Annotated in this window: 51 protein-coding genes (1 of these 51 running past the window's edge); 18 read left to right on the top strand and 33 right to left on the bottom strand. The window is 70.7% G+C overall.

The annotated features are described in order from the left end of the window. Positions 1–70: the 3' portion of an NAD(P)H-dependent flavin oxidoreductase gene (locus tag Aco03nite_RS24940; RefSeq protein WP_203798422.1), read on the top strand. The gene continues 917 nt to the left of window position 1, outside the view; the window shows 70 of its 987 coding nt (coding positions 918–987); the start codon falls outside the window, past its left edge; the stop codon is at positions 68–70. 10 nt (positions 71–80) lie between these two features. Here Aco03nite_RS24940 and Aco03nite_RS24935 read toward each other — a convergent pair whose 3' ends face one another. Next, positions 81–1,052, bottom strand: coding sequence for a pectinesterase family protein (locus Aco03nite_RS24935; protein WP_239145407.1), 972 nt, complete (start codon positions 1,050–1,052; stop codon positions 81–83). Positions 1,053–1,228: 176 nt separating this feature from the next. Here Aco03nite_RS24935 and Aco03nite_RS24930 point away from each other — a divergent pair, with 176 nt between their 5' ends. Continuing rightward, positions 1,229–1,678, top strand: coding sequence for a hypothetical protein (locus Aco03nite_RS24930; RefSeq protein WP_203798418.1), 450 nt, complete (start codon positions 1,229–1,231; stop codon positions 1,676–1,678). Here the strand turns inward: Aco03nite_RS24930 and Aco03nite_RS24925 are convergent. The 3 genes from Aco03nite_RS24925 to Aco03nite_RS24915 all read right to left on the bottom strand — a co-directional run bounded on the left by Aco03nite_RS24925 (position 1,675) and on the right by Aco03nite_RS24915 (position 4,833). Beyond that, positions 1,675–2,508: a hypothetical protein gene (locus Aco03nite_RS24925; protein ID WP_203798416.1), complete on the bottom strand. Its 834-nt coding sequence runs from the start codon at positions 2,506–2,508 to the stop codon at positions 1,675–1,677. The genes Aco03nite_RS24930 and Aco03nite_RS24925 overlap by 4 nt on opposite strands. A 32-nt stretch (positions 2,509–2,540) precedes the next feature. Next, a complete protein-coding gene (locus Aco03nite_RS24920) occupies positions 2,541–3,701 on the bottom strand; it encodes a hypothetical protein (protein ID WP_203798414.1) in 1,161 nt (386 codons plus the stop codon). Between the two features lie 64 nt (positions 3,702–3,765). Further along, positions 3,766–4,833, bottom strand: a complete 1,068-nt coding sequence (locus tag Aco03nite_RS24915; protein WP_203798412.1) for an ROK family transcriptional regulator — start codon at positions 4,831–4,833, stop codon at positions 3,766–3,768. A gap of 52 nt (positions 4,834–4,885) precedes the next feature. Between Aco03nite_RS24915 and Aco03nite_RS24910 the strand changes: the two genes are divergently transcribed. Further along, positions 4,886–6,094, top strand: coding sequence for an MFS transporter (locus tag Aco03nite_RS24910; RefSeq protein WP_203798410.1), 1,209 nt, complete (start codon positions 4,886–4,888; stop codon positions 6,092–6,094). Here the strand turns inward: Aco03nite_RS24910 and yiaA are convergent. Continuing rightward, the gene (gene yiaA, locus Aco03nite_RS24905) at positions 6,061–6,540 is read right to left on the bottom strand and encodes an inner membrane protein YiaA (protein WP_203798408.1); all 480 of its coding nucleotides are present in this window, start codon (positions 6,538–6,540) and stop codon (positions 6,061–6,063) included. The two genes, Aco03nite_RS24910 and yiaA, sit on opposite strands and share 34 nt — an antisense overlap. Before the next feature lie 85 nt (positions 6,541–6,625). Here yiaA and Aco03nite_RS24900 point away from each other — a divergent pair, with 85 nt between their 5' ends. Further along, entirely contained in the window at positions 6,626–7,234 is a 609-nt protein-coding gene (locus Aco03nite_RS24900; RefSeq protein ID WP_203798406.1) for an HIT family protein, read from the top strand. Positions 7,235–7,272: 38 nt separating this feature from the next. Here the strand turns inward: Aco03nite_RS24900 and Aco03nite_RS24895 are convergent, their stop codons facing one another. Continuing rightward, entirely contained in the window at positions 7,273–8,787 is a 1,515-nt protein-coding gene (locus Aco03nite_RS24895; protein WP_203798404.1) for an alpha/beta fold hydrolase, read from the bottom strand. A gap of 284 nt (positions 8,788–9,071) precedes the next feature. Between Aco03nite_RS24895 and Aco03nite_RS24890 the strand changes: the two genes are divergently transcribed. After that, positions 9,072–10,877, top strand: a complete 1,806-nt coding sequence (locus tag Aco03nite_RS24890) for a hypothetical protein (protein WP_203798402.1) — start codon at positions 9,072–9,074, stop codon at positions 10,875–10,877. 2 nt (positions 10,878–10,879) lie between these two features. Here Aco03nite_RS24890 and Aco03nite_RS53105 read toward each other — a convergent pair whose 3' ends face one another. From Aco03nite_RS53105 to Aco03nite_RS24870, 5 genes are all read right to left on the bottom strand, one after another. Continuing rightward, positions 10,880–11,149, bottom strand: a complete 270-nt coding sequence (locus Aco03nite_RS53105) for a YciI family protein (RefSeq protein ID WP_239145406.1) — start codon at positions 11,147–11,149, stop codon at positions 10,880–10,882. Positions 11,150–11,170: 21 nt separating this feature from the next. Further along, positions 11,171–11,425 carry a YciI family protein gene (locus tag Aco03nite_RS53100; RefSeq protein ID WP_239145405.1) on the bottom strand — a complete coding sequence of 85 codons (255 nt, stop codon included), beginning with the start codon at positions 11,423–11,425 and terminating at the stop codon, positions 11,171–11,173. A gap of 517 nt (positions 11,426–11,942) precedes the next feature. Next, positions 11,943–12,689 carry a thioesterase II family protein gene (locus Aco03nite_RS24880; RefSeq protein WP_239145404.1) on the bottom strand — a complete coding sequence of 249 codons (747 nt, stop codon included), beginning with the start codon at positions 12,687–12,689 and terminating at the stop codon, positions 11,943–11,945. Beyond that, on the bottom strand, positions 12,686–12,868 hold the full coding sequence (locus tag Aco03nite_RS24875; RefSeq protein WP_203798398.1) for a hypothetical protein: 183 nt from the start codon (positions 12,866–12,868) through the stop codon (positions 12,686–12,688). Before Aco03nite_RS24875 ends, Aco03nite_RS24880 begins: the two co-directional genes overlap by 4 nt. 363 nt (positions 12,869–13,231) lie before the next feature. After that, positions 13,232–14,701 (bottom strand): MFS transporter, encoded by a 1,470-nt coding sequence (locus Aco03nite_RS24870; protein ID WP_203798396.1) that lies wholly within the window; start codon positions 14,699–14,701, stop codon positions 13,232–13,234. Positions 14,702–14,778: 77 nt separating this feature from the next. Here Aco03nite_RS24870 and Aco03nite_RS24865 point away from each other — a divergent pair, with 77 nt between their 5' ends. After that, positions 14,779–15,453, top strand: a complete 675-nt coding sequence (locus tag Aco03nite_RS24865; RefSeq protein WP_203798394.1) for a TetR/AcrR family transcriptional regulator — start codon at positions 14,779–14,781, stop codon at positions 15,451–15,453. A gap of 455 nt (positions 15,454–15,908) precedes the next feature. Here the strand turns inward: Aco03nite_RS24865 and Aco03nite_RS24860 are convergent, their stop codons facing one another. Further along, positions 15,909–17,945, bottom strand: coding sequence for a bifunctional aldolase/short-chain dehydrogenase (locus Aco03nite_RS24860; RefSeq protein ID WP_203798392.1), 2,037 nt, complete (start codon positions 17,943–17,945; stop codon positions 15,909–15,911). 150 nt (positions 17,946–18,095) lie between these two features. Here Aco03nite_RS24860 and Aco03nite_RS24855 point away from each other — a divergent pair, with 150 nt between their 5' ends. The 4 genes from Aco03nite_RS24855 to Aco03nite_RS24840 all read left to right on the top strand — a co-directional run bounded on the left by Aco03nite_RS24855 (position 18,096) and on the right by Aco03nite_RS24840 (position 24,635). Beyond that, a complete protein-coding gene (locus Aco03nite_RS24855) occupies positions 18,096–18,866 on the top strand; it encodes a class II aldolase/adducin family protein (RefSeq protein ID WP_203798390.1) in 771 nt (256 codons plus the stop codon). Between the two features lie 9 nt (positions 18,867–18,875). Continuing rightward, positions 18,876–21,878, top strand: a complete 3,003-nt coding sequence (locus tag Aco03nite_RS24850) for an FAD-binding and (Fe-S)-binding domain-containing protein (protein ID WP_203798388.1) — start codon at positions 18,876–18,878, stop codon at positions 21,876–21,878. A 100-nt stretch (positions 21,879–21,978) separates the two neighbouring features. Continuing rightward, the gene (locus tag Aco03nite_RS24845) at positions 21,979–22,821 is read left to right on the top strand and encodes a DeoR/GlpR family DNA-binding transcription regulator (protein ID WP_203798385.1); all 843 of its coding nucleotides are present in this window, start codon (positions 21,979–21,981) and stop codon (positions 22,819–22,821) included. Next, positions 22,818–24,635 (top strand): rhamnulokinase, encoded by a 1,818-nt coding sequence (locus Aco03nite_RS24840; RefSeq protein WP_203798383.1) that lies wholly within the window; start codon positions 22,818–22,820, stop codon positions 24,633–24,635. The genes Aco03nite_RS24845 and Aco03nite_RS24840 overlap by 4 nt, the downstream gene beginning before the upstream one ends. 294 nt (positions 24,636–24,929) lie before the next feature. Here the strand turns inward: Aco03nite_RS24840 and Aco03nite_RS24835 are convergent, their stop codons facing one another. Further along, on the bottom strand, positions 24,930–25,856 hold the full coding sequence (locus Aco03nite_RS24835; protein WP_239145403.1) for a coiled-coil domain-containing protein: 927 nt from the start codon (positions 25,854–25,856) through the stop codon (positions 24,930–24,932). Positions 25,857–26,108: 252 nt separating this feature from the next. On the opposite strand from Aco03nite_RS24835, the gene Aco03nite_RS24830 reads away from it, so the two are divergent. Beyond that, positions 26,109–26,783, top strand: coding sequence for a response regulator (locus Aco03nite_RS24830; RefSeq protein ID WP_203798381.1), 675 nt, complete (start codon positions 26,109–26,111; stop codon positions 26,781–26,783). Next, a complete protein-coding gene (locus Aco03nite_RS24825) occupies positions 26,780–28,636 on the top strand; it encodes a HAMP domain-containing sensor histidine kinase (RefSeq protein WP_239145402.1) in 1,857 nt (618 codons plus the stop codon). Before Aco03nite_RS24830 ends, Aco03nite_RS24825 begins: the two co-directional genes overlap by 4 nt. Here the strand turns inward: Aco03nite_RS24825 and Aco03nite_RS24820 are convergent. Then, positions 28,562–28,954 carry a DUF4440 domain-containing protein gene (locus Aco03nite_RS24820; protein WP_203798377.1) on the bottom strand — a complete coding sequence of 131 codons (393 nt, stop codon included), beginning with the start codon at positions 28,952–28,954 and terminating at the stop codon, positions 28,562–28,564. The genes Aco03nite_RS24825 and Aco03nite_RS24820 overlap by 75 nt on opposite strands. A 29-nt stretch (positions 28,955–28,983) precedes the next feature. Here Aco03nite_RS24820 and Aco03nite_RS24815 point away from each other — a divergent pair, with 29 nt between their 5' ends. Further along, positions 28,984–29,583, top strand: a complete 600-nt coding sequence (locus tag Aco03nite_RS24815; protein ID WP_203798375.1) for a SatS C-terminal domain-containing protein — start codon at positions 28,984–28,986, stop codon at positions 29,581–29,583. On the opposite strand, the gene Aco03nite_RS24810 is transcribed toward Aco03nite_RS24815, so the two are convergent. Continuing rightward, the gene (locus Aco03nite_RS24810) at positions 29,580–31,310 is read right to left on the bottom strand and encodes an ABC transporter ATP-binding protein (RefSeq protein WP_203798373.1); all 1,731 of its coding nucleotides are present in this window, start codon (positions 31,308–31,310) and stop codon (positions 29,580–29,582) included. The two genes, Aco03nite_RS24815 and Aco03nite_RS24810, sit on opposite strands and share 4 nt — an antisense overlap. Then, complete coding sequence (locus tag Aco03nite_RS24805; protein ID WP_203798370.1) at positions 31,307–33,004, bottom strand: ABC transporter ATP-binding protein; 1,698 nt, start codon at positions 33,002–33,004, stop codon at positions 31,307–31,309. Before Aco03nite_RS24805 ends, Aco03nite_RS24810 begins: the two co-directional genes overlap by 4 nt. Before the next feature lie 124 nt (positions 33,005–33,128). Between Aco03nite_RS24805 and Aco03nite_RS24800 the strand changes: the two genes are divergently transcribed. Continuing rightward, positions 33,129–34,037, top strand: coding sequence for a hypothetical protein (locus Aco03nite_RS24800; RefSeq protein WP_203798368.1), 909 nt, complete (start codon positions 33,129–33,131; stop codon positions 34,035–34,037). A gap of 39 nt (positions 34,038–34,076) precedes the next feature. On the opposite strand, the gene Aco03nite_RS24795 is transcribed toward Aco03nite_RS24800, so the two are convergent. The 3 genes from Aco03nite_RS24795 to Aco03nite_RS24785 form a co-directional block, all read right to left on the bottom strand. After that, entirely contained in the window at positions 34,077–35,690 is a 1,614-nt protein-coding gene (locus Aco03nite_RS24795) for a lysyl oxidase family protein (RefSeq protein WP_203798366.1), read from the bottom strand. 116 nt (positions 35,691–35,806) lie between these two features. Beyond that, a complete protein-coding gene (locus tag Aco03nite_RS24790) occupies positions 35,807–37,054 on the bottom strand; it encodes a hypothetical protein (protein ID WP_203798363.1) in 1,248 nt (415 codons plus the stop codon). A 21-nt stretch (positions 37,055–37,075) separates the two neighbouring features. After that, complete coding sequence (locus Aco03nite_RS24785; RefSeq protein WP_203798361.1) at positions 37,076–37,621, bottom strand: hypothetical protein; 546 nt, start codon at positions 37,619–37,621, stop codon at positions 37,076–37,078. A 164-nt stretch (positions 37,622–37,785) separates the two neighbouring features. Here Aco03nite_RS24785 and Aco03nite_RS24780 point away from each other — a divergent pair, with 164 nt between their 5' ends. Beyond that, a complete protein-coding gene (locus Aco03nite_RS24780; RefSeq protein ID WP_203798359.1) occupies positions 37,786–38,760 on the top strand; it encodes a GNAT family N-acetyltransferase in 975 nt (324 codons plus the stop codon). Between the two features lie 10 nt (positions 38,761–38,770). Next, positions 38,771–39,643 carry a sugar nucleotide-binding protein gene (locus Aco03nite_RS24775; RefSeq protein WP_203798356.1) on the top strand — a complete coding sequence of 291 codons (873 nt, stop codon included), beginning with the start codon at positions 38,771–38,773 and terminating at the stop codon, positions 39,641–39,643. Here the strand turns inward: Aco03nite_RS24775 and Aco03nite_RS24770 are convergent. From Aco03nite_RS24770 to Aco03nite_RS24740, 7 genes are all read right to left on the bottom strand, one after another. Then, positions 39,613–40,518, bottom strand: a complete 906-nt coding sequence (locus Aco03nite_RS24770; protein WP_203798353.1) for a sugar phosphate isomerase/epimerase family protein — start codon at positions 40,516–40,518, stop codon at positions 39,613–39,615. The two genes, Aco03nite_RS24775 and Aco03nite_RS24770, sit on opposite strands and share 31 nt — an antisense overlap. Before the next feature lie 4 nt (positions 40,519–40,522). After that, positions 40,523–41,662, bottom strand: coding sequence for a Gfo/Idh/MocA family protein (locus tag Aco03nite_RS24765; RefSeq protein ID WP_203798351.1), 1,140 nt, complete (start codon positions 41,660–41,662; stop codon positions 40,523–40,525). Next, positions 41,662–42,708 (bottom strand): substrate-binding domain-containing protein, encoded by a 1,047-nt coding sequence (locus tag Aco03nite_RS24760; protein WP_203798349.1) that lies wholly within the window; start codon positions 42,706–42,708, stop codon positions 41,662–41,664. Before Aco03nite_RS24760 ends, Aco03nite_RS24765 begins: the two co-directional genes overlap by 1 nt. 82 nt (positions 42,709–42,790) lie before the next feature. Further along, on the bottom strand, positions 42,791–43,810 hold the full coding sequence (locus Aco03nite_RS24755; protein WP_203798346.1) for an ABC transporter permease: 1,020 nt from the start codon (positions 43,808–43,810) through the stop codon (positions 42,791–42,793). Then, on the bottom strand, positions 43,807–45,345 hold the full coding sequence (locus tag Aco03nite_RS24750) for a sugar ABC transporter ATP-binding protein (protein WP_203798344.1): 1,539 nt from the start codon (positions 45,343–45,345) through the stop codon (positions 43,807–43,809). Before Aco03nite_RS24750 ends, Aco03nite_RS24755 begins: the two co-directional genes overlap by 4 nt. Before the next feature lie 163 nt (positions 45,346–45,508). After that, positions 45,509–46,198, bottom strand: a complete 690-nt coding sequence (locus Aco03nite_RS24745; protein WP_203798343.1) for an ArsR/SmtB family transcription factor — start codon at positions 46,196–46,198, stop codon at positions 45,509–45,511. Between the two features lie 70 nt (positions 46,199–46,268). Further along, positions 46,269–47,174, bottom strand: a complete 906-nt coding sequence (locus Aco03nite_RS24740) for a hypothetical protein (RefSeq protein WP_203798342.1) — start codon at positions 47,172–47,174, stop codon at positions 46,269–46,271. A 76-nt stretch (positions 47,175–47,250) separates the two neighbouring features. Here Aco03nite_RS24740 and Aco03nite_RS24735 point away from each other — a divergent pair, with 76 nt between their 5' ends. After that, positions 47,251–48,525, top strand: coding sequence for an MFS transporter (locus tag Aco03nite_RS24735; RefSeq protein WP_203798341.1), 1,275 nt, complete (start codon positions 47,251–47,253; stop codon positions 48,523–48,525). On the opposite strand, the gene Aco03nite_RS24730 is transcribed toward Aco03nite_RS24735, so the two are convergent. Genes Aco03nite_RS24730 through Aco03nite_RS24700 form a run of 7 tightly spaced genes read right to left on the bottom strand, consistent with a single transcriptional unit; the run spans position 48,515 to position 55,956 of the window. Continuing rightward, positions 48,515–49,267, bottom strand: coding sequence for a GntR family transcriptional regulator (locus tag Aco03nite_RS24730; protein WP_203798340.1), 753 nt, complete (start codon positions 49,265–49,267; stop codon positions 48,515–48,517). The two genes, Aco03nite_RS24735 and Aco03nite_RS24730, sit on opposite strands and share 11 nt — an antisense overlap. Before the next feature lie 55 nt (positions 49,268–49,322). Then, entirely contained in the window at positions 49,323–50,768 is a 1,446-nt protein-coding gene (locus Aco03nite_RS24725; RefSeq protein ID WP_203798339.1) for an FGGY family carbohydrate kinase, read from the bottom strand. Next, positions 50,762–52,207 carry an FGGY-family carbohydrate kinase gene (locus Aco03nite_RS24720; protein WP_203798338.1) on the bottom strand — a complete coding sequence of 482 codons (1,446 nt, stop codon included), beginning with the start codon at positions 52,205–52,207 and terminating at the stop codon, positions 50,762–50,764. Before Aco03nite_RS24720 ends, Aco03nite_RS24725 begins: the two co-directional genes overlap by 7 nt. 45 nt (positions 52,208–52,252) lie before the next feature. Continuing rightward, on the bottom strand, positions 52,253–53,095 hold the full coding sequence (locus Aco03nite_RS24715; RefSeq protein ID WP_203798336.1) for a class II fructose-bisphosphate aldolase: 843 nt from the start codon (positions 53,093–53,095) through the stop codon (positions 52,253–52,255). 2 nt (positions 53,096–53,097) lie between these two features. Beyond that, entirely contained in the window at positions 53,098–53,883 is a 786-nt protein-coding gene (locus tag Aco03nite_RS24710) for an ATP-binding cassette domain-containing protein (RefSeq protein WP_203798334.1), read from the bottom strand. Then, positions 53,880–54,875: an ABC transporter permease gene (locus Aco03nite_RS24705; protein WP_203798332.1), complete on the bottom strand. Its 996-nt coding sequence runs from the start codon at positions 54,873–54,875 to the stop codon at positions 53,880–53,882. Before Aco03nite_RS24705 ends, Aco03nite_RS24710 begins: the two co-directional genes overlap by 4 nt. Before the next feature lies 1 nt (position 54,876). Further along, entirely contained in the window at positions 54,877–55,956 is a 1,080-nt protein-coding gene (locus tag Aco03nite_RS24700) for a substrate-binding domain-containing protein (RefSeq protein WP_203798330.1), read from the bottom strand. Positions 55,957–56,194: 238 nt separating this feature from the next. On the opposite strand from Aco03nite_RS24700, the gene Aco03nite_RS24695 reads away from it, so the two are divergent. Next, complete coding sequence (locus Aco03nite_RS24695; RefSeq protein WP_203798328.1) at positions 56,195–56,605, top strand: peptidoglycan-binding domain-containing protein; 411 nt, start codon at positions 56,195–56,197, stop codon at positions 56,603–56,605. The last annotated feature ends 151 nt before the right edge of the window (positions 56,606–56,756 follow it).

Here is a 56,756-nt window from a genome sequence, read left to right as displayed (position 1 = left end):
GGCCGGTTCGGTGATCGCCGACCTGACCGCCTCGGCGGTCACGATGCTGAACCGCTACGACCGCGGATGACCCGAACCGGTCAGCCGGCCGGGTTCCAGCCGTCGGTGCCGGCCAGGTACCTCTGCGGCGTGTAATCGGCCGCCTGCGCGTCCGTCAACTGTTTGCGGTTGCTGTTGACGGACGCGCCGGCGCCGGTGTTCTTGTACTCGTAGAAGCGGGCGTTCTGCCAGGCGTTCCCGGACATGTCGGTCCACGGCTGGGCGATCCGGATGGTCGCGCTCAGGTTCGACTCGCGGACGGTGACCTGCCCGGCGGCGCCCCACGGACGGCCGAGGTAGGTGACGTTGTTCGTCGCGCCGGTGATCGTGGACTTGTAGATCAGGAAGCCGTACGTCTGGCCGGCCGGCGTGTTGGCCGCGGTCAGATAACCGCCGGTGCTGCGCTTCTCGTAAATCTGGCAGGCGTAGAAGACCGCGCTGCCGTTGCCGTAGATGAAGTCCACGGTGCCCTCGATGTACGAGCTCCAGATGTACGCCCGGGCGCTGTTGTAGATCAGCAGGGTGTCCTGGTCGGCGATGACCCGCACGTTGCCCAGCCGGGCCCGGTCGCCGTAGAGCGCCAGCGCGAGAGCCTGCGACGACCCGTTGGCGGCCTCGTCGTAGTCGTTGCTGAACGTCAGGTTCTTGCCGTAGAACTCCTTGGCCTGCACGTAGACCGTGGCCGACCCGGTGGTGCCGGCGGTCGAGGCGGGTTTGTTGTTGACGATCACCGTGGCGGCGGCGCTCGATCCGAGGCCTTCCAGGGTGATCCACGGCTTGTTGGCGGGGATGACGACACTTTCGCGGTACGTGCCGGCCTTGATAGTGATGGTGACGCGGCTGGTGTTGTTGACCGGAACCGCGTTCACCGCGGCCTGCACGGTCCGGTAGGTGGCGGTTCCGTCGGCGGCGACGGTGAGCGTGGTCGCTGCCTGCGAGGCGCCCGGGGAGACGCCGATCAGAACGGCCGGCACCATGATCAGGGTGGCCAGCCCGGGGATGATTCTTCGCAAAGTCGACTCCTTGGCGAGGACGGGCATCCCAATTTAATCGTCATACTTCGATCGAATAGCCGTTTTCGCCCTGCGGCAATTTCCCGAAAAATCGGTAATGCAGCGGCGGTACGCGTATCGCACCGGAGTGTCCGGCCAGGGTGGACAGACCCTGCGGTATCGATGATCATGTGCCGATGACCGAGCGCCGGGAACCGTCAACCCTCGAGTCGGCCGGCGTGATGTTCGGCCTCGCCCTGGTCTCCGCCGGCCTGGTCGCTCTCTCGCTGTGGACCGCGAGCGGTGTCAAACAGATCGGCCCGACCTCGTTCGAGACGGAATTCGCGCAGCCGGGCTGGGGCTGCAGCGCGCTCCTGCTGGTCATCCCGATCTTCCTGGCCGCGTGGCGGCACACCCGGTTCATGGCCCTGATGGCGGCCGCCGCCCTGATCCCGCAGTTCATCGGGGCCGGGCTGGTGATCGACCGGACCGTGGCGGCCGGCTGGGGCGACGGCATGACCGGATTCGCCTGGATCCTGCCTCTCGGTTTCACGCCGTTCTTCTTCGGCGCCGCGTTGATCGGCGCCGAAGTCGGAAAGGCCTACCGCCGCCCGGCCGTCACCCGTTTCCCGCCACCTCCGGCCTAGCTCTTCGTCTCTATCTCGGCCCGCATGTCCGGGAAGTCGCCTTTGACGTCGACCGCGGTCTGGTAGAAGAACAGGAACATGCCGACGCTGCCCTCGTCGGCCCAGCCGCAGATCGCCACGTCCGATTCGCCGACCTTCGCGTTGCCGCACTGGGCGACACCGCCGAGCGAACCGACACTGGCCGAGGTGACACCGGTCAGCTGGTTGCTGCCGCTGAACGACTGGAACACCGTGTCCAGCATCCGCTGCGGGTCGTCGATGTCGACCTCGGCGGCGAGCGCGGCGATCATCTTCTTCTGGGCCAGGTTGCCGTAGACGGCGCCGAACGCGTTCGCCGCGCCCGGATACCCCTCCAGCTCCTTCTCCATGTCGGTGGTGAGCGAGTCCAGCTCGTCCGCCTCGATCTTGGCGTGGCCGTTCAGGGTGTCCGGCTCGCTGATGCTGATCTCGGCCGCCGGCACCGCGCTCGGGCCGGGGCTCGCGCTGGGGCTGGGACTCGGGCTCGGGCCGGGACTCGCCGTACCGCCGAACCTCGCCCCCGCCAGGTAGAACGCCGTCCCGCCGCCGACCAGCAGGGTCGCCGCGATCGCCGCCACGATCAGGGTGATCGCCACGGTCCGGGAGTCGGTGCGCGGCCGCGGCGGCGTGGGCGGCGGGTAGTGCTGCTGCGGGTAGACCTGATGCGGCACGGTCGGCTGCGCCAGCGTCGGCGCAGGCGGCGGGGGCGGCGGCGGGTAGGACGGCGCCGGCTGGCCGTAGTGCGGCTGCGCGTCCGGCGGCGTGTCGAAGGGGTCGACCGGCGGCGGGTAGGACGGTGGCGGGTAACTCATCGACGCTCCCATGATCGAGCTGTCGGTGAATCCTACCGGGGCCCGAAAGTGTTTCCCCTTGTCAGGTGCTCGACCCGGCGGCCGGTGGGGTTCTCCGGGTAGTAGACGGCGAAGACCTTGCCGAGCCAGCCGTCCTCGAGGATCTTCTCGATCGCCGGGATCCCGGCGCGGTCCGGGACCGTCGCCACCAACTCGGTGAACACCTCGCGGTAGACGAAGACCGCCCGCGCCCGCACCGGCCGGCCAGGGTAGACGACACCCGCGTTGGTGGTGAGGTCGGTCGCGGGCAGCTTCAGGGCGGTGAACGACGGGCAGGCCATCCCCTTGATCAGCGCGCCGGCCCGCTCCGCCGTCCCGGCCGCAACCCGGACGGTGACGTCGCCCTGCACGAAGGTCCGGTGCACGAAGGTCGCCGGGGTGCCGTGGTCGACCGGTTTCCCGGCGCAGTCGTCGGCGGTGAAGAACTCCCGGGTGTCGGCGGCGCTCGTCTGCCGGAAGCCGGCCGGCAGGTCCGCGGTGGTCAGCAGGGCCCGCTCCAGCTCGGCCGTGGTCGGCGCGGCGCTGATCCGGCGTGCCGCCGACGTCCCGGCCGTCACGATCGGAGCGAAACCGGCCTGCTCGCCGCCGGTCTGCAGGAAGCCCGCCCAGACCTGGCCGAGGGCGACCACGGCCGAGTAGACCCGCGGTTCGGACTGCTGCGCGGACACCGGCACCGAGATCACCCCGGCCGAGGCGTCACCGGTGGCGGGCAGCGGCAGGGCGGTGTTACGCCTGGTCAGGCCGTCGCCGTTGGTCGCGGTCGGGCAGGTCCGCGGCACCGCGGCGGTCTCCGTCACGGTGCGCCGGGCCGACTCCGCGCCCGATGCCACGATGTCGACGGTCAGACGAGCCCCACCCCGGTGGACGTACGTCCGGGTGACGATCGTGGTGTTGAACGGCGGTCCGCCCGCCATGAACGTGCACAGGTCCAGGGTGGACAGCCCCACACCCGGGCCGCTGGTGGCGACGGTCCAGCCGGCGGGCAGGTCGGCCACCCCCGGCAGCCCCCGCTCCATCTGCCGGCTGGTGTAGTAGTCGTCCCCGAGCGGCGGCGACGCGACCGGCGCCGGCACACCCGCGGCGCCGCCCCCACCGAGCACCACGGATCCCGCCAGGGCCACGGCCGCGCAGGTCAGCGCCAAGATTCGTCTCATCGCCCCAAGGTAGGCACCCGCACCGCGCCCCACCCGCCGATCTCCCGGAAAGACCCCCGTCGGATCAGGCGGTCAACCCGGGCACGCCGTAGCGGCCGTCCAGGATCTGCATGGCCGCGCCGGCGGCGATCGCGTCGTCGCCGAGGGCGGACAGGGAGACGTCCACGGTCAGCCAGTCGGCGCGGGGCACCTGGGTTCGCACCGCCCGGGTGACCGCGCCGGCGTACGTCGCGCCGTGGCGCAGCAGGTCGGTGCCGGCCAGGACCACGTGGCCCAGGTCCAGGGTCTGCAACAGGTTCACCACGCCGGCGCCGAGGATCCGGGCCGCCAGGTCCACGTCGCCCGCCCGGATCGCCTGGTCGTGCATGGCCTCCAGGCAGCCGTGCCGCCCGCACGCGCACGGCGGGCCGTCGAGCTGGATCACCGTGTGGCCGAACTCGCCGGCGTTGGTGTGCGCGCCCCGGTGGGCGGAACCGCCCAGCCACAGGCCGGCGCCGACGCCGGACTCGACCATGATCAGGGCGGCGTCGCGGAAGCCCGGGCCGCGCCGCCACGCCTCGGCGGTGACCCCGGCGGTGACGTCCTTGTCCAGGTGGACCGGCAGGTTGAGGGCCCGGTGCGCGAGGTCGGCGAGCGGCACGTCGTGCCAGTGCCGCAGCCCGTGCGCGTCGCGGACGGTGCCTGCTGCCTGGTCGAGCGGGCCGATCATGCCGATGCCGACACCGGTCAACCTGTCGTACCCGCCGCGCAGGAGTTTGACCTGCTCGGTCAGGGCGTCGATCAGCTGGCCGGGAGTGAAGTCGCCGGGCAGCGGGGTGACCGACGAGTCGAGCACCGTTCCGGCCAGGTCGGTCAGGGCCAGGCGCAGGCTGCGGCGGGAGACGTGCGCGCCGATCGCGTGCCGGCTGTCCGGGACCAGCTCGTAGACGGCGGCGGCACGGCCGGTGACCGGGCGGCGCTCACCGGCGGTGACGATCACGCCGTCGTCGAGGAGGCGGGCGAGGACCTTGGAGACGGCCTGCGGGGTGAGGCCGGTGGCCTTGGCGACATGGCCGCGTTCGAAGGTAGGGGCAGCTCGGGCCACGGCCAGGACCAGAGCTTCGTTGTATCCGCGGAGGAAGTTCTGGTGCACGCCGTCACTCTAGCTTCCGCGTTGCGCAACGGCGTTGCTAAAGTCCCGCGCCATGGAACACCTCACGCCCCGTCACCGCTGGACCGCTCTGATAGCCCTGGCTCTGGGTGGCGTCGCCATCGGTCTCACCGAGTTCGTCGCCATGGGACTGCTGCCCGACATCGCGCGGGACCTGCTCGGCGGCACCTCCCCGGACGAGGTCGCGGACGCGGGCTGGACCATCACCGCGTACGCGCTGGGTGTCGTCGCCGGTGCCCCGCTGATCGCCGCGCTGACCGCCCGCTGGCGCCGCAAGCGCCTGGTCCTGATCCTTCTCGTGCTGTTCGCGGCCGGGACCGTCGCCTCCGCCGTCGCCCCCACGTTCAGCCTGGTGCTCGTCGCGCGGTTCGTCGCCGCACTGCCGCACGGGGCCTACTTCGGCGCCGCCGGCCTGCTGGCCGCGTCATTGATGGGCAAGGGCAAGGAAGCGCGTGGGTACGCGGTGGTGCTCGGCGGTCTGACCCTGGCCAACCTGGTCGGGGTGCCGGCGATGACGAGTCTCGGACAGAACGCCGGCTGGCGGGTGTCGTACGCGGTGATCGCCGTGGTCTTCGTCCTGACCCTGATCGCCGTGGCGGCGGTCGTCCCGGAGGCGCCCGCCGTGGAATCCGGGTCGGCCCGCGCCGAGCTGCGGATCCTGGCCCGCCCGCAGGTGTGGCTGGTGGCGGCCACCGCGTCGATCGGGTTCGCCGGGTTCTTCGCGGTCAACAGCTACATCGCGCCGGTCACCACCGAGGTCGCCGGGTTCGCCGCGGGCACCGTGCCGTGGGTGCTCGTCGCTTTCGGTCTGGGCATGACCGTCGGCAACGCGCTCGGCGGCTGGTTCGCCGACCGGGACCTGCGGCGGGCACTGCTGCTCGGGTTCTCCTCGGTGATCGTGGCGATCCTGTTCTTCGCCCTGTTCGCGCACACCCCGGCCGGCCTGTTCGTGGGCGCGTTCCTGGTCGGCGGCACCAGCCTGTTCCTCGGCCCGGCGCTGCAGGCCCGGCTGATCACGGTGGCGCCCGGCGCACAGCTGATGGGCGCGGCGGTCAACCAGTCCGCGATGAACGTCGCCAACAGCATCGGCGCGGCCCTCGGCGGCCTGGTCATCGCCCGCGGGTTCGGTTACCTCTCCCCCGCCTGGGCCGGACTGGCCCTGAGCATCCTGGGCCTGGGCCTGGCAGCGACGAGTTTCGCCCTGGACCGTCAGGGCAGGTCGGTCATCCCGGCACGCCGGTAGGACTCCGGCGCGGCCTGCTGCTGCTGCCTGTCGTACTGCAGGTTGTCACGCACGTTCTTCTGCACGGCGACCGACGCGAACAGGGTCATCGCGAACGCCAGCCCGTAGAAGCCCTTCTCGCTCAGGGTCAGGCCGCTGTTCCACAGGCCCACCACCAGCATGATCACCGAGATGCCGACGACCGACCAGGACAGGCCGAGGTACAGCGCCGACACCGGCAGCCCCTCGGTCCGGTCCCGCACCGACTTCTGCAACGAGACCGCGGCGAACAGGCCGAGCACCAGGACCGCCCCGTAGAAGCCCTTCTCGGAGCGGTCCATGCCGGCGTTCCACAGCCCCACCACGAACGACAGGACTCCCAGACCCAGCGCCGCCCAGGAGGCGCCGACAAAGGCAACGGTCGGCTTCTGCACCACTAAGAACTCCCGGCGGTCGTACGACGGCAATCGACGCGAGCATCATCGGCTACCGACGAGCACTGTTTACCGTTCCTCGGCAGGGGTCGAATTCGTCTTGGTTATCCTTCCGGGCATGCCGTTGAGCCCCGAGCAGTTCCACGCCCACGCCGTCGCGGCGGCGGACACCGAAGGGCGGCTGCCGCTGTCCCGGATGACCGGGTGGGAGATCAGTCCGTTCGAACAGGACGGGCTCCGGGTCGCGCCGCTGCGGCCGCCGGTGCTGCCCGAACCCGACCGGCACGGCGAGGATCCGGCCGAGTGCGGTGGCTGCAAACGCCGCGACGAGGGCATCTGGCTCAACGAGCGGTGGCGGCTCACCCAGATCGACGGGGTCGGCGTGCCGCTGGCGCTGATGCTGCACCCGCGCGACCACCACGACCTGGCCGACCTGCCCGACGAGATGGCCGCCGAGTTGGGGCTGCTCACCACCCGGATCGTGCGGCACGTGCAGGCACTGCCGCACATCTCCCGGGCACACGTCTACCGTCTCGGCGACGGGGCGGCACACCTGCACGTCTGGTTCTTCGCCCGGCCGGAAGGGCAGTCGCAGCTGTACGGCTCGTGGCTGGTGGTCTGGGACGATCTGCTCCCGGAGTACCCGGCCCACATCGCCGCCGCCGACGCCATGACCGTCGCCGCCGCCCTCGCCGAGTCACACGGCGGCTGGCGGCCCGGCTTCTAGGGTTTTTTGTTCGGCCTCGGGCCGGATAACAGAACCCCCTAGCCGATCAGGGGCAGGGTGATCGCCAAGGGCCAGGTCAGGACGATCGAGCCGGTCAGGGCGGTCACCCAGGTCGCCGCGCCGTGGCGGTGCAGGATCGCGCTCCACACCGCCTGCCACAGGAACAGGCCGATCAGCGGGAACAGGGCCAGCACCACAAAACTGTGGGTCAGCCCGGCCACCGCGGCGGCGGCCAGCACGATCACGAAGACCGCGGAGATCGCCAGCAGGAGCACCGGGGAGCCGCCGGACACCAGCTCGGCCGCCCAGGCGAACAGGAAGAACGCGGCCCACATGATCAGAAGCAGCCACCAGCGGTCGCCGACGGGGATGGCATGGGTCAACCCCAGATGCACCGGTACGGCGATGGCGACGATCGCGTAGGGCACGGTCAGGAGCAGCCGGCCGGACTTCCCCGGTTTCTCCGGCTTCCCTGGCTGTCCCGGATTCCCCGGCTCTCCCGGCTGTCCCGGATTCCTCGGCTTTCCCGGAGGCGCGATGCGGTAGGCGTACCCCAGCAATAAGGCTCCGGTGACCGTCGCATATCCGGTGACGTAGCCGGCGATCGCGATGGGCATCTGGGTCGTCGGGAGGAACCGGGCGGCAACCGCGCCGACCGCCGCGGCCCCCGCGGTGACCAGCACCGTCAGGCCCAGACGAGGCAGGCCCGGCCACAGCTTCGGCTTCCCGGTGGTGCGCGGGCCACCGGCCAGCAGCGTCACCAGTGGATGGAGTCCGATCAGGAACGCCAGCACCAGCAGGCCCGCACCGAGCAGCCGCCGGGCCGGGAACGGGACGTCGGCGTAGGTCAGTGGCCCGCCGAACGTGGAGTCCAGCCAGGCCAGCATCGCGCGATGGGTCTCCGGCGCGTACAGGACGGTGATGTGCTCGACACCGGTGATCGTGCGGACCATACGGTCGGGACGCTGCGCCGCCACGGTCTCGGCGGAGTAGTGGAAACCGGGGAACTCCAGGCCGCCGACCAGGGTCAACAGGTTGGCCGGGCCCTGCGGGGAGGCCGCCTCCACGCCGGGCAGGGAGATCGCCACGGTCGCCGCGACGTCCGGGTGGGCGGCGGCGTACCGGGTCACCGCGCCCGCGCCCATCGAATGGCCGACCAGCGCGATCCGGGCCGGATCCACATCGGTCAGCGACCGCAGGTGGGCGACTGCCGCGTCCAGATTCGCCTGCAGGACCCGGGTGGACTTGTCGGTGCCGGCAGCCTGATCCGGCAGCCCGCCGGTGTTGGCGCCGTGCCCGGCGAAGTCGAGCAGCACCACCACGTACCCGCGGGCGGCGAGGGTGTCCCCGAACGGCTCCATCAGCCTCGCCGACCCGGAGAACCCGTGCGCGACCACCACACCGGGCCGTTTCCCGTCCCCGGCCGGATGCACCTCCTCCAACGGCACCCCGGCGGCCACCACGTGCTCCCGGCGCAGCCCGTCCCCGGCCCCGGCGATCAGCCAGCCGCCCCCGAGCAGGAGAACGAGCAGAAGCAGCAGCGTACGTTTCAAGAAGGGCCCCCGAGACACATCGACAGAGAGCCGGATCCTATCGGCGACGGTCGACGGTGGCCGGTTCCTTCACGGGGCCGTCACAGAATCTCCCGGAACCCACGGGCCGGCCTCCGCCACCACGCCGGTGTCCCGGACCGGGTCGGCGACCGCGCACGGGCCGGGACACACCGGACCTACGACACCGGGGCCACCGGTTCCTGACCGGGGCTAGGCTCGCCGGAGTCGATCAAGGGGGCGGCATGCGGTGTCTCGGGATTCTCAGCGCCGGTGAGACTGCCGTCGTGGACCGGATCCTCCGGGTGAACGGGACTCTGCAGCCGGTGCGGGAGTGTTCCGGGGAGCCCTTTCCGGGTGAGCCGGCCGACGAGGATCCGGGCATCACCCACTTCGGCGCGGCCGTCAGTTTCGAACATGCCGGGGAACGGATCGATCTTGTGCGCGTCGATGTCGATCTGCGGTCACCCGGGGGCACCGAACGCGCTCTGCGGGTCGTCGACGGGGCTGTTCTCGTGCTCGGGCGGGAGTCGGTGACGTGTCACGAGGAGTTGCTCTGGCGTACCGCGGCAATGCCTTGCCTGGTCTTCGTCGACGGGATCGGGCGGGGCGGGACGGACCTCGGCGCGGTCACCGACGGTATCCGGGAACGGCTCGGGGTGGCACCTCTCGTCGTGCAACGGCCGGTCCTGCGGGACGGGCATCTGGTGGGGCTCGTCGATCTGGTCACCATGCGGCGGCACAGCTGGGACGGCGGGGTGGTGCGGGACGACACCGCCGACGACCCCGAGTCGCTGGCCGCGCGACGGCTGCTGGAGGAGCAGGTCGCCGAGATCCACCTCGGGGCGCTGGAGGAGTTCGGCGACGTCACCGAGAAGACGCTACGGGCGGCGTTGCGCGAGGTCACGCTTACCTGCGCGGGAGTTGTGGTGCTCGGTGGCTCGACCTGGCCCGGACAGGGGGTCGGTGGCTCGCCCCGGCCCGGGCGGAGGGTCGGTGGCTCGCCCCGGCCCGGACAGGGGGTCGGTGGCTCGGCCTGGCCCGGACAGGGGGTCGGTGGCTCGACCTGGCCCGGACAGGGCGTCGGCGCGCTGCTGGACGCCGTGGTCGAGTTCCTGCCGCCGCCGGCCGGCGATCCGGAGGCGGCTCTCGCGACGACGGTTTTCAAGGTCAAGGACGATGTCACTTGGGTACGTGTGGAGCAGGGCACCCTGGCCGGGCCGGTCCTGCGGTTGGGGCCGCGCGGATACGCCGAGCTGAACCGGGCGGAGGCGGGTGACGTCGTCGGCCTGGCCGGGGTGCGGGAGACGCCTCGATCCGGACGGCCGGTGACTGTGCGTATCCCGTTCGAGGCCCGTGACGACGCCGACGAGGCTCGGCTCGCAGCGGCACTCGCCACGCTGCTGGCCGACGATCCGGACCTGACCGGCGGTGTCGACCCGGCAACCGGCTGGTCGGTACTGTCCGGAATCGATCCGTGGCAGGTCCGCGCAGCCGTCGGCGGACTGCGCGCGTGGACAGGCCGGCTCCGGGTGATACCCCCAGCTCCGTCAGCTCCCCCGACTCCCCCGAATCCGCCGGCTCCCCCAACTCCTTCCACTGCCTCGACCCCCTCGGCTCGCCTCGGTGAACAGGGCCGCGATCACCACCACCGGGGGGCTTCCACTGCCTCGACCGCTTTCACTGCCTCGACTGCCCTGGCTGCCTCGACTCCTTCGGCTCCCTCGACTGCGTCGACTGCCACAACTCCCTCGGCTGCTTCGGTTGCTTCAGCTGTCACGACTCCCTCGGCTGCTTCGGCTGCTTCGGCTGCTTCAGCTGTCACGACTCCCTCGGCTGCTTCGGCTGCTTCGGCTGCTTCGGCTGTCACGACCCCTTCGGCTGCTTCGGCTCTGGAGATCACCGTGATCGCGCCAGCCGAAGAAATCGGCGGGATCGTCGTCGACCTGGCCGAACGCGGCGGCGAGGTGACCGCCCTGTCCGAACGGCAGGTCACCGCAGTTGTCCCGATGGCCGCCCTGCTCGACTTCGACAACGTCCTGCGCAGCCGGACCAGCGGGCGGGCCGCCTTCACCAGCCACCCAGCGACCTGACCCTATCGACGGCCACCGAACCGCCATTCGTGCACCTCGATGTCGGCGTAACTATCCCGGGTCAACAGGTCGCGGGCGGCCTCCGATCCGGGAGCACGAACCAGCAGAGCCGTGCCCAGCCACTTCGTGCCGTCATCGGACAGCAGCGGACCGAAAGCGATCAGTTCGTCCCGGTTCTCGGGAGGAGTGAGGTCAGCCGAGGTGCCGGCAATCCCGAGACCCAGCACCAGATAGTGGCCGCCGTCAGCGCGCCCGCTAGGGAACTCCCACATGGTGCGGCCCAGCAGGTTGCGCTACCGCCGGATCAGCACGTCACGGTAGGCGCCGGCCTGATAACCAGGCTCGTCGAAGGCAAACGCGCGAGCCGCGGCCGAATCAGGCAGGTCCACGATGTGCAGGCTGCCGGTAAGCCGTTCACCATCAAAAGTAGGACCGCGGGCGATCATTTCAGCGGCAAACCGATCCATGTACGACCAGTGTTCCTCAAGCAGTTCGTGCCGCAGCCCCAGCGACCCGGGCCGGTCGCGGTGATAACACAAAAACTCCATGCCAACAGCTTGGCACCCCACGATCAACCCTCCGCCGTGGTACGTCCGAAGCAGCCACACGCCGCCCCACCACCCTGCACCGAGGCGTCGCACCTACCGCCCCCACCGTCCTGCACCAAGGCGTCGCACCTACCGCCCCACCGTCCCGCACCAAGGCGTCGCACCTACCGCCCCCACCGTCCCGCACCGAGGCGTCGCACCTACCGCCCCACCGTCCTGCACCAAGGCGTCGCACCTACCGCCCTCACCGTCCTGCACCAAGGCGGCCCCCAACCGCCACGAGGGCCGTCCTCCCGTCAGCCCGGCTCCACCCCCAACCAGGGCGCCGCCGCCCGCAGTGCTTAGGTGATCAGAAGGTCAGCGGCCGGATGAAGGCGCCACTCTCCTGAGCAAGCGGGGTCGTCGCTGACGGCCCGGCCACTGCCGGCGGCCCGGCCACTGGCAGCGGCCCGGCCACTGGCAGCGGCCCGGTCGCTGCCGGCGGCCCGGTCGCGTCACTCCCCCGGCAGCGGATCGTTCATCGTACGGCCGAAGTGAAGTGGGTTTTGATCACCTGGAGCACGGCCGGCGCCTGCTCGGCCAGGTAGAAGTGGCCGCCCGGGAAGATGCGGACGTCGAACGGCTCGCGGGAGTGGCGCTCCCAGTCGCGGGCCTCCTCAATGGTGGTGCGCGGGTCGCGGTCACCGGTGAGCACGGTGATCGGGCACGGCGGCGGCCCACCCGGCACCCAGCGATATGTCTCGATGGCTTGATAGTCACTGCGCAGCGCGGGCAGGATCATCGCAAGGACCTCGGGGTTGGACAGCAGGGCCGCGTCGGTGCCGCCGAGGGCCCGCATCTCGGCGATGATCCCGGCGTCGTCGCGGGTGTGCACGGTCTCCGAGCGCAGCCGGTGCGGGGCACGGCGGCCGGACGCGAAGACGTGCAACTGCTGGTCCGGGTGCTCGGCGCGGAGCCGGCGGGCCACCTCGTAGGCCAGAATGGCGCCCATACTGTGACCGAAAAGGGTCAGCGGCTGCGGGCCCCAGGCGGTCATCATGGCGTGTATCCGGTCGGCCAGCGTGCCGATGTCGTCGATGCACGGCTCACCCCAGCGGTCCTGGCGGCCCGGGTACTGTACGGCGAGCACGTCGATGTCCGGGACGAGCGCGCGGGCGACGGGAGCGAAGTAGGTGGCCGCCCCGCCGGCGTGCGGAAAGCACACGAGCCGGCGCCCGACGGGCCCCTCCAGCGAGAACCGGCGGAACCACAGTTTCTCAGTCACAGGCCTTCGGCCTCCTGTTGTGCAGGGACGACGATCGCGGTCAGCGGGTGGCTGCCGGTGGCAGTCCATCGACCGGTGAAGCCGATCAGCGGGCGGCCGCGCATGGCCAGGCTCCCCTCGAATTCCCGGGGGCAGCCGTCGCAGCCGCTCCAGATCACCATGCCCTCCTCTCGGTCCACAATGGCCAAGTATCCATCAGCGCCGAAGAATCCGACGTCCGCCTTCCGCCGCCCTGAAGGCTTGCACCGACACCGCGGGGCGGCTGTGAGATCACCCGCAGCCGCCTCGTTCCGGCCCGGCCGGGATACCTTCCGATCCGATGTCACCGACTCGATGTCACCTGCCTGTTGCCCATGAGCTGACGCCCCGGCCTGCTGCCACAGGTTTCAAGGCACTGAACCTGACGTCCCGGCTTTCTGCCACCGACCCCATGCCACTGGACCTCATGCCCTGGGCTGCTGCCGGCCCCATGCCACTGACCTGATGTCCCGGGCTGCTGCCACCGACCCCATTTCACTGGATCTGATGTCCCGGGCTGCTGGTCACTGGTCCGTTGTCACGGGGTCCGGCGTCTGGCCCAGGGATCCTCGGCGGGCGGCCCACACGATCAGCGCCGCGCAGAGAGCGGTCAGCGCGAGCGTCGCCGTGGTCACCGCGTGCTCGAAGGTGTGCGCGGCTCCTGCGGTGGCACCCACCGCGATCAGCGAACCGCCCAGGGCCGCGGCGACGATCGTGCCGGTGACGGCCATGCCGACGCTGGAGGCGACCTCCTGGCTGGTGTCGCTCATCGCCGCGCCGATGGTGGTCTGGTCCTCGGGCAGACCGCGCATCACGGTGACCCCGGCGATGGTGGCGACGACGCGCATGCCGGCCGCGGTCAGCGCGAGGGCGACCGCGATCCACACATAACCCAGGTGGCCGAGAAGGCCGTAGATCAGCAGCCCGGCCAGGAACGACGTGGCTCCGGCGATCGCGGCCCGGTGGGTGCCGAGCCGGTCGACGAACTTCTCGACGAACGGCCCGACCGCGAGCAACACGACGACCTGCGGAAGGTTGCCGAGGGCGGCCTGCGCCGGGGACCAGCCCCAGACGAGCTGCAGTTGCAGGGTGACGGTGAAGCCGATGACGGCCATGCCGAGGCCGAGCGCCGCCTCGTAGGCGAGGCTGGCGGACACGGCCGGCCGCTTGAGCAGAGCGAAGTCGAACATCGGGTGGGCGGTGCGGCGCTCCCGGACGACGAACGCGACGGCGGCGAGCACCGCGCCGAGGCCGGCCGCCCAGGGGGTGACACTGGCCCAGCCGTCCTCGACGGCGAGGGTGGAGGTCCACAGGGCGAGGATGATCGTGGCGGTGCCGAGCAGGGCACCGGGCAGGTCCAGCGGTGAGCGGTTGCGCTTGGCCGGGTCGTCGGCGGGGATGCCGAAGCGGATGCAGCCGATGGCCAGCAGGGCGATCGGCACGTTCATCACGAGCAGGGTCTGCCAGGGCGCGATCTGCAGGACCAGGCCACCGACGGTCGGGCCGATCGCCATGCCGGTCAACCCGACGGTGGCGATCAGCGAGGTGGCCCGCATCAGCAGGTTCTCCTGGTCGAACAGGCGGAAGCAGAGCGCCATGGTGCCGGGCGCGGTCATCGCGGCGGTGACCCCGATCGCGGCCCGGACGGCGATCAGCTGGCCGGGGGTGCTGACGAACAGCACCGCGAAGTTGGCCAGCGCGAACAGGGTCAGCCCGATCAGCATGATCTTGCGGGTGCCGTACCGGTCGGCTATTGCGCCGAACGCGACCATCAGGCCGCCGAACAGCAACGAATAGCCCGAAGTGATCCACTGCAGGGCCGTCGTGGAGGCGTGCAGCTCCCGCGCGATGGTCGGCAGGGCCACGTTGAGCACGGAGTTGTCGAGCATCTCCACCAGGAAGACGACCGACAGACCGAGGATCGCGGGCCAGACGGCCCGGAGGGAGGTCGCGTGCGGCTTGTCCCGCACGCCCTCCAGTACGCCGACCCTCATCACTGCCCCCTTCTGGAATGCCGTTCCATTGCTCGGCAAGTATGGAATGACGTTCCATGACGTGTCAAGATGAGGTCATGCCACCAGCCAGGAACCGGGGCCGCCTCTCCCGGGACGTTGTCGTGAACGCCGCCGTCGACCTGCTCGACGAGCACGGATCCCGCGGCCTGACCTTCAAACTGCTGACGGAGCGCCTGCAGACCGGCGCCGGCGCGGTCTACTGGCACGTGGCGAACAAGGACGAGCTGGTGACTATGGCCACCGACCAGGTGATCGGCACCGCGCTGGAAAGGCTGAGCCCAGAGCCGGGCACCAGCCCGGAGGCGCGGATCCGGGCGCTCGCGCTGTCCGTCTACGACACCCTGGACCAGCACACCTGGGCCGCGCCGCACGTCGTGGCGGTGCACACCATGCCGCACACCATGCGGCTCCTGGAGCGGATCGGCGGCATGATCGCCGAGACCCGGCTGCCGGTGCGCCGACGTTTCGCGGTGGCCACGGCGATCTTCATCTACCTGACCAGCGTCACTGCCCAGGATGCCGGCCGCGCGGTCGCGGCCGGCCCCGACAGCACCCGCGACGACATGCTCCGGCACGAGGCACAGCAGTGGGCGGCCCTCGACCCGGAGACCTTCCCGTTCGTCACCCGCATCGCCGAGGACCTGGGCCACCACGACGACCGCGACCAGTTCCTGACCGGCCTGGACCTGATCCTGGACGGTCTACGCGCCCAGGTCGGCGACCTACCGTGATTCCTCTTCCAGCCCCGACGACGCTACGCCGCAGTCGACGATGCGCCCTACGGTCCTGAGGAGCGATGGCAGCCCACGGCATCCGCTGGTGATTGTCGTCGACGACCTGCAGTAAGGCCCCCGGCCGCCATCAACTTCATGGCCAGCATGATCAGCGCCACGGGCCTGCCCGGGGCCCTCCCAGTTCGGCGCCCCGGGACAACGAAGCGCCGAACTGGTCACGGCGATGCTGCGCCTACCGGGTCGGCTGCAACCGTTCGAGACCGTGGAGATCGTCAACGCGCTGCGCCGCGATCCACGGCTCGAACCTCCCGCCCGGCATTGACACCAGACACGGCACGTCAGCCCGGTACCTCCCGCCAGGATTGACAGCACGCTCGGTGTCTCCCATCCGGCATGACAGCAGATCCGGCCTGCCCAACCTGGTAGGAACGCAGATCAGCTCGGGCCGGTGGTCAGCGCAGGAAGGCAGCGGCCACCCCCGCATCCACCGGGACGTGCAGACCTGTGGTGTGGCTCATGTCCGCTGACGCGAGGACGAAGACGGCGTTGGCCACGTTCTCCGGCAGGACCTCCCGTTTGAGCAGGGTGCGCTGGGCGTAGTAGTGGCCCAGATCCTCTTCGGCCACCCCGTAAACAGCGGCCCGCTTCGCGCCCCACCCGTTGGCGAACATGCCCGAGCCCCGTACGACACCATCGGGGTTGATGCCGTTGACCTTGATGCCGTGGACACCCAGCTCGGCGGCGAGGAGACGGACCTGGTGGGCCTGGTTGGCCTTCGCCGCGGAATATGCGAGGTTCTCCGGACCGGCGAAGATCGAATTCTTCGACGAGATGTAGATGATGTCGCCGCCGAGCCCCTGGTCGACCAGCACCCGCGCCGCCGCCCGGGAGACCAGGAACGACCCTTTGGCCATCACGTCGTTCTGCAGGTCCCAGTCCGCGACGGTGGTGTCGAACAGGGAGCGGGCCAGCACCAGACCCGCGTTGTTGACGACGAGGTCGAGCCCGCCGAACGCGAGAACAGCGGCCCGCACGGCGCCGGCCACGCCCTCCTCGCTGGTGACGTCGGCACTAACGCCGACGGCCACGTCCGGAGAGCCGATCTCGGCGGCGGCAGCCTGTGCCTTCTCCAGCTCGAGGTCGGCGATGACGACGCAGGCACCCTCGGCGGCGAGGCGTTTCGCAACCGCCTTGCCGATGCCGCCGGCCGCGCCGGTGACCAGGGCGATCCTGGTGGCGAGCGGTTTCGGCGCCGGCATCCGCTGAAGTTTCGCCTCTTCGAGCGCCCAGTACTCGACGCGGAACTTCTCCGACTCGGGGATCGGCTGGTAGGTCGACAGAGCCTCCGCGCCCCGCATCGCGTTGATGGCGTTGACGAAATACTCCCCGGCCACCCGGGCGGTCTTCTTGTCCGCACCCCAGCTGATCATGCCGACGCCGGGGATCAGGACGATCGCAGGGTCGGCGCCGCGCATCGGTGGGCTGTCAGGCGTCGCGTGTGCCTGGTAGTAGGCGGAGTAGTCGGCCCGGTAGGCGGTGTGCAGCTCGGTGAGCCGGGCGATCGACTCCTCGACCGTGGCGTCCGTCGGCAGGTCCAGCACCAGAGGGCGGACCTTGGTGCGCAGGAAGTGGTCGGGACAGCTGGTGCCGAGGGCGGCCAGTCGCGGGTGAGCCGACGAGGCGAGGAAATCGAGGACCACCTCGCTGTCGATGAAGTGCCCGACCTGGGTGCGGTCGGTGGAGACCAGCCCGCGGATGTGCGGGATGAGAGCGGCAGCCTTCTCCCCTCGTAACGCCGCGGGAAGTGCCTGGTATCCCTCCAGCGGCTCGCCGAAGGGAAGCTCGGCCCCGTGCTCAGCGATGTATCTCTCCGCGGTCCGGATGATCCACAGGCTGTTGGTCTCGGCCTCGTGGCTGGTGTCACCCCAGGCGGTGATGCCGTGACCGCCCAGGATCACCCCGATGACCTCCGGGCTGGACTCCTTGATGGCGGCGATGTCGAGGCCGAGCTGGAAGCCTGGCCGGCGCCAGTTCACCCAGGCGACCTTGCCTCCGAAGATGGTGCGGGTCAGCTCCTCGCCGTCCGCCGCGGTCGCGATGGCGATGCCGGCGTCGGGGTGCAGGTGGTCGACGTGGGCGGCATCGACCAGCGCGTGCATGCTGGTGTCGATCGACGGCGCCGCGCCGCTGCGGCCGTGCTGGACGTGATCGAAGGCCGCGACCATCTCGTCCTCGTGCTCGGGGCCCCGGTAGACGCGTCTGAGCGCACGGAACCGGTCGAGGCGGACGATCGCCAGACCCGCCTCGGCCAGTGTGGCCAGGTCACCGCCGGAACCCTTCACCCAGAGCAGGTCGACCTCGTCACCGGTCGCGGGATCGATCTCCCGGCCCTTGGCCGAGGTGTTGCCGCCGCCGAAGTTGGTCACCGTGCGGTCGGCGCCGAGCCGGTGCGACCGTGCGAGGAGCTGACGTGAAGCGCTGTCGGTCATCCTGGGTTCCTTCGCGTCTGGAGGTGGCTCCAACATAGGAGTGGCCGGTTGCGAACGTCAAGAAATTTTGTTTCATACGAAAGTAGCGCGACTTTCGTATGGTTTCGTTTTGCTTGACCGCAGAGCCTCGCGACTGCCAGACTTCCGGCCATGAGCACTCAGTGGCGGCCCGACCTGGTCAGCGAAGATCTTCTGCAGCTTTCGGCATCACTCGGTGACCCCGCCAAGGATCTGGTGATCCTCGCGGAGGGCAACACCTCGCGACGTCACGACGCCGACTCGTTCGTCGTCAAGACATCCGGCTCCTATCTCTCCCGCGTCACCGCCGGCGACTTCGTCCGCACCGAGATCGAGCCGCTGATGGCCCTGATCGACGATCCCGCCTCCATCCAGCAGGACCTGTCGGAGCTGCTCGACGCCGGTGAGCACGACGGTGTCCGGCGCAAGGGCTCGATCGAGACCCTGATCCACGCCGCTGTCCACGCCTTGGCGCCCGCCGCCTACGTGGCGCACACCCACCCGACTCCGCTGGTCACGCTGCTGTCGAGCGTGCACGCCGCGACCGCGTTCGAGGAGTGGGTCTACTCCGACGAGGCGGTGGTCGTCGGCCGGCCGCTGTTCGTGCCCTACGCCGAGCCCGGCCTCGCCCTGGGCCGCCTCTTCACCCGGTGCCTGCGCGAGGCTCTCGCGGAGCGCCCGGAGCCACCGTCACTGATCCTGCTCGGCAACCACGGCATCGTCACCCGGGCCGAAACCGCCGAGGCCGCCGAGGCGATCACCCTGATGGCGCTCAAGGGTGCCCGGATCCGGATCGGCGCGCTGTCGATCGGTGGTGTGGCCGGCCTCGGCAGCGACACCGTCGACCACTACTTCACCCGCGCGGACATGACCGAGCGGCGCCGTCAGATCGCCGGACTCTAGGAGCAGACGATGACGGTCACCGAGCGGCCCATCGACCGCCTCGCCTACGCCCATGACGCCTCGCACTTCGCCCTGGTGCCGCGGACCGTCATCATCCCCCAGGACACCGCCGAGGTCGCCGAGCTCCTGCGGACCACCCGCCGGGCGGTCACCTTCCGGTCCGGTGGCACCAGCCTGTCCGGGCAGGGCGTGACCGACGACCAACTGGTCGACACCCGCAGACACTTCCGTGACATCCGGGTCCACGGTGACGGCACCACGGTCGAGGCACAGCCCGGCGCCACGGTGCGACAGGTCAACACCAGGCTCTTGCGGTACGGGCGGAGGCTCGGTCCCGACCCGGCCAGCGAGATCGCGTGCACCGTCGGTGGCGTCGTCGCGAACAACTCCTCGGGCATGCTCTGCGGCACGACCGAGAACACCTACCGCACCCTGGAGTCGGCGACGCTGGTCCTGCCCAGTGGCACGGTGATCGACACCGCTGATCCGGAGGCGCACCGGCTGCTGCTGGAGCGGGAACCGGACATCCACCACGGCCTTCTCCGGCTCCGGGACCGGATCCGCGGCAACCCCGAGTCGGTCGAAGCCATCCAGCGCCTGTGGGCGATCAAGAACACCATGGGCTACGGGCTGAACTCGTTCGTCGACTTCGACCAGCCGCTCGACATCCTGTTGCGGCTTGCGGTCGGTAGCGAGGGCACCCTGGCATTTGTCGCGCGGGCGACCTTCCGCACCGTCGCCCTGCGCACCCACCTGGCCACCGCACTGCTGGTCTTCGCCGATCTCGACGCCGCCACCCGGGCCCTCCCTGACCTGGTGGCCGCCGGTTTCGCCGCCATCGAGCTGCTGGACTCCACCAGCCTCAGAGTCGCCCAGCGCGACCCGAAAGCAACCGCCGACCTGCTCCGGCTGGACGTCGACCAGCACGCCGCACTCCTGGTGGAACTACAGGAGACCACCGCCGAGGCGCTGGCGGCTCGACAGGCCGGCGTGACGGCGCTGCTCGACAGCCTGCCGCTGGTCAACCCGGCAGAGCTGAGCACCGACGCGACCCGCCGTGGGCAGCTGTGGCACATCCGCAAAGGCCTGTACACGCTGGTCGCCGGTGCCCGGCCGCCGGGGACGACAGCCCTGCTCGAGGACATCGCGGTCCCGGTCGAGCGTCTCGCCGCCACCTGCGCCGGGCTGTCGCGGCTGTTCATCGAGTTCGGCTATGCGGACAGCGTCATCTTCGGCCATGCCAAGGACGGCAACATCCACTTCATGATCAACGAACGGTTCACCTCGCTCGACCGTTACACCCGGTTCACCGAGGAGATGGTGGATCTGGTGCTCGGCCAGGGTGGCACCCTGAAAGCCGAGCACGGCACCGGGCGGATGATGGCGCCGTTCGTCCGCCGTCAGTACGGCGACGAGCTCTACGGGATCATGCGGGACCTCAAGCAGCTGGTCGATCCCCGCGGCATCCTCAATCCCGGTGTCCTGCTCACCGACGATCCCGAGGCCCACCTGCACGACCTGAAGACCACACCGGTGGTCGAGAAAGAGGTCGACCGGTGTGTGGAGTGCGGCTACTGCGAGCCGTCCTGCCCCAGCCGGGACCTGACGATGACCCCACGGCAACGCATCGTGCTCCGGCGCGAGATGCAGCATGCCCGGGCGAGCGGTGATCAGGCGCTGGCCGGAGAGCTGGAACGGGACTACGAGTACGCCGGAGTGGACACCTGCGCAGTCGACGGCATGTGTCAGACCGTCTGCCCGGTCGGCATCGACACCGGCGACCTCGTCCGTCGCCTGCGGGCCGAGGTCCAGTCGCCCGCCGCTCAGGCCGGAGGCCGGGCCGCTGCCCGGCACTGGGCGGGCGTCACCCGGGCGGCGGGTGTCGCGCTGACCATCGCGGATCGGCTTCCGGCCGCGCTCCCCCGCACCGTGACCCGGGTGGGCCGACGGGTCCTGGGCCCAGACCGGGTTCCCGAGTACTCCGCTGATCTACCGGTGGGCGGCAGCCGACGACCGCTGCGCCGGGCTGCCGAACCGGTGGCGATCTACTTCAGCAGTTGCACCACCGCGATGTTCGGCCCCACCGATCCACCCAGCCGAAAAACCACGGCGATCCCATCCGATCGCACCAGTCCGGCTCACGGCGCCGGCCCGGCGCTTGGGGCAGACCCGGCGCTTGGGATAAACGTGGCGCTTGAGACAGGTTCAGCACTCAGGCCAGACTCAGTGTTTGAAGCTGGCACAGCGCGCGGGGCAGCTTCGGCGCTCGGGGCAGGTTCGGCGTTTGAGGCTGGCATGGCGCTCGGGCCAAGCCCGGCGCTCGGGGCCGGCTCGGCGCTCGGGGCCGGCTCGGCGCTCGGGGCCGGCTCGGCGCTCGGGGTGGCTGAGGCGTTCCTGCTTCTTTGTAATCGGGCCGGTGTCTCGGTGGCTACTCCTGATGGGTTGCCGTCGCTGTGCTGTGGCACGCCGTGGAAGTCCAAGGGGCTGTCGGCGGGGCACCACGAGATGTCGGGGCGGGTCGTCGCGGCGTTGCGGGCCGCTACCCGGGACGGTGCGATTCCTGTGGTCTGTGACGCGTCGTCGTGTACCGAAGGGCTCGCTGCTCTGGTGGAGGGGATCACGGTTGTCGACTCGGTGGTCTTCGCCGCCGAGCAGCTGCTCCCGCGGTTGGTGGTCCGGCAACGGATGGCGTCGTTGACGTTGCATCCGACCTGTTCTTCGGCCCGGCTGGGGATCGGTCCGGCGCTGCGCGTGCTCGGTTCGGCCATCGCGGAGACCGTCATCGTCCCCGACGACTGGGGCTGCTGTGCCTTCGCGGGTGACCGCGGCATGCTGCACCCGGAACTCACCGCCGCCGCCACCGGCCGGGAGGCCGCCGAAGTCAGGCGTAACCCCACCAGCGGGTATGCCTCGCTGAACCGCACGTGCGAGATGGGCCTGTCCCGCGCCACCGGGCAGCCCTATCGGCACGTTCTCGACCATCTGGAACGGGTGACCCGTCATGACCCATGAAACGAAAGCCCACCGCTTTCGCAGAGTTGCGTATCGCCTTGACTTCGTATCAACCGGGCTGCCATCGTGACGCCCTGATCCCGCCCTCGGAGGAGCCCCTGTGTCCGATCGGAAGCTCGCCCCAGAACGCGTCGAGGGACTCCGCGAAGAGGTGATCCTGCAAGAGCTGCGCGACACCGGCCGGGTGAACGTGAAAGAGCTGGCCCATCGTCTCAGCGTCTCCGAGGTCACCATCCGCAAGGACCTGGACGTCCTGGAGGACCGTTCGCTGCTGCGCCGGGTCCGCGGGGGCGCCGTCGCGTCGAGCCGAGGTGAGGAGGGATCGTTCGTGGACCGGGTCCGGGTGGACTCGGCGGCGAAACGGGCCATCGCCCGGGAGGTCGCCCAACTGGTGCAGGACGGTGACTCGATCGCCATCGACTCCTCATCGACCTCGTACTACCTGGCCGAGGAACTTGTCGACCGCAGCGACCTGATCGTGGTCACCTTCGGGCTGCGGACCGCGAGTCTGCTGGTCGAGCAGTCGAACGCCACCGTGGTCATGCCCGGCGGGGTCATCCGGCGTCAGTCCGGCGCGATGGTCGGTTCGTTCGGCAACGCGCTCGAAGGACGGGGGCGGTTGCGGGCCGGGTTCTTCGGCACGGCCACGGTCTCCACCATGCACGGCATGCTGGAGCTGTCGTCGGAGGAGGCCGCGACGAAGCGGGCACTCGTCTCGGTGTGTGACGAGGTGTACGTGTCGTTCGCCTCGTCCAAGATCGGCACCTTCGGCATCAACTCGTTCGCCGCACCGAACGAGGTCACCGGGTTGTACACCGATGAACTCGCCGACGACGAGTTCGCGGAATCGTGGAACGACATCGGTGTCCCCGTCACCCGGGTCACCGGCACACGCATCCTCCTGGAGGCTCGCGTGAAGGCCCTGCGAGGGCTCGAACAATGACCGGAGTCGCCGCGATCGACCTGGGCGCGGAGAGCGGCCGGGTCACCCACGCCCGCTTCGACGGCCGGCGTATCGAGATCGATGTGGTGAACCGATTCGCCAACCGGACCATCGACGTGGCCGGGCGCCCCCGGTGGGACATCGAGGCGCTCTGGTCCGACATTCGGTCCGGGCTGCTCGAACTCGGCACCCGGGCCGAGGTGGCATCGGTCGGCGTCGACAGTTGGGGCGTCGACTACGGCCTGCTCCGGGCCGGCGACGGCGCGCTCGCACCAGGCAGCCGCCTGCCACAGGTGGAAAGGGCCGCCGCGGGCGGCCGGCGTCCCAGGGCCGGAATGCACGCGGCCGACGACCCGCTGCGCAGGACCGGGAGGCCCGGTACGGGTGATCGGTCGCCCCGGCCCGAGTTATCCGCGCTCGGCGACCGGCTGTCGCGGGCTGAGATCACCGCGCTCGGCGACCGGCTGACCCCGGCTGAGATGTCCGCACTCAGCGACCGGCTGACCCGGGCCGAGATGTCCGCGCTCGGCGAGCGACTGGCCCGGGGTGAGATGTCCGCGCTCGGCGAGCGACTGACCCCGGCTGAGATGTCCGTGCTCGGTGAGCGGCTGGGCCGGGGTGAGGTGCTTGTCGAGGCGCCGCCGACCTATCGTGATCCGTTGCGGCATACGGCTTTTGAGGCCGCTATGCGGGAGTGGGGGCCTGATCTCTTCTATCGGGCTACCGGGGCTCAGGTTCATGAGATCAATGGTGTGTACTCGCTGATTCATGATGTTCGGGTTCGGCCTGAGTTGCTCGACAGGGCTGAGCGGCTGTTGATGATTCCGGACCTGTTTCATCATCGGCTCAGCGGGAGTCTGGTCACCGAGTACACCGCTGCCACCACCAGTGGGCTCTTCGACATCGCCCGGGGCACGTGGGCTACCGCGCTGGCGGAGCGGGTCGGTATTCCGGCGCATCTGTTTCCCGAAGTGGTTCCGGCCGGTACCGATGTCGGGCCGTTGCTGCTGGACTCGCCGACGGCGGGTCTCGGCCGGACCCGGGTGACGGCTCCGGCGGCGCACGACACGGCGAGTGCGATCGTCGCCATTCCGGACCTCGACTCGTCCACGATGTTCATCTCGTCGGGCACCTGGTCGCTGGCCGGGGTGCTGCTCGACCGTCCGGTCATCTCCGCCGCCGCGCAGCGGGCCAACCTCACCAACGAGGGCAGCTACGCCGGTGGGGTCCGGGTGTTGCGGGACATCGCCGGGCTCTGGCTGCTGCAGGAGTGCCGTCGGCAGTGGATCGCTGAGGGCACCGAGATCGGGTACGCCGAGCTTGCCGAACTGGCCGGCCGTGAACAGCCGTTGCGGGCCTGTGTCGATGTGGACTCCGGTGAGTTCCTCGCCTCCGGTGACATGCCCGCGCGCATCCGTGCGGCGTGCGCCCGTAACGGGATGCCGGTTCCGGAGACGATCGGGCAGGTCACCCGGGTGGTCGTCGACTCGCTGGCCTTGGCGTACCGGCGAACGGTCCGTGACATCGAGGCGGTCACCGGTACGACGATCAAGGCGGTCGCGGTGGTCGGCGGTGGTGTCGCCAACCGGGTTCTGCAGCAGGCCACCGCTTCCGCGACGGGTCGTCCGGTGACCTGCTGGGCCGCTGAGGGCACCGCCCTCGGCAACGCCGCGGTTCAACTGGCCAGCCTTGGCGAGCTTGCCGGTCCCGGCGAGATCTCGCGGGTGGTCGAGGCCAGTTCTCCACCCACCCGCTACGAGCCGATCGACACGGCAGCGTGGGAGGAGGCCGCCCATCGACACGATTCACGATGACCCTCTGACCCGCGGCAGATCGCGGATCGAGCCAGGAACCCGAACAAGGGACGACCGTGGCCTGAATCAGTAACGCGGGCCCCATTGGCAGGTGAGAGCCGGGGAAACGAGCGGACCGAACGGCAAGCGTGAGAGGACCGAGCTGCGAGCGTGAACCGAACGGCGGACGCGAACCGAACGCGGCGCCGAACAGCGAGCGCGAACCGGACGGACGGACGCGAACCGAACGCGATGCCAACCGCGAACGCGACGGCGAACCGGGGACGCGATGCCGAACGGTGAGTTCTCGGGGAATCAGTGCATCGACACGTGGACGTGGTCGGTGTGATCGCTGGGGCCCGAATAGGAGTGCCAGCCTTCGCCCGCCAGGAACCAGATCTGCTTGTACCAGATCACGTAGTAGATCCCGAGCCGGTCGGCGTTGCGGACCAGGAAGGCGGTCAGGTCGTTGCCGTACCGCCGCATGTCGTCGTTGTGTGCCGACGAGAAGCCGCTCTTCTGCAGCGACCAGTCGCACGCCCGGCCTTTCGGATGTTCGAACGGCCCGCCGTTGCGATGGCAGCCGACGAACCGCTTGAAACCGGCTTTCCGCACCTCCTGGTACATGTGCTTGGTCCGTTTGGTGACGCACCCGCTGGTGGTGTCGTCCGACTCGGTGCAGCCTTCGGGTGAGAATCCGCCGCTGGCGTTGCGCGGGGCGGCGGCGGCCCGGGCCGAGGTGGCGTCGACAAATCCGCTGCTGAGGCTGGGGTTGATCCCGGTGCCACCACCGAGCAGATCGAGTTGTTTGGCAGCCACCTTTTTCTGGTTCTCCAGTACGGCCAGTTGATTCTGTTCGTTGCGGAGTTCCGCCTCGATCCGTTTCTTCTGCACCGCGACGGTACGAATGGCCTCGTCCAGCTCCCGCAGTTTCCCGTCGTGCAGCCGGTTGATCTCCTCCAGCGACACCGCTCTGGTCCAGAAGGCGTCAGAGGACGACGAGGACAGCAGGAACCCGAGCGCCCCCAGGTCACCGATCTGGTACTGCTGCCGTGCGATCGAGTTGACCTCGGGAATCAGCACATCCCGCCGGGACTCGGCAGCACGCAGACGATCCGCGTACACCCGCTGGTTCTTCCGCGACACCTGGACGGCTCCCTTGGCGTCCACGTACCGCCGATTGGTGGTCTCCAGAAGCTCCGACAGAGCACCGTCGGGTTCCGGAGCCGCAAAGGACGCCACGGAGGACGCCGTGAAAGACGCCACGGAGGACGCCGCGAGGGACGCCACGGAGGGCGCCGCGAAAGACGCCGCAGAGGGCGCCGCGAAAGACGCCGCCGAAGCCGGACCGGGAGACAGAACCAGGAGAACGGCCGCGAGGAGAACGGCCCACACTTTCGACATGTCCGACGATCATCGCGGCGGATTGTGTGAAACCTGTGTGCGCGAAGGTGTGAGCCGCGCCCGGGATCAGACCGCTTACGATCACCAGCCATGTGCGCGAACGTGCTGGTGGCCGAGGACGACCCGAGACAGGCCGAGGTGCTGCGCCGGTACCTGGAGGCCGAGGGCCACCGCCCCACCATGGTCACCGACGGTGATCAGGCGGTCGCCACGGTACGGGCCGGCGGCATCGATCTGGTGGTCCTGGACGTCCTGATGCCCGCCCTGGACGGCGTGTCCGCCTGCCGGCTGATCCGGGCCCGCTCCGACGTGCCGATCCTGATGCTCACCGCGCTCGGCGAGGACGACGACGTGCTGCTGGGCCTGGACACCGGCGCCGACGACTACGTGACCAAGCCGTACAGCCCCCGGCAGTTGATGGGCCGGATCCGCACCCTGCTGCGCCGCGCCCCGGTGACGCCCCGCAACGTCCGCCGGGCCGGCGGGCTGACCGTGGACCTGGACCGGCACCAGGTCCACCTGGACGGCCGGGAGATCCCCTGCACCCCGGACGAGTTCGGCATCCTGGCCGCGCTCGCCGACGTGCCGGGCCGGGTGTTCAGCCGGGCGCAACTGCTGGGGCACACCGCCGGGCAGGACCGGGAGTCAACCGAGCGCACCATCGACTCGCACGTGAAGAACCTGCGCCGCAAGATCGAGGAGAATCCGCGGCGGCCCCGGCGGCTGCTGGCCGTCTACGGCGTCGGGTACAAGCTGTGCGGGTGACCGTCTGGCGGCGCAGCCTGGTGGTCCGGCTGCTCGCCACCTCGACGGTGATCGCGGTCTGCGCCATCGCGGCCACCGCCTGGCTGGCCGTGCAGACCACCACCCGGACGCTGCGCCAGGAGCAGGGCCAGGAGCTGGCCGACGACCGCGCGCTCTACGACCTGCTGCTCGGGCACGCGGCCACCCACTCCAACTGGGACGGGGTGGCGGCACTGCTGCACACCGGCCGCACCGACCGGCGGTTCACGCTGCTGGCCGGGGACGGCACCCTGATCGCGGAGACCGCGCCGGGCCCGTCGCTGCGGGACGCCCGGCCGTCGGCGCTGATCGACCCGCTGAACGTGGAGCTGAGCATCACCGGCGGCACCGAACGGATCGATCCGCGCGCGGTCGGCCCCTACCGCCTGACCGCCGCCGAGGCCGAGTATTCGCAGGAGCGGACGCTGACCCAGATGTTGTGCCTGCGCAGCAAGGGCTTCGAACGACCGGTCGTCACGCTGCCCAGTGGCCGGGCGGTGGTCCGTGACGAGAATTCCGGGACCTGCGAATTTCCGGTACGCCTGACGCCGACCGAGACCGGCCCGCTGCGCGAGTTGACGGCCGCCACCGCCCGGTGCGCCGGTCTGACCGCGGGCGCCCGGGAGATCTGGTTCGAGCCGGCCGGTTTCGGATTCACCGAGGACGCTCCGGCTCGCGGGCAGCGGCTGCGGGACTGCGCGTTCCAGGCCCGACAGGCGCAGCTCCGGCCGTACGTCGCCCCGGTGGTGTTGCTCTTCGTCACCGACACCGACACCGCCACGCCGCCCGCCTACGACCTGTCCCGGGGCAACCTGACCCGGATCGCGATCGTGACCACCGGTGTCCTGGCCGCCGCGATACTGATCACCGTGCTGGCCGGGCGCCGGCTGGTCCGGCCGCTGAGCCGGCTGACCGAGGCGGCCGTCACCGCCGGTGAGTTCCCGGTCCCGCCGGACGGCCGCCGGGACGAGATCGGCCACCTCGCCGCCGCGCTGCACGACCTGGAGTCGCGCCGGCTCGCGGTGGAACGGCGCCGCCGCGAGATGATCAGCGACGTGGCGCACGAGCTGCGCACCCCGCTGACCACCATGCGCAGCTGGCTGGAGGCCGCCCAGGACGGTCTGACCCCGATCGACCGCCCGCTCGTCGACCTGCTCCTGGACGAGGCGGTGCTGCTGCAGCGGGTGATCAACGATCTGCGGGACCTGGCCGCCGCGGACGCCGGTGACCTGCGTCTGCGCCCGGCCGGCTGCGACATGGCCGAGGTGCTGCGCCAGGTCGCCGACGCGCACCGCGGACCGGCCGCGCAGGCCGGCGTGACCCTGGCCGTCCCGGAGTCGCCGCCGGTGCCGGTCACCGCCGACCCGGACCGGCTGCGCCAGATCCTCGGCAACCTGGTCACCAACGCGGTCCGGCACACCCCGGCCGGCGGCACCGTCACGCTGCGCCCGCTCCCGGACGGCGCCGAGGTGCAGGACACCGGCAGCGGCATCCCGCCGGACGAGCTGCCCCGGATCTTCGACCGGTTCTGGCGCGGCGACGCGTCCCGCAGCCGGGTCACCGGGGGCAGCGGCCTGGGCCTGCCGATCGCCCGGACGCTGGCCCGCGCCCACGGCGGCGATCTGACGGCCCGGAGCACCCCCGGCGCCGGTTCGGTGTTCCGGCTGCTGCTACCGGCCGTCGCGCCAGGAAGGCTGCTGCCACCGGCCGTCGCGCCAGGAGGGCTGCTGCCACCGGCCGCCGGGCCAGGAGGGCTGGCCCTACCGGTCGTCGTGCCAGGAGACCGCGCTGATCCGCCAGCCGGTGGGCGTACGCAGGAAATGGAAGATCTTTGAGCCCTCGCCGGTGAACGCGGTGCCGTCGAGGACGCCGGACTTGGCGTAGCGGCTGGCGCGCTGGGCGATGTCGCCGAAGATCTCGGTGCGGGCGGAGACCTCCCACTCCCGGAAGCCGGTCAGCCGGCCGCCGGTCAGCAGCTCCCGCCGGGGTGCGATGAACGAGTCCACGCCGTAGATCGCCGGTTCGCCGCCCGCCCGGATGATCAGCGCCTCGGGAAGCAGCACCCGGTGCAGGGACGCGGTGGAGTCGCCGCCGGAGACGAACGCGGCGAAGAACGTGTGGACCAGGTCGTCGATCGCCGCGAGATCCGTCATACGAGCACCCTAGCGATAGATTCGCGGGCGTGACGGTGACGAATCAGCCCGGCTGGCTGCCCGCGACCTTCCCGGTGCAACTGGTCGAGGTGACCATGGGTGACCGCAGCGGTTACACCGTGCGGCTGCGGGTGCCGGAGGCCGACGGCTGGCTCGACCCGGTGTTCGCCAGCTCCGCCGGGCGGCTGCCGCTGATGCCGCGGCCGGAGCACGCCACCGCGTTCGCGCTGACCGGCCCGGCACACGATCTACGGGCGGTTCCGGGGTGGGCCGAGCTGGCCGCCTGGATGACCCGGGGTCACCTGCCGCTGCTCGACGAGAACCGCTACGACCTGGGCATCCCGCCGGTGAACCTGGAGATGGACCCGGAGCACTGGCTGCCCGACCTGATCGTCAAGGCCGGTGTGCTGGCGAACGAGCTGATGGTCGCCCTGGACATGGAGGAGATCTTCCCGTACCTCGGTGCCGGTTCGCCGCTCGATCACCTGCACGACGTCCTGCGGCGGGCCGGTGACGGGCCGCGCCGCAGTCACGTCGCCGAGTGGCGGCGGCTGGACCGCGGGCTGATGGCGTCCTCGTGGCAGACCGTCACCGACATGATCGAGGCCCGCCTGATCCGGCACGGCTAGCGTGCCGCCCACGCGGCCCAGAGCCGGGCGTACCGGCCGTCACCGGCCACCAGGTCGGCGTGCGGACCGTTCTCGACGATCCGGCCGTGTTCCATCACGATGATCCGGTCGGCGGCGGCCGCCTGGGTCAGACGATGGGCCACCACCAGCGCGGTACGCCCCCGCAACGCCGCCGTGGCAGCCTCCTCCAGGTCCCGGGCCCCGGCGCTGCCGGCCTCCGCGGTGGCCTCGTCGAGCACCACCACACCGGGGTCGAGCAGCACCACCCGGGCCAGCGCCAACTGCTGGGCGCGGGCCGCGGTCAGCTGATGCCCGCCGTCGCCGACGACGGTGTCCAGGCCGTCCGGCAGCTCCCGCACCCACGGGTACGCGCCGACGCTGGTCAGCGCCGCGATCACCTGCTCGTCGGTGGCACCGGGGCGGGCCAGCCGCAGGTCCTCGGCGAGCGGCCCGGCGAAGACGTGCGTCTCCTGGCTGACGATGGCGATCGTGTCGGCGGGCAGGTCGGCGACCGGCACCCCGCCGATGGTGGCGCTGCCCGCGCCGGGGCGCAGGATGCCGGCGGCCAGCGAGGCGGCGGTGGTCTTGCCCGCGCCGGTGGACCCGACCAGGGCGACCACCTCGCCGGGCGCGACGTGCAGGTCGACACCGTCCAGGACCGGGGTGGTCCCGTCGTAGCTGAAGGTGACGCCGTCGAGCCGCAGGTCCCGGCCGGACGGCGTCGCGGCGGAACCACGGTCCTCGACGTCCATGCCGATCACGCCGACCAGCCGGGCCAGGCTGGCGCCCGCGTCCTGGGCCTTGTCGAACGTGACCATCAGCATGGCGAGCGGGTTGAACAGCCGGTGGAAGAGCAGGGCGGCCGCCGACACCTCACCCACGGTGACCGAGGTGTGGCGTACCAGAAAGAAGCCCGCGATCAGAACCGCGGCCAGACCGGCGAGCTCGGCCCGGTTGATCCGCCCGACGAACCGGGTGTAGAGGGCGAACACCCGGATCGAGATGTCCCGGGCGTGCGCGGACGCACCGGCGATGCCGTCCAGGTGCCGGTCCTCCAGGCGGTACGTGTGAACCGTGCCGGCGCCCTGCATGCTCTCCACGAACAGCTGGGACCGGTCGGCGATCGCGACCCGCTCGGCGGCGTAGGACGGGGCGGCGCGCGGCAGGTACCAGCGCAGGCCGAGCACGTAGAGCGGCACCGCGACCGCGCCGGCCAGGCCGAGACGCCAGTCGATGCCGAGCATCGCGGCGAGGCTGATCACCGCGAGCAGCAGCGCCGAGATCATGCCGGGCAGCACGTCGGCCACCGCCCGGTCGATCGCCGAGATGTCGGCGCCGACCCGGGCCAGCAGGTCGCCGCGGCCGGCCCGGTCGAGGATCTGCGCGGGCAGCCGCAGCGCGGTGGCGACGGTGCGTTCCCGCAGCCCGGCCAGGATGTTCGAGCCGAGACGGCTGATCAGGTAGTTGCCGCACGCGGTCGCCGCGCCCGCGACGATCGAGGCGACCACCACGGTGACGGCGACCGGGACGATGGCGGCGGTGTCACCGCCGGCGTGGATCCGGTCCACGAGCAGCCCCAGCGCGTACGCCGGAACCACCGTCGCGCCGGCCGCCGTCAGCCCGGCGCCGAGCGTGACCAGCCCGGACCAGCACCGGGCCTTGAGTTCGGCGCCCAGCCAGGCCCGGCTCTCGGCGGACGTGGCCACGGGGAGCATCTGCTGGGTCATCGCAGGACCGTCCGTCGGTAGGTGTCGTCGCCCGCGACGAGTGCGGCGTGGGTGCCTTCGGCGGTGACCGTGCCGTCGCCGATCACGACGACCCGGTCGGCGGCGGCCAGCAGGGCGGGACTGCTGGTCAGCACCAGGGTGCCGAACCCGGTGTCCGGTCCGTGCCGCAGCGCGCGGATGCCGTCGGCGATGGCGTGTTCGGTGACCGCGTCCACCGCGGTGGACGGGTCGTGCAGGACCAGCAGCGGTGGCCGGGCCAGCAGGGCACGGGCCAGGGCGACCCGCTGGCGCTGCCCGCCGGAGAGGTTGGCGCCACGTTCCGCGACCGGCGCGTCCACCCCGGCCGGGTGCAGGTCGGCGACCTCGTCGGCGGCGGCCGCGCGCAGCGCCTCGGGCAGCCGGCCGGCGCCGTCGTCGTGGACGTCGATGTTGGAGGCCAGCGTGCCGGTGAACAGATCGGTGCGGTGCGGCTCCACGTGCAACAGACGGCGCGCTTCGGTACGGTCCACCGACTCCAGCCGGACGCCGCCGAGCCTGATGTCGCCGTCGTACCCGTCCGGCACCGCGAGCACCCGCATCAGCGCCTCCGCGTCGGTGGGCCGGCCGGCCACCACACCGACGAACTCCCCCGGCCGTACGTGCAGGTCCAGGCCGTCGAGGGTGCCGTAGACGACCCGGTCCAGCTTCAGTTCGCAGCGCTCGGCACTGGGGTCGGCGGCGCCCTCCGGCAGCGTCAGCCCCGCGTTCAGCACCGACGCCACCCGGCCCGCCGAGGCGCGGGCGGCGGCCACCCAGCTGGGCACCACCGCGAGCGTGCCGAACGGTTCGATCAGGAACTGCGCGGACCCGATCACCGTGATGAACTGCCCGACGGTGATCCGCCCGGTCATCGCGAACCAGCCGGCCGCGATGGCGATCCCACTGGCCAGCAGCATGCTCAGCGCCGTGGAGGCCCCCTGGTAGGCGCTCTGGGTACGGGCCGCGCGCACCGTGGCGTCCAGCGATCGGCGGCTGACCAGCCGGTACCGTTCGGCCGCCGCCCGCTGCCCGCCGAACCCGCGCAGCGGCCGCAGCCCGGTGACCAGATCGGTGGCCAGCGAGGTGGCCCGCCCGGCCTGCTCCTGCTGTTCGGCGACCCGGCGGGCGATCACCGGCCCGGTCCGGTTCAGCACGGCCAGCACGATCGGGGTGGCGACCAGCACGATCAGCCCGAGCGGCGCCGAGATCACCAGCAGGGTGATGGCGCTGACGCCGACGGCCAGCAGGGCGCTGGTGATCCGCGGGATGTGGTCCAGGAAGAACGAGCTGTAGTCGGCGTCGGTGGTAGACACCGACAGCAGTTCCCCGGCGTGCCGGCCGGTCTTCACCCCCCGCGGATGCAGGATCTTCGCGGCCACCTCGACCCGCAGCCGGTGCCCCTCCTCGGCGATGGCGCGTTGCAGATGCCGGGCCCCGTACCGGTAGGTCAGCACCAGGACCAGGAAGTTCAGCACCAGCACCCCGGCCCACACGGCGAGCGCCCACGGATCCCCGGTGCTGACGGCCCGGTCCACGATCACCCCGATGAGCACCGGAACGAGCGCCGCACAGATCTGATAGACCCCGGCCAGCCCGGTCCCGGTCCAGAGGTGCCACCCGTTACGGGCAACCGCCCGCCGCAGAATCGCATTGCCGGGCTCAGCACTGCTGCCCACCAGAGTCTCCCCAACCGAAGATCAAATAAGGCAACCCTAACCTTCGCCGCCGTACGAGGGACAACCGCCTCCGGCCGGTCCCGAAATCTTGACAAAGCTCGATCGGGTCCGGCCATAGTGGGCGATGCCTTTTCGGGTGGCGGCGAAGGTCTGGCAGGATCCGCGACTGGCCTGGCTGCGGGCCGAGATCCTGGACCTCGAGGACGAGCTGAGCAGTGTCGTCAAGCACGCGGACGCCGACGGCGATCTGGCCGGGCGGTACATCCAGCAGGCGCGCGCGGCATGCGACAGACACGACGTGAACTCCGGCTGGACCCACCTCTACCGGGCCCGGCAGGAGCTGGTCCTGCTGTACGACGAGGATCGGCTGCTGATCACCGCCCAGTCCCTGGCCCAGGAGATCGAGGACCCCGGGCGGCTCGTGACCTGGCGGGCCGAGGCCGCCCGCCGCCTGCTGGCCCGGACCGGGTTCCTGCCCGGTTTCGACGGGCCCGCGCCGGGCCTGGAGACGCGCCGCAAGTTCGTGGCCGAGGCGCTGAAACTCCGCAACGACGGCATCTCGAACGACTACTGGCGGCTGGCCATCGTCCGGCACTACCAGACCCTGCTCATCGTCATCGGCGCCCCGATCCTGGTCGTCGTGGTCGTGATGATCTCCAGTGCGGCCAGCGGCTTCCTTCGTGAGTCGTGGATCACCGGGCGGGCGTCCTGCGTGCTCGCGGTCCTGCTGGGCATTCTCGGTGCGGTCACCAGCGCCGCCCAGCGGTCGACCCGGATCCACCGGGAACGGGTCACCGTTCAGCTCGGCTCGTTCACCTCGTCGTTCTCCCGGATCCCGATCGGGGCGGTCGCCGGGCTGACGATCTGGCTGTTCTCGATCGCCACCGCCAGCGCCGCCGGGATCAACTCACCGAACCTGCTGCTGGCCGCGTTCGGTGCCGGGTTCGCCGAACGGCTCGTGGTGCAGGGCAACGACGGGGAACGCTCCGGCGCCGAAGCGCCGGCACCACCGCCCCGCGCCGACGGCACCTGAACGGGCCGTCCGCGCGGGGCGGGCTGTCTGCGAGGAAGGTCAGCCGGCGATGCCGTGGACCTTCGGGACGGTCACGGTGCGCTTCTTGGCGGTTCCGCCGAGGATGATCTTTCGGAGGGCGGTGTTGTTCTTCAGGTTCAGTTCGGAGAGTTTCTTCGCCGGGTTGGCCAGCACCTGGATCCAGTAGGTGCCGTTCGGCAGGTTGGTGATGTCGAAGGACTGGCCGGGACGGTCCTGGCTGTACGTGTCACCGTTGCCCACGTCGAGGACCTCGCGGACCGCCACCACCGTGTTCGCGCCGCACGACGTCTCCAGGGACGTGTTGTCCGGGCGCCACTTCGCCCCGGGGATCGTGTAGTCGACCGCGTCCGTGTTGGCCAGGCAGAACGCCTCCTTGCCGCTGCGGACCGCGAACTTCTTGTCCGCCTTCAGCAGGTTGTACTGGGCGAAGTCGGTGAAGTGCCAGTGCATGTGGCCCTCCCGCGGATCCCATTGCAGGGTGCCCGCCGGACGGGAGCCGACCTGCTTACCCTTGGTGTCGAAGAAGTACTGGTAGGCGTCCATGTAGCCGGTGCCGCTGCGGCGAAAACCGTCGACCACCAGCGGGGACGTGCCGGCGTTCCAGACCGTCGCGCCGAAGTTGACGTACCACTTGCCGTCGGTCCTACCGGTCTTCTCGTTGACACCCTCGGACACCGAGATGCCCCAGGCCGGCAGCGATCGCAGGTCCGGCTTCGGGCCGGCCTTCGGGGCGGCGGCCAGCGTGGTGGGGCGGCTGGCGGCGGCCCGGAACTCGGGCAGGTACGACGACACCTGACGGGACGCGTCGCCCTCACCCTCGTGCCGGTGGGTTCCGGCGGCACGCACGGCCAGGCCCGGGTCCTCGGTGGCGTCCGCCGCGCGTACCGCGGCAAGCTTCTCGTCGTCGATCTTCAGGTCGACCACGTTGACGGTGACCTTGGCAGTGGCCTTGGCCGCCGGGATCGCGAACATCTTGCGGTACTTGGCGGCGATCGTCGCGGTCGCCGTGTACTTGCCGGCCTTCAGCTTCGACAGCCCGGTCGCGGACAGCGGCTGGTCGGCGATCGGCGAGTTCCAGCCGGCCTGCACACCCCAGACCGAGCCGAGGGTGAACGGGTTCTCTCCACCGCAGCGGGTCGGGTACGGGGTCTGCGCCGGGGCGTCGCGCCGGGTCCGGGCCGACGAGTACGAGTTGCCGCAGAACGTCGTCGCATACTTCGCGACCGTCTTGCCGGCCTTGTCGGTGATCGTGATGGTGGTGAAGTTCTTCAGGCCGGAGAAGTCCTTGACCGTCCCGGCCGGAAGCTTGACCTTGACGTTCTTTCCGTTCTTCTTGACGGTACGGGTGGCCACGATCGGCTTGTCGTACGCCGCCCGGGTGGCCCGCACCTCGAACGGATCCTTGCCGGCGATGACGTGCAGGCCCAGATCCAGCGACAGGTAGATCTCCTCGCCGCTGTCGTACCGTTCCGCGGTGACCGTCTTCGCGGCGGCCACGAACGTCAGCGACGGCGGTGCGGCGGCCGCCTCCGCGGCGCCCACCCCGGCCCCGGTGAGCACCAGCGCGCCCACCGCGACCCCGATCACCGGCCAGCGCCGTCGCCGGCGCGGCCCACCCTGCACGTCAACCATCGATTTCCCCCAGGTCTGTTCCGACCGGGTGCTGAACCGCCCCGGTCAGAGCACATCTCACGGCACCCGCTGTGAGATCCCTGTGAAGTGCGCCCGCCCTGGCACAAACCTGGGAGTCAGTCGTCCCATTCGTCGGGGTCGCGGTCCTCGACCGGGACGTCCTCCGGCTCACCGACCCAGGCGGAGAAGACCGGAACCCCGTGCCACGGGCCGTCGATCAGCCGGCGATCGTCCCATCGTTGCTGCGTGGCGACCGCGACGACCGCGTAGGGATGCGCGAATCGCAACTCCGCGATCCGGGACCGGGACGGCTCCTCCGGTGCGGCGCCACCCACCGTCAGGCCGGTCAGCGAGGCCACGTCGAACCCGTTCCGCCCGAACCGGGCCATCGCCGACTGCACCGCCCCGAACTCCACCGCGTCACCGCCCATCTCGGTGCCGGCGAGCAGTGCCCGCGCCGCCGGGCCGAACCCGAGACCCGGGCCGGTCAGGTCGTGCTCGCTCGCGGCGGACCAGCAGGGCAGCACCGCGTCACACCACTCGGAGGAGCCCGCCCACTCACGGATGGTCCACAACGGACTCTCGCCGAGCGGCAGATCGGCCAGCGGCTTGCGCCGGCGGTCCCGGTCGTCGCAGGCGATCTCGTAGGCCGCGGCCAGCACATCCTCCGGCGGGACGTCCCGGCTCGCTGCCACCGACACGACGCGCAATGCGACGCGGGTGTCCGAGGCCTCGGTGGTCGCCACGGCCCGATGCGCGATCACGTCGCCGGCCTGATCGGTTCCGGCCACGAAGGCCTCGTGACCTCGCACCGGCTTGCGCAGCACATGGGTCAGCCGCGACGCCCAGGGGCTGTCCGCGCCGAGAGCCGACGCGGCCGTCACCTCGAACGGAACCTCCCAGCGGACCCGGGCGGCGAGAGCACTGGCCAGCATCACCGGCACCCCGGCCGGGTCACCCGGGAACTTCTCGATCAGCCCGCCGGTGCGTTCCCGCGCCCACCGGTCCAGCCCCGCCGCGTCCGGGATCACCCCGCGCTCGGTCTGCTCCGGCAGCCCGGCATACCGATGCTCCGGATCGACCCCGGCGGCATGCCACATCGCGGTCGCGACCGCCACCAGCGGATGCGGATCGGCCAGCAGCCCGGCGGCCACCTCAGCGGCCACCCCCGGCTCCACCCCGAGCACCGCGGCCAACTCGGCGACGGCCGGATCCGCGTCAGGCTGAGCCGGGGCGGTGGCGGCCGCGGTCAGGGCCAGCAGCAGCCAGGCGCCCAGCGGGGAGGCCACGTGGTGCTCATCGCCCGCTACCCCATGCAGCCGCGCCGCGTAACGGGCCAGCGCCGGAATCCACTTCTCGTCCATGGACCGGAGATCGTAGCCATGTCAGCGCCGCCGTGTCGCCAGGATCAGAACGCCCACCGCCACCCCGATCACCATCAGGACCGGGACGTGGAACATCCGCTCGTGCGGGAGGAACAGGTAGGCCAGGATGCCGCCGACGGCGAACAGCGGCGCCGCCACCCGGCTCGCGACGGCCAGGGCCGGGCGGCCGGCGGAGAGCAGCGCCTGCGGCACGCCCCAGGCCGTGAACGAGGCGGCGAGCAGGGCGGTGACGGCGGTCAGGCCGGCCGCGCTCACCGAGATCTGCAGGGTCAGGTCGGCCATCGCGAACAGCACCGCCACCGCGATGCCACCCAGCGACAGCAGGAACAACTGCCCGCTCAGGTACGCCCCGGGGCGCTGCATCCGGTTGCGGACGGTGTCCTCGGCGAACCGCTGCGGGTCGCCGAACGCCTCGGCCGGGGACTGCCCGGTGGCCAGGCAGTGCGCCCGCACGTCGGCGATGATCGGCTCCGAACCGTAGTAGCCGATCCCCCGGTCGGCCAGGGCGAACCGGGCCGACAACTCCCACTGCTCGAACGTCACCATGGCCGCCTCCGTCGATCGCCTACCGCTCGCTGCTCACCGGAAACGCTACGGCGGCCACCCCCGCACCGCATCGGACCGTGGTTCTAGTCGCCGGTAGTACCGGGGTACTACGCCCGTGGTGGCTCTGGTATCCCTCTAAAGGCAGATAACCGAACGGGGGCATCATGCGATCGCGGGCACTCGACCCACACGGACCCGACGCCGGCCGGTGGTACGCGGCGTTCCGGGCCGGGCTGGTCGCCGGCCGGGAGCAGCCGATGGTGGCGAGCGCCGGCGCCACCCTGACGTCGTTGCGCACCAACGCCACGAACCTGTTGCTGGACCGGCGGCCGTTCGGTGTCTGGGACGGCGACGTGTGTCTCGGCGGCATGATCGTCAACCTGTCCCGTACGGCGAACGCGCACACTGTGGACCTGGAGCTGGCGGTGGCCCCGGAGTTCCGCAATCGCGGCGCCGGCACGGAACTGTTCCGGGCCGCGGTGGACCTGGCCCGCGCCGAGGGCCGCCGGGTGGTCTCCGCCGAGGTCCACGAGCCGGTGGGGACCGGGTTCGCCCTGGACCGGGGCTTCACTATCAAGCTGACCGAGCGCCGCTACCTGCTCGGGATCCCGGCCGCTCCGGTGCCGGCCACCGTCCCGGACGGGTACCGGACCGAGGTCTGGACCGGCCCGGTGGACGCCGCCGTCGCGCCCGGTTTCGCCACGATGCGCACCCTGATGGAACAGGACGTGCCGGTCGGCGACCGTGATCACGAGCCGGAGGTGTTCACCGCCGACCGGGTTCTCGCCGCCGACAAGCGGCTGGCCAACGCCGGCTGGGGCATGGTCACCGCACTGCTGCTGGCCCCGGACGGCACCCCCGCCGGCTACAGCCGGATCCTGGTGGACGGAACGAAAGAGGTGGACAACGGGAAGGAGGACGCCCTGCAGGACGACACGTTCGTGCTCGGCGCGCACCGCGGCCGGCGTCTGGGCGCGGTCCTCAAGTCCGCCGCCCTGGCCCGTCTGGAAGCGGACTTCCCCACGGTCCGCCACCTGCACACCTGGACCGCGGACGGCAACGACGCGATGATCGCCACCAACCTCCGTTTCGGGTTCCGCCCGGTCGAGACGACACACACCGTGGAAGCCACCGTCTAACGTGACATTCGTGGATCTTCTGGTGGTGGGTGGCAGCGGTCTCCTCGGTCGGGAGATCACCCGGCAGGCACGGCTGGCGGGCGCCCGGGTGGGCGCGACGTTCCACCATCGGGGCGGCGGGGTCGCCGGGGTGGCGTGGGAGCCGCTGGACATCCGGAACCGGGCCGAGGTGACGGCGCTGATCCGCCGCTGCCGCCCGGCGACCGTGGTCAACACGGCGTTCCAGCAGTCCGACTGGGTGACCACCGCGGACGGGGCGGCTCACGTGGCGGCCGCCGCGGCGGCGATCGGGGCCCGTCTGGTGCACGTCTCCAGCGACGCGGTGTTCTCCGGGCAGAGGGAGAGCTACGGCGAGGCCGTCCCACCGGACCCGACCACCGCGTACGGCGCGGCCAAGGCGGCGGCGGAGACCGCGGTCCGGGGCATCGACCCCGGCGCCGTCGTCGCCCGCACCTCGCTGATCATCGGTGGCGGCGACTCCCAGCACGAGAAGTTCGTGTCGGCGCTCGCCTCCGGCACCACCTCGGGCGTGCTGTTCACCGACGACATCAGGTGCCCGGTGCACGTCAGCGATCTGGCGTCCGCCCTGCTGGAGCTGGCCCGGTCCCGTTACGCGGGCCCGCACCACGTAGCCGGCGCCGATCCGATCAGCCGCCACGAGCTGGGCACCCTGATCGCCCGCCGGGACGGCCTCGACGACTCCCGGTTGCCGGGCGGGCTGCGGGCCGAGCTGGGCCCGGCCGGACCGCTGGACGTACGCCTGGACTGCACGGTCACGCAGTCCCGGCTGGCCACCCGGTTGCGGGGTGCCCGCGAGTTCCTCACGCGCACCCCGCTCGAATCGGCGCCGGATCAGTACCTCAGCGAGCTCAGGTACCGGTAACCGGCCTTGGCGCTGTCCAGGGCCTGCGCCGGGGTGCGGGGTGCGGTGCCCGCGTCGTCGCGCTCGACCACGAACTCGACCAGCCCGGCCTCCTTGGCCCGGCGGAAGATCCGCTTGAAGTCGATCAGGCCGGTGCCGACGTCGGCGAAGGCGCTGCTGAAGTCCAGGTCCTTGACGTGCACCTGCTTGATCCGGTTGCGGTGCTTCTCGATCAGGTCGACCGGGTCGGCGGCGCCGCGCCACGCCCAGTAGAGGTCGACCTCCAGGTGCACCAGACGGGAGTCGGTGTAGCTGGTGAGGATGTCGAAACCGGTCCGGTCGCCGCCGTCCTGGCGGGCGAACTCGTTGTGGTGGTTGTGGTAGCCGAGGCTGAGCCCGGCCCGGCGGGCGAGTTCCCCGGCCTTGTTGAGGTCGGCGGCGAACGCCTTGTAGACGGAGCTGTCCCGGACCGGTCCGGTCGCGGTGGCCCCGAAGTAGGGGTGGACGATGAACTTGTTGCCGACGATCGCGGCGTCCTCGAGGCTCTTCTTCCAGGTCTCGGCGTTCCACGGCTGCGGGATGGCGACGTGCCCGCTGGTGGCCCGGAGCCCGGCGTTCTTGAGGGCGGCGGTGAACTGGGCGGCGGTCCGCCCGACGAATCCGGCGTGCTCGATCCGGGTGTAACCTATCGCCGCCAGTTCGGTGAAGGTGGTCTCCAGGTTGATGGCGAGCTGGTTGCGCAGCGTGTAGAGCTGGACGCTGATCTGGTCCTTCGGAACCCGGCCGGACGAGCCGTGCCGGCCGCCCCCGGCCTGGGCCTGCGAGCCGATGGCGGTGGTGGCGACCGCACCGGCGGCCGCGGCCCCGAGCAGATGACGGCGACTGAGTTCAGGCATGGTGTTACCTCCCGGAGAGAACTGGTTGGTGGGTGACCGAGGTCCAGGCGGAGCTGTCGTCGGCCGATCTCAGGACCGCGTCCAGGACCAGCTGGACCTGGAGGGCGTCGGCGAACGACGGGGCGATGTCGCCGCCGGTCGCGATCGCCTCGATCAGGTCGCGGGCCTGGTGGGTGAAGGCGTGCTCGTAACCGAGGCCGTGGCCGGGCGGCCACCAGCCGGCCAGGTACGGGTGATCAGGTTCGGTCACCAGGATCCGGGTGAAGCCCTGCTGGGTGGACGCGGCGGTGGCGTCGTAGAACTCGAGTTCGTTCATCCGCTCGAAGTCGAACGCCAGTGACCCCCGGGAGCCGTTGATCTCGACCCGGAGCGCGTTCCGGCGCCCGGTGGCGAACCGGGTGGCCTCGTAGGTGGCGATCGCCCCGCCGTCCAGCCGGGCCAGGAACAGCGCCGCGTCGTCGACGGTGACCTGAGCGAACCCGCCGGTGGTGACCGGGCGCTGTTTGACGAACGTCTCGGTCAGCGCGGACACCCCGCTGATGAGCTGGCCGGTGACGTACTGGGTCAGGTCGATGATGTGCGCGCCGATGTCGCCGAGCGCCCCCGATCCGGCCTTCTCCTTGTCCAGGCGCCAGACCATCGGCGCCGCCGGGTCGGCGATCCAGTCCTGCAGGTACGCGGCGCGGATGTGCCGGATCTCGCCGATCCGGCCGCCGGCCACCATCTGCCGCATCAGGCCGGCCGCCGGCACCCGCCGGTAGTTGAAGCCGCACATCGACCGGCCGGTGGCGACGGCTGCGGCGTCCGCCATCCGCCGGGCCTCGTCGATCGTGTTCGCGAGGGGTTTCTCGCAGAGGACGTGTTTGCCGGCTTCCAGGGCGGCGATCGCGATCTCGGCGTGGCTGTCGCCGGGGGTGCAGATGTCGATCAGGTCGATGTCGTCCCGGCTGATCAGGGTGCGCCAGTCGGTGGTGTGCCCGTCCCAGCCGAGCCGGGCGGCCGCCGCGGCGACCCGGGTCTCGTCCCGTCCGGCGACCACCGCCATCCGGGCCTGGCGGGGCAGGTCGTACACCCGGTTCACGGTGCGCCACGCCTGGGAGTGCGCGGCGCCCATGAACGCGTGCCCGACCATGCCGATCCGCATCAGAATCCGAACTTGAGGTAGTCGGCCGCGTTGTCCTTGGTGATCGTCTCCGAGGACAGCACGATCTCCTTGGGCACCTGGAGTTCGACCAGGTCGCCGAGGCCCTTGCCCTGGCCGATCAGCCGGGCGAGGGAGATCGCCGACGAGGCCATCGACGGGCTGTAGGTGACGGTCGCCTTCAGCGGCGAGTCGTCGGCCTGGATCGCCTCGATGGCCTGCTTGGAGCCGGCGCCACCCACCATGATCATTTCTTTGCGGTTCGCCTGGTTGAGCGCGGCGAGCACGCCGATGCCCTGGTCGTCGTCGTGGTTCCAGAGGGCGTCGATCTTCGGCAGGGCCTGCAGCAACTGGGAGGCCTCCTGCTGGCCGGAGTCCACGGTGAACCGGGCGGCCCGCCGGTTGGCGACGGTGAACCCGGCCGCGGTCAGGGTGTCCGAGAAGCCCTTGGACCGGGTCTGGGTCAGCTCCAGCTCGTCCATCCCGGCGATCTCGCCGATCACCGGGGCGGCGACGCCCTTCGCCTTCATCTGCTCGATCACGTAGTTGGCGGCGGCCACGCCCATCCCGTAGTTGTCGCCGAGGACCTGGGTGCGGTAGGCGCGGCGGTCCGGGAAGGCCCGGTCCAGGTTGACCACCTGCACCCCGGCGGTCATCGCTTCCAGACCGAAGGAGTTCAGTTCCTTGCCGTCGTGCGGGAGCAGCACGATCACGTTCGGTTTCTGCGCCAGCAGGGTGGACAACGCGGCCCGCTGGGCGGCGGCGTCCGAACCGGACTCGACCGACTTGAACTCCACGTCGGAGAAGGTCGCGGCCTGGGCCTTCGCGTTGGTGGTGATGGCGGCGAGCCAGCCGTGGTCGGCGGCCGGGGCGGAGAAGCCGATGACCACCTTCTCGCCGGGTGCCGCGTTGCCGCCGGCCGCCGCGTCCACGGCCTTGGTCTGTGCCGCGGTCGGTGCGGCCTCGTTGCTGGTACAGGCGGTGAGCAGGGCGCCCGCGCCCACCGCGGCGCCACCGAACAGCAGTCCTCGACGGTTGATACTCGCCATGATCGGCTCCGGTTCTCGAAAAAAGGGTGTGCGGAACCCGGCAGCCGTCGGCGTGACGGTCGCCCGGGCGTACGGCGGCAGATCAGGGTTTGCGGTTGAAGAGCCTGGTCACGGACTGGAAGCGGAACTGCTGGACCAGCACGGCGGCGACGATGATGCCGCCCTTGACCATGTTCTGCGCCTCGGTGGAGAGGCCGTTGATGGCGAACAGGTTGGTGATGGTGGCGAAGATCAGCACCCCGAGGACCGAGCCGACGATGGTGCCGCGCCCGCCGCTGAGCAGGGTGCCGCCGATGATCGCCGCGGCGATGGCGTCCAGTTCGTAGAGGTTGGCCATGGCCGCCTGGGCCGAGGTGGCCTGCGCGGTGAGCATGATCGCCGCGATGCCGCAGCAGAGCCCGCTCAACGCGTACAGCAGCATGGTGTGGCGTTTGACGTTGATCCCGGCCAGGCGCGCGGCCTCGGGGTTGCCGCCGACCGCGACCGTGCGCCTGCCGAAGGTGGTGCGGTTGAGCAGCACCCAGCCGGCCACCGCGACCGCCGCCAGGATGTAGACCAGGATCGGGATGCCGAGCAGTTTGGTGCTGGCGATGCCGTTGATGAGGTCACTCGACGAGATCTGGGTCTGTTTGCCGGAGATCGACGCCGCCAGGCCGCGGGCCGCCACCAGCATCGCGAGGGTCGCGATGAAGGGCACCAGCTTGCCGTACGAGATGAGGAAACCGTTGACCAGACCGACCGCGATCCCGACCACGATCGCCGTGAAGATCATGCCCCCGGCCCCGAACGACTGGGTGGCCAGCGTGGTGCTCCACACCCCGGCCAGGGCGACGATCGCACCGACCGACAGATCGATGCCACCGCCGATGATCACGAAGGTCATGCCCACCGTGACCACGCCGACCACCGACGCGAGCTGCAGGATCGACAGAACGTTGCTCCACACCCAGGCGGAGTCGCCGTAGAGCTGCGGCTGGGTGATCGCGCCGATCACCAGGAGCGCGACCAGCACCCCGGCCAGGATCAGGTTGCGGCTCACCGACTCGCCGGACTCGCCCGCCCACAGTCGTTTCCTGCCGGTCTCCAGCGCTGTTGCGGTCACGCCGGCGCCCCTTCCATCAGTGACCCCGCCATCACGAGGTCGAGAACCGTGTCTTCGTCGATCTCGGTGGCGGACGCCTCGCGGACCATCCGGCCCTCCCGCATCACCAGCACCCGGTCGGCCAGGCCGAGCACCTCGGGGACCTCGCTGGAGACCAGCAGCACCCCGACACCCTCGGCGGCCAGGTCGCGGATCACCCGGTACAGCTCGGCCCGCGCGCCGACGTCCACACCGCGGGTCGGCTCGTCCAGCAGCAGCAACCTGGTGCCGCCGAGCAGCCAGCGCCCGACCACCACCTTCTGCTGATTGCCGCCGGACAGCGTGCGCACCGGGCGGCTGACGTCGCGCGGCCGCAGTTCCAGGGACTCGGCGATGCGTTCGGACTCGGCCCGTTCGCGCCGGGCGCTGGTGAAGCCGAACCTCGCCAGTCCGGTGAAGGTCGCGAGTGTCATGTTGCGGTGGATCGGTTCGCCGAGCAGCAACGCCTGACTTTTCCGCTCCTCCGGAGCCATTCCCATGCCCGCGCGTACGGCGGATCCGACGTCCCCCGGCCGCAGCCTACGGCCGTCCAGCTCGACCGTTCCGGCATCCGGGCGCCGCGCACCATAGATGGTCTCGAGCAGCTCGGAACGTCCGGAACCGACCAGTCCGGCGATGCCGACGATCTCTCCCGGGCGGACGCTGAGCGAGACGTCGCGGAACTCGCCCGCCCGGCTCAGGTTCGTGACCGTGAGAAGATCGTCCGTGCCGGCCGTGGCGGTTCTCGGTGGGAAGACGTACTCGATGGACCGGCCGGTCATCCTGCTGACCAGCTCCGTGGTCGGGGTGTCCGCGGGCAGGTTCGCCGCGGTGGTCCGGCCGTCCTTGAGCACCGTCACCCGGTCGCCGATCTCGCGGATCTCCTCCATCCGGTGCGAGATGTAGATGACCGCGATGCCCCGGGCGGTCAGCCGCCGGATGATGTGGAACAGGTTCTCCACCTCGTCATGGGCCAGCACCGCGCTCGGCTCGTCCATGATCAGCAGGCGGGCCTCGTGCGACAGCGCCCGCGCCATGCTGACCACCTGTTTGCCGGCGGCGGGCAGGGCGTGCACCATCCGGCGCGGCGGGATCTCCTCGTGACCCAGGGACTTCAGGATCTCGCGGGTACGGGCGACCATGGTCCCGCGGCGGACGAACCCGAACCGGCGCGGCTCGTGGCCGAGGAACACGTTCTCGGCCACCGACAGGTCGCCGACCAGGTCGAGTTCCTGGTAGATGGTGGCGATGCCCGCCTTCGTCGCGGCCTGCGGGCCTCCGAAGGCGACCGGCTCGCCCTGCCACTCGACCGTGCCGGAGTCCGGGCGGTGCACACCCGCCAGCACTTTGATCAACGTGGACTTGCCGGCTCCGTTCTGGCCCAGCAGGCAGTGGACCTCACCGGCCCGGACCTCCAGCTGGACACCGTCCAGAGCCTTGACGCCCGGGAAGGTCTTGACCACGTCGGTCAGCCGTAGGACTGGTCGTTCATCCGGTTCATCGATGGCCGTGCGCATGCTTGCCCCTCCCCACCTGTCCCTGTGTCATCCGTGTTTCCAGCAGGTGTTGTGTGGGCCACACTAAGTGCCATTTGTTCGACTGTCCATAGCTTCTGGACGACAGGCACCTAACTTTTGTTCGTACGAGCAAAAGATGTCCAGAGCGTCCGCATCTGATCACTCAGACCAATTGATCGCCCAGCGGCCTGCGCTGGTAGAGCAACCGCCTGCCGTCCCGCACCGCGACCACCAGCCCGGCGTCACGCAGCATGGTCAGGTGGTGGGAGGCAGTGCCGGTGGACAGGTTCAGCCGGTGCGCCACCTCGCCGGTGCTGTACGGCGCCTCGACCAGGGCCAGCACCGCGGCCCGGCTGGAGCCCAGCAGCGCCGCGGACGACGGCTGCGGGGCACCGGGCAGCCGGAGCATGCCGTGCCCGCGCGGGGCGTACCAGAGGGTACGACCGGTCGGGGCGTCCGGCAGCGCATACACCTCGGCACCGGCGAAACCGGTCGGGAGCAGGGTCAGATGATGACCGTCCAGACTCCACCGGCCGTGTTGGTGCGGGTAGCGCAACTCCAGCGCGGAACCGGTCCAGGCAAGCTCCGGATGCAGACCGTCGAGCATCGCGCGAGCACCGTGACCGACGGCGGCCCGGGCCCGGCCGGCGATCTCGGTTTCGGCCGGCGCCCGCAGCCGGGGCCACCGCAGGACGACCACGGCGGCGAAGTACTCCCGGATCTCGGTCACCGGCAGTGACAGCCCGGCTCGCAGGTCATGACCGAAAACGATCGCCTCCGGCGGCGCGTCGTGTCCCGCCCACGCCGCGGTCACCTCGGCGGCGACCTGATCGAGCGGGCTCGCCGCCACCACGGCCGCACTGGAGGAGATCTTCCCGCCGATCGGCAACGGCGGGCCCGGACCGGAGGCATGGGCCTGGTGATCAGATCGTCGCGTCGTACAGGCGGTGCATCGACCGGATCGCCGACCGGACCTCCTGGAGATGCCGCCCCGCACTGAACGGCTCCTGCCGCATCGCCGCCGGGAGCAGCGCCTGGTCCAGGCCGATCGTCTCGACGTCGCAGCCGAGGATCCGGACCGCGTCACAGTGCTGGAACGGCACGTAGATCGGTGTCGTCACGATCAGAACCGTCGCCCCGATCCCGAGGCTCAACTCCTCGGCCCAGAACTCGTAGGTGTCGGCGGTGTTGGCCCGGTGCCCGGACGCCGGCGCCGCCAGCACGTGCACCCGCGGCCCGCCGTCCAGGCGGTAGATGTGGTGACTCCACGACCGCGGCCCCACCGGGCCGTCGGAACCCGTCCGTGTCGCCGCCGACGCGGTCAGCCCGAACGCGTCCCGGACCCCCTGGTCCAGCGCGTCCACCTCGTGACAGTCCGTCTGTTTCGCGAGCAGCGCCCGCTCCGCCGGGCCGCACGGGCGGAAACTGCCCAGTGCGGCGACCGCCCCGACCTTCAGACCATCGGAGACCAACCGGGCGGCGTACGCGGCACGTTGCAGGCATCCCTGGGCCAAACCGCCGAGAACCAGCAGATGGTCGTACGAATCCCGGCGCGGCGGCTGTGGCACGACCAGCCCGAGGGCCCGCGCCGCATCCATGATCAGCGCACTCTCGGCGGCCGAGCCGGTCCAGTCCCGGGCCTCGAACCGCTCGGCGCCGGCCCGGAAATCCCAGTGCCGGGCGGAGAACTCGTCCAGCCAGATCAGCAGTTTCCCGGTCGGCAGCTCCGGCAACTCCCCGCCGAACGCCGCGACCAGGGCCCGCATCGGGGCCGAGGTGATCCAGTGCCCGATGGCCGCCGGATCCGACGGGGGCGACATCTCAGGCATCGCAGAATCCTACGTTCGGCCCTTGACCCACCGAAAATCGGGAGACACCGATGCTCCGGATCCGGAGACTTGCACGGTGACACTCGCTGCTGCCGTACGACAGTTCCGCCCACCCTCACCCCTGGCCGGGCGGCTGGCGGCACAGTCGCTGCTGTTCGCCGTCGGCGACGGCACGTTCATGACCGGGTCGGCGGTCTTCTTCACCCAGATCGTCGGGCTGTCCGCGGCCCAGGTCGGGCTCGGGCTGACCATCGCCGGGATCGCCGCGTTCCTGGCCGCGGTGCCGATGGGCAAGCTGGTCGACAGGTACGGGCCGAAGCGGATGTGGGCGGTCAGCGCGACCGGGCAGGCGGCGATGTTCGCGCTGTGGCCGTTCATCGGCGACTTCCCGGGCTTCGTGGCGATGGCCGTCGGCATGGAGGTGATCAGCGCGCTCGGGCAGGCGGCGCACAGCGCGTACACGATCGACGTCCTGCCCCCGGACGAGCGGGTGAAGTCCCGCGCCTACATGTATTCCGCGCTCAACCTCGGTTTCACCCTGGGCGCGCTCTGCGGCGGTGTCGCGCTGGCGTTCCACTCCAACGACGTCCTGCACGCCCTGCCCTGGTTCACCGCGACGGTCTTCCTGGTCAACGCCGCCTTCGTCACCCGGCTGCCGCGGGCCGCGCACGACAACCGGACACCCGAACAACGCAAGGCGAAGATCCCCGGCCCCGGGCCGCTGCGTAACCCGGGCTGGCTGCTGACCACGTTCTTCGACGGCGTGTTCTGGACCAACCAGGTGCTGCTCAACGTGGTGATCCCGCTGTGGCTGGTGGAGCAGACCGACGCCCCGCGGGTGCTGCTGGCGTTCCTGTTCGGCACCAACACGGTGATGTGCATCTTCCTGCCGATGGCGGCGGCCCGCGGGGTCAGCGACATCCGGACGGCGTTGCGCGCGATCCGGGTGTCGTCGGCGTTCTTCGTGATCTCCTGCCTGATCACGCTGGCCACCCACGACACCGTCGGCTGGTTCACCATCGCCCTGGTATGGCTGGGCCACGTCACCGTGACGGCCGCCGAGCTGTACCTGTCGGCGGCCGGCTGGACCCTGGAGGCCGAGCTGATGGACCCCCGGCAGCGCGGCGCCTACCAGGGCGCGGCCAACCTGAGCGGCACCCTGGGCAAGGTGTGGGCCCCGGCGCTCTACACCTTCCTGGCGATGAACTGGGGCGCCACCGGCTGGCTGATCATCGCCGGCATCATCGTGGCCGCCACGATCGCCGTGCACCCGGCGACCCGGTTGGCCCGCCGCTTCCTGGAACGCAACGTCCCGGCGGAGGCGCTCGCCGACGCCCGGGTCACGTCATGACCCGGGCGTCCACGGCGAGCGGCACGATGTCGGTGCGCAGCCAGGTCTCGTAGTAGTCGTACGGAACAAGGGATTTGTCCCAGGTGGTGGACCGGATGCGCAGCATCGGCGTGGTGTCCGGGATCCGCAGGTGCGCCGCGATCACCGGGCCGGCCGCGACCGCGTGCATCACCCGACGCGCCCCGGCGGCCTGGTAACCGCCGGACTGCAGGGCCGCGGTCAGCGACGACGTGCCCTCACGGACGCCGGTGGCGACGGCGACCACCCCGGCGACACCGGGCGGCGTCCAGTTCGTGCTGAACAGGGCGGGCTGCCCGTCGACGCTGCGCACCCGCTCCAGCACGAACCCGATCGACTTGCGCGGGATCCGCAGGGCCGTGGTGACCTCGTCGGGCAGCCGCTGCTCACCGGAGGACACCACGGTCGTGGTGACGCTCGGGTCGCCGTGCAGCAGACCGTTCTCCAGGAAGCCGCCGAGGCCCTCGATGTGCCAGCCCTGCGGCGCGTCCGGTTCGGCGACGAAGTAGCCACGGCGGGCCACCTTCTGCGCGTACCCGTTCGACTCCAGCATGTCCAGGGCCTGGCGCACGGTCGGGCGGGACAGGGCGAACGTCCGGTGCAGCTCGCTCTCGCCGGGCAGCTTCTGACCGGCCGGCAGCTCACCCGACTGGATGCTGCTGAGGAGCGCCTCGTACAGCTGCACGTAGTAGGGCACCGGGGAAGCGCGCTCGATGTTCTTCATCGCCCCTCCATCGACTTTGAGCGAATCTTACGAATAGCTGACGGCGGCCGTCGCATCAGGCCGGTGACAACGCCGCGTCGTACGACATGGCGCTGCGCGCGGCCCGGTGCTGGCTCATGATCACGGTCTCGGCCGGGGTCGCCGGCACCTCCCGGACAGTTGTCGGCCAGTCCGGCATCGCCCCGGTCAGCGCCCCGCCGGCCTGCACCGCGGCGCCGATCGACACGTACTCCCCCGGCTCGGGAACCAGCAGCGGGACGTCGATGATCTGGGCGAGGACGGTCTGCACCGCGGCGCTGCGGGCGGCGCCCCCGATCAGCAGCAGCCGGTTCACCGGCACCCCGCACGCCCGGGTCGCGTCGATCATGACGACCTGGCTGGCCAGCATCCCCTCGACGACGGCGCGGGCGAAGTTCGGCCGGGTGAAGTTGGCCAGGGTCGCGCCGTGCAGCGACGCGGTGGCGTCCGGCAGGTCGGGGGTCCGCTCGCCCTCGAAATAGGGCAGCATCGTCAGGCCGCCGGCGCCCGGCGGCGCCTGCAGGGCCAGCGCCGACAGTTCGGCGTAGTCGCAGCCCAGCAGGGCGATCCCGGCGTCCAGGTCGCGGGCCGCGTTCAGGGTCGCGGCCAGCGGCAGGTGGTCGCCGGTGGCGTCGGCGTAACTGCACACCACACCCGAGTAGTCGTGCACCGGCCGGGTGCTGCGGCTGTAGACCACCCCGGACGTGCCGAGCGACATCACCGCGTCACCGGGCCGCAGCCGCAGGGCCAGCGCGGCGGCCGCGTTGTCGCCGCTGCCGGGGCCGATCACCAGCCCGGCCGGGATGCCCGGGATGCCGTCGGCGGTGACCCCGGCGCGCTCCAGCGGGCCGAGCACCCGGGGCAGGATCACCTGCTTGCCGAGGGCGTGTTCGACCAGGTCCGGGCAGTAGTCGCCGGTCTCGCCGGACCAGTAGCCGGTGCCGCTGGCCTCGGACCGGTCGGTGACCAGGCGGCTGAAGTCGGCCCGGCCGGGGCCGTGCCCGAGCAGCAGCCAGGTGAGCCAGTCGTGCACCACCGCGACCGCGACGGTGCGGCGGGCGCTGTCCGGGTCGGTGTCGCGCAGCCAGCGCAGTTTCACCACGGTGTCGGACAGGCTGATCGGCAGCCCGGTGCGCCGGACCCATTCGCCGGCGCCGAGTTCGGTGTTCAGGGCGACGACCTGCGGGTGCGAGCCGGTGTCGTTCCAGAGCGGCGAGTCGCACACCACCGCGCCGTCGGCGTCCAGGAAGACCGGGGTGTGCTGCTGGCCGCTGACCGACACCGCCGACACGTCGTGCAGGCCACCGGCCCGGTCGACGGCCAGGAGCAGGGCCTTCCACCACTCGTACGGATCAATGATCTTCTGGGGTGGGTGTGCCGCTCGTCCCTCGCGCACGAGACGGCCGGTCCGCAGGTCGCGGATCTCCACCTTGCAGCTCTGTGTCGACGAGTCGATGCCGGCGACGAGAGTACGGCTCACCATGACAGTTGCCCGAGGTTACGCACGGCGGGGCGGACCGATTCGCGCCACTCCTGCAGCCGGGCGTGCCGGCCGGCGTCGGCGTGCACCGGTGACGGGTCGCAGGACTCCCAGTTGCTGGCCTTGCCGGAGGCCAGGGCCTGTGCCCCGCGGGAGACGACCTCGGGGAACTTGGAGACGCTCAGGTCGGCGCCGAGGACGTCCGCCTTCAGGTGCAGCCAGAGCCGGTTCTCGCTGGCCGGGCCGATCACCTTGATGGTGCTGGCGTCGGTCCGGAACAGTTCCAGGACCTTGGCGAACTGGATGGCCAGGCCAAGGAAGCAGCCGAAGACGATGTCCTCGGCCCGGACGTCGTTGCCGAGGTTGGCGATGATGCCGCGGGCGGACGCCGACTTGTCCGGCGGCGGGCTGCCCCGGAACTGCGGGATCACGATCGGGACGGCGGCCAGGTCGATCTGCCCGGACAGGTACCGTTCGCTCAGCGCCGCCACACACGTGGCCAGCATCGACTCGGACATGCCGAGCATCCGCTGCAGGGTGGCGAAGGCCGATCCACCGGTCGGGATCGAGGCGAACTGGGTGTACGCCGACCCGTCGCAGGCCAGCCCGTTGGCGAGCATCGACCGGGCGGAGTAGGCGTCCAGGCTGGGCCGGTCGTTGAGCAGCAGCACACCCTCGGTGGTGCCGGTGGAGTTGAGCACCTCGCCCTTGCGCAGCCCGGCGCCGACCGCGCCGACCATGTGGTCGTGCCCGGCCACGTGCACGCTGACCTCGGCCGGCAGGCTGGTCTCGCGGGCGAACCCGGGCGTGATCTCCTGCCCCTGCCCGGCCCGGCGCAGCTCCGGGAAGATCTCCGGGCGCACCCCGCCCAGGACGCCCATCTCGGCGGACCAGACCCCTTCCCGCAGATCGAGCGCCATCGTACGGCTGGCCAGCGAGTACTCCGCCCAGCGCTGCCCGGTCATCCAGGCCGCCACGTACTCGGACACGTTCAGCCAGCGCAGGTCGTCCAGGGCGTGGTCGGTGTGCGCGACCGCCCAGGCGACCTTCGACAGCGAGTAGTTGGCGTTCGGCGGCAGCCCGGTCAGCTTGTAGATCCGGGTCCGCTGGCCGCGGTCCAGGCCCTCGATCATGGCCGCGCCCCGCTGGTCGTGCCAGAGGATCATCGGGGACCGCAGCGCCAGATCCGGGCCGACCAGGCCACCGGACTCGCCGACGCCGGCGATGGCGATCCGCTCGACGCTGTCGCGGTGGGCCGGGTCCAGGTTCCGGATGAACCGCACGATGATCGACAGGAGGGCGTCCACGTCGTAGACGGTCCCCCAGGCGTCGGCCGTGTTGGGCGTGGGCTGCTTGTCCGACGCCAGCTGGTCACCGTCGCCGTCGAAGAAGCCGAGTTTGATCCGGGTCGTGCCGATGTCGATCGTGATCGTGGGTTTCATCGTTTCCGTCTTCTCAGCAGCTTTGTTCGGTCAGCAGCCTTCTTCTCAGCGCGCCAGTTTCGGGTTGAAGGTCCGGATCCGGTTCTCCACCACGTCGGTGATCGCGGTGACCGCCTGCTGCGAGACGCGGATCAGGGCGTATTCGTTCGGGTTCGCCGCGTACGCCTCGCCGAAGGTCCGGATCATGGCGTTGCGCAGGTCGCTGGCCACGTTGACCTTGACGACGCCGAACTCGGCGAGCCGGCCCAGCTGCTGGCGGGGCAGACCGGAGCCGCCGTGGATCACCAACGGCACCGCGCTGGCCTGCTGAACCTTTCGGAGCAGATCCATGTCGATGCGTACGTCCGGGGCATAGCCGTGCACGTTGCCGACGGAGACCGCGAGCATCTCGCATCCGGTGGCGGCGACGAACTCCGCGACCTGGTCCGGGTCGGTGGTCGCCTCCCGCTCCGGGCCGAGATCGTCCTCCTTGCCGCCGATGCTGCCCAGCTCGACCTCGAGGGCGAACTGAGCCGGAGTCAGCTCCCGCGCCTTGCGGGACAGGTCCACGTTGGTGTCGTACTCGTGGCCGGAGGCGTCCATCATGATCGAGGTGAAGCCGGCCGCCAGGGACTGCGTCACGTCGTCGAGGGTGCGCCCGTGGTCCAGGTGCAGGGCCACCGGCACGTCCACCTTCGCGAGGCGGCGGCTCACCATGTCGTGGATGTACTCGTACCCGGAGAGCACCGCGTTGGTCGGCGCGCACTGGATGAACGTCGGGACACGGGTGTTCTCGATGGCTTGGACGATGCCCATCGTGGTCTCGATGTTGGTGGTGTTGAACGCGCCGGCCACCAGCCCGCGGGACACGCACTGCTCGATGACCTCAAGCCCACTGACCAGGCCCATGTCTATTCCTTACCGGTGTCGAGGGTCTTGGCGCCGGTCATGATCGCGACGCCCTCGGTCATGTCGTGGCTGGACGGGGTGATCACACCGGCCCGGCGGCCCAGCCGCTGGATGTGGATCCGGTCCGCGATCTCCCACACGTGCGGCATGTTGTGGCTGATCAGAATCACCGGCAGCCCCCGGTCGCGCAGAGCCCGGATGGCGTCCAGCACCAGCCCCGACTCGCGCACACCCAGGGCGGCGGTCGGCTCGTCGAGCAGCACCAGCTTGGAACCGAAGGCGGCCGCCCGGGCCACCGCGATCGCCTGCCGCTGGCCGCCGGAGAGGGTCTCCACCCGCTGGCCCGGGTTCTGGATGGTGCGGATCCCCAGTTGCTGCACCGCGGCCATCGACTTCTCCCGCATGGCCTTGCGGTCCAGCATCCGCAACACCGAACCCAGCGGGCCGGCCTTGCGGATCTCCCGGCCCAGGAACATGTTGGAGGCGATGTCCAGCGCCGGCGACATGGCCAGCGACTGGTAGACGGTCTCGATGCCCATGTCCTTGGCATCCTGCGGGCGCCGGAACGACACCCGCTTCCCGTCGAGTTCCAGGGTGCCCTCGTCCGGCACCAGCGCCCCGGTCAGGCACTGGATCAGCGTCGACTTGCCGGCGCCGTTGTCGCCGATGATCGCGAGCACCTCACCGGGGAAGACGTCCAGGTCGACGCCGTCCAGCCCGACCACCCGGCCGAACGTCTTGCGGATGCCCTTCGCGGACAGCACCGGCTGTTTCGTGGTCACTGTCATGTCCGCACCTTCCGGATCCACTGGTCGGCGGCGACCGCGGCGATCACCAGGATGCCGACGGCCAGGACGCGGTACTCGTCGTCGAGACCGGCGAGGGTCAGGCCGATGGCGAAGCTCTGCACGATCAGCGCGCCGAGCACCGTGCCGACCACGCCGCCCCGGCCGCCGAAGAGGCTGGTGCCGCCGATCACGACGGCGGTGATGCTGGCCAGGTTGGCGTCCACGATGCCGTTCGGCGAGGCCGCACCGGCCCGGCCGATCAGCACCCACGCGGCGATGCCGTAGATGATCCCGGCGACGATGTAGACGCTGAGCAGGACGCGGCTGACCGAGATCCCGGCGAGCCGGGCGGCCTCCGGGGCGTCACCGACCGCGTAGACCCGCCGGCCCCAGGCGGTGAACCCGAGGGCGAACCCGACGGCCAGGTAGACCAGGCCGACGACCAGGATGCCGACGTTCAGGTCGAGCCCGAGGAACGGGATCCGGGTGCCGGCCGCGGTCATCGCCTCCGGCATGTCCCGGCCCTGGACCGTCGATCCGCCGGTCAGCATCAGCGTGATCGCGGTGAAGACGCTGAGCGTGCCGAGCGTGACGATGAACGGCGGCAGCTTCAGCCGGGACACCAGCGCCCCGTTGAGCAGGCCGCACAGCGCGCCGATCAGGATGCCGACGGCTATCGCGGCGGGCGCCGGCAGGCCGTGCTGCGAGGCCAGCAGCGCCGAGGACATGCAGCCCAGGATCGCCGCCGCGCCGACCGACAGGTCGATGCCGCCGGTCAGGATGATCAGGGTCTGGCCGACCGCCAGGGCGGCCACCACCGCGGTCTGCTGCAGCAGCAGCGAGATCGCGCGGGGCTGGGCGAACGCCGGGTTCAGCAGGGTGAACACCGCGACCGACAGGACCAGCAGCACCAGTGGGCTGACCCACGGGTTCTCGTGCAGGAAGTGCTGGGCACGCAGCGCCGGGGACGCCGCTTTCTTGGTGGAGGTCATGTCACCAGCAGGTCTTCGTGGCGTCGGCGGTGGTGGTCGAAGTGACCCCGGCCTGGGCCTTGTCGGTGATCAGTTCGGTGCCGGTGTTGTAGAAGTCCAGCCCGTCGGAGACCGCCGGCAGCGCCTTGCCGGCCACCTTGTCGGCGACCGCCTTCACGCCCAGCTCGGCCATCTTCACCGGGAACTGCATCGAGGTGGCGGCGATGACACCCTCCCCGACGTTCTTGACACCGTCGCAGGAGCCGTCGATCGAGACGATCGTGACCTTGTCCTGCATCCCGGCGGCCTGCAACGCCTTGTACGCGCCGGACGCCGACGGCTCGTTGATCGTGTAGACCAGGTTGATGTCCTTGTTCTTGGTCAGGCAGTTCTCCATGGCGGTGCGGCCACCGTCCTCGGCGCCGGTGGTCGGCTCCTGGCAGGCGATCGTGTAGGTGCCGCCGGCGTAGTTGCCGGTCTTCGCCTCGTCGCCCTTCTTGGTCTTGTCCGCCAGGTCGATGCCCATGCCCTCGAGGAAGCCCTGGTCCCGGTTCAGGTCGGTCTGGATGGTCCGGTCACTGAACTGGTCCAGCAGGGCGATCACCGCGGGCTTGCCGGCCAGGTTCGCCTTCGACCACTCGCCGATCAGCTTGCCCGCTTCGAAGTTGTCGGTCGCGAACGTGATGTCCGCGGTGTCGATCGGGTCCGGCGGGGTGTCCAGCGCGATCACCGTGACACCCTGGGCGCGGGCGTCGGTCATCGCCTTGTTGACGGCCGGGCCGCTGGGCAGGATCAGGATGCCGTCCTGGCCCTTGAGCACCGCGCTCTCGATCTCGTCGATCTGCCCCTGCTCGTCGCCGTCCTTCTTGGCGGCCACCACGGTCAGCTCGACGTTGTTCTTCGCCGCCTCGGCCTTCGCGCCGTCGGCGAGCGCGGTGAAGAACGGATTCTGCAGGTCCTTGAGGATCAGCGTCACCTTCGCCTCGCCGCCCTCGGCGGCGGGGGTGCCCTCACTGCCACCACAGGCGGCGAGGCCGGGGATCAGCAGGGCGGAGACGGTAAGGGTGGTGAGGGCACGGCGGTGCCAGGAGGTACGAGTCATCGAGGTGTCTCCTTGAACGGAGGCTACGTGGCCTCACGAGTTGACGTTGTGACCTTAGGCATGCCCTCCCCTACATGTCGATACTGTACGTACAAATATTACGAGCAGGTTTTCCGGTCGGGCTGGTAAACGTGCTTTTTTACCCTTTTATCGGCATATCTTGCCGTGGGATGGTGGCCTGGTTCGGATCGGGGACAGTTCTCCGTCGCTCCGGCCGCTCTCGCCGGACAGTCGGGGAATGGGGCTTCCACCGTTCTCGACGACCACCTGGCCGCTGCCGCGCGGCCACTACTTCGGCCTGATCTCCGGGCCGGCCGCCTCCCGGGGCGGCTTCACCGCGGACGAGAAGACGTGGGTCCGCGAGATCCAGCGCCAGCTGATCCGCAAGCGCTGGGTGCCGGGCGTGACCGACCCGGACTCCGGCTGGGCCGACGGCCTCTTCGAGAAACCCACCGCGGACGCGGTGGCCCGGTTCCAGCGGGCCGAGATGCCCGGCACCAAGTTCTTCGGCCAGATCTGGGCGGACGATTTCGCCCGCCTCTTCACCCCACCGGCCCAGCCCCCGTCACCCCGCCGGGACAAGGCCGAACGGGACCAGGGCGACATCCGCCTCACCCGGCACAACAGCCACGACGCCGACCAGGGGTAGACACACCACCCGGAAGACCACGACCCGGCCCGACCGGCACCGCTCCACCCGTTCCCCCGCCCCGCCGCACCATCCGGACCGGCGTTGAGAACGACGGCGGCCGAGCGGCCCGGATCCGACCACCAGGCCGGCACAGCGGCGGCCGGGGCCG

Origin of the sequence: Actinoplanes couchii (assembly GCF_016862075.1) — a bacterium.
Lineage (GTDB): Bacteria > Actinomycetota > Actinomycetes > Mycobacteriales > Micromonosporaceae > Actinoplanes > Actinoplanes couchii.
Note: the sequence above shows the minus strand (reverse complement) of the source record. Positions and strands in the feature narration are given on the sequence as shown.

Excerpts from the sequence above, each read along its gene's own strand:
- Aco03nite_RS24930 (WP_203798418.1), top strand. The coding sequence starts at position 1,229 with ATGACCGAGCGCCGGGAACCGTCAACCCTCGAGTCGGCCGGCGTGATG.
- Aco03nite_RS24925 (WP_203798416.1), bottom strand. The coding sequence starts at position 2,508 with ATGAGTTACCCGCCACCGTCCTACCCGCCGCCGGTCGACCCCTTCGAC.
- Aco03nite_RS24920 (WP_203798414.1), bottom strand. The coding sequence starts at position 3,701 with ATGAGACGAATCTTGGCGCTGACCTGCGCGGCCGTGGCCCTGGCGGGA.
- Aco03nite_RS24910 (WP_203798410.1), top strand. The coding sequence starts at position 4,886 with ATGGAACACCTCACGCCCCGTCACCGCTGGACCGCTCTGATAGCCCTG.
- Aco03nite_RS24900 (WP_203798406.1), top strand. The coding sequence starts at position 6,626 with ATGCCGTTGAGCCCCGAGCAGTTCCACGCCCACGCCGTCGCGGCGGCG.
- Aco03nite_RS53105 (WP_239145406.1), bottom strand. The coding sequence starts at position 11,149 with ATGTGGGAGTTCCCTAGCGGGCGCGCTGACGGCGGCCACTATCTGGTG.
- Aco03nite_RS53100 (WP_239145405.1), bottom strand. The coding sequence starts at position 11,425 with ATGGAGTTTTTGTGTTATCACCGCGACCGGCCCGGGTCGCTGGGGCTG.
- Aco03nite_RS24870 (WP_203798396.1), bottom strand. The coding sequence starts at position 14,701 with ATGAGGGTCGGCGTACTGGAGGGCGTGCGGGACAAGCCGCACGCGACC.
- Aco03nite_RS24865 (WP_203798394.1), top strand. The coding sequence starts at position 14,779 with ATGCCACCAGCCAGGAACCGGGGCCGCCTCTCCCGGGACGTTGTCGTG.
- Aco03nite_RS24860 (WP_203798392.1), bottom strand. The coding sequence starts at position 17,945 with ATGACCGACAGCGCTTCACGTCAGCTCCTCGCACGGTCGCACCGGCTC.
- Aco03nite_RS24855 (WP_203798390.1), top strand. The coding sequence starts at position 18,096 with ATGAGCACTCAGTGGCGGCCCGACCTGGTCAGCGAAGATCTTCTGCAG.
- Aco03nite_RS24850 (WP_203798388.1), top strand. The coding sequence starts at position 18,876 with ATGACGGTCACCGAGCGGCCCATCGACCGCCTCGCCTACGCCCATGAC.
- Aco03nite_RS24840 (WP_203798383.1), top strand. The coding sequence starts at position 22,818 with ATGACCGGAGTCGCCGCGATCGACCTGGGCGCGGAGAGCGGCCGGGTC.
- Aco03nite_RS24830 (WP_203798381.1), top strand. The coding sequence starts at position 26,109 with ATGTGCGCGAACGTGCTGGTGGCCGAGGACGACCCGAGACAGGCCGAG.
- Aco03nite_RS24820 (WP_203798377.1), bottom strand. The coding sequence starts at position 28,954 with ATGACGGATCTCGCGGCGATCGACGACCTGGTCCACACGTTCTTCGCC.
- Aco03nite_RS24810 (WP_203798373.1), bottom strand. The coding sequence starts at position 31,310 with ATGACCCAGCAGATGCTCCCCGTGGCCACGTCCGCCGAGAGCCGGGCC.
- Aco03nite_RS24800 (WP_203798368.1), top strand. The coding sequence starts at position 33,129 with ATGCCTTTTCGGGTGGCGGCGAAGGTCTGGCAGGATCCGCGACTGGCC.
- Aco03nite_RS24795 (WP_203798366.1), bottom strand. The coding sequence starts at position 35,690 with ATGGTTGACGTGCAGGGTGGGCCGCGCCGGCGACGGCGCTGGCCGGTG.
- Aco03nite_RS24790 (WP_203798363.1), bottom strand. The coding sequence starts at position 37,054 with ATGGACGAGAAGTGGATTCCGGCGCTGGCCCGTTACGCGGCGCGGCTG.
- Aco03nite_RS24785 (WP_203798361.1), bottom strand. The coding sequence starts at position 37,621 with ATGGTGACGTTCGAGCAGTGGGAGTTGTCGGCCCGGTTCGCCCTGGCC.
- Aco03nite_RS24780 (WP_203798359.1), top strand. The coding sequence starts at position 37,786 with ATGCGATCGCGGGCACTCGACCCACACGGACCCGACGCCGGCCGGTGG.
- Aco03nite_RS24770 (WP_203798353.1), bottom strand. The coding sequence starts at position 40,518 with ATGCCTGAACTCAGTCGCCGTCATCTGCTCGGGGCCGCGGCCGCCGGT.
- Aco03nite_RS24765 (WP_203798351.1), bottom strand. The coding sequence starts at position 41,662 with ATGCGGATCGGCATGGTCGGGCACGCGTTCATGGGCGCCGCGCACTCC.
- Aco03nite_RS24760 (WP_203798349.1), bottom strand. The coding sequence starts at position 42,708 with ATGGCGAGTATCAACCGTCGAGGACTGCTGTTCGGTGGCGCCGCGGTG.
- Aco03nite_RS24750 (WP_203798344.1), bottom strand. The coding sequence starts at position 45,345 with ATGCGCACGGCCATCGATGAACCGGATGAACGACCAGTCCTACGGCTG.
- Aco03nite_RS24740 (WP_203798342.1), bottom strand. The coding sequence starts at position 47,174 with ATGCCTGAGATGTCGCCCCCGTCGGATCCGGCGGCCATCGGGCACTGG.
- Aco03nite_RS24730 (WP_203798340.1), bottom strand. The coding sequence starts at position 49,267 with ATGAAGAACATCGAGCGCGCTTCCCCGGTGCCCTACTACGTGCAGCTG.
- Aco03nite_RS24725 (WP_203798339.1), bottom strand. The coding sequence starts at position 50,768 with ATGGTGAGCCGTACTCTCGTCGCCGGCATCGACTCGTCGACACAGAGC.
- Aco03nite_RS24720 (WP_203798338.1), bottom strand. The coding sequence starts at position 52,207 with ATGAAACCCACGATCACGATCGACATCGGCACGACCCGGATCAAACTC.
- Aco03nite_RS24715 (WP_203798336.1), bottom strand. The coding sequence starts at position 53,095 with ATGGGCCTGGTCAGTGGGCTTGAGGTCATCGAGCAGTGCGTGTCCCGC.
- Aco03nite_RS24710 (WP_203798334.1), bottom strand. The coding sequence starts at position 53,883 with ATGACAGTGACCACGAAACAGCCGGTGCTGTCCGCGAAGGGCATCCGC.
- Aco03nite_RS24705 (WP_203798332.1), bottom strand. The coding sequence starts at position 54,875 with ATGACCTCCACCAAGAAAGCGGCGTCCCCGGCGCTGCGTGCCCAGCAC.
- Aco03nite_RS24700 (WP_203798330.1), bottom strand. The coding sequence starts at position 55,956 with ATGACTCGTACCTCCTGGCACCGCCGTGCCCTCACCACCCTTACCGTC.
- Aco03nite_RS24695 (WP_203798328.1), top strand. The coding sequence starts at position 56,195 with ATGGGGCTTCCACCGTTCTCGACGACCACCTGGCCGCTGCCGCGCGGC.